This window comes from Buttiauxella noackiae ATCC 51607 (genome assembly GCF_001654865.1).
Classification (GTDB): Bacteria; Pseudomonadota; Gammaproteobacteria; order Enterobacterales; family Enterobacteriaceae; genus Buttiauxella; species Buttiauxella noackiae.
Genome location: NZ_LXEO01000044.1, coordinates 1 through 45,306, shown reverse-complemented (window position 1 = coordinate 45,306; position 45,306 = coordinate 1). Strand labels below are relative to the sequence as shown.

At 50.9% G+C, this 45,306-nt stretch carries 39 protein-coding genes and 1 riboswitch; of the genes, 15 read left to right on the top strand and 24 right to left on the bottom strand.

All coding sequences use genetic code 11. The annotated features are described in order from the left end of the window. Positions 1–44: 44 nt before the first annotated feature. From rluA to araB, 6 genes are all read right to left on the bottom strand, one after another. Entirely contained in the window at positions 45–704 is a 660-nt protein-coding gene (gene rluA / locus M979_RS14160; RefSeq protein WP_034457830.1) for a bifunctional tRNA pseudouridine(32) synthase/23S rRNA pseudouridine(746) synthase RluA, read from the bottom strand. Positions 705–841: 137 nt separating this feature from the next. Next, the gene (rapA, locus tag M979_RS14155; protein WP_064555319.1) at positions 842–3,748 is read right to left on the bottom strand and encodes an RNA polymerase-associated protein RapA; all 2,907 of its coding nucleotides are present in this window, start codon (positions 3,746–3,748) and stop codon (positions 842–844) included. Between the two features lie 267 nt (positions 3,749–4,015). Then, entirely contained in the window at positions 4,016–6,376 is a 2,361-nt protein-coding gene (gene polB, locus M979_RS14150) for a DNA polymerase II (protein WP_064555318.1), read from the bottom strand. A gap of 75 nt (positions 6,377–6,451) precedes the next feature. Continuing rightward, complete coding sequence (gene araD / locus M979_RS14145) at positions 6,452–7,147, bottom strand: L-ribulose-5-phosphate 4-epimerase (protein WP_034457825.1); 696 nt, start codon at positions 7,145–7,147, stop codon at positions 6,452–6,454. A gap of 102 nt (positions 7,148–7,249) precedes the next feature. Continuing rightward, positions 7,250–8,752, bottom strand: a complete 1,503-nt coding sequence (gene araA / locus M979_RS14140) for an L-arabinose isomerase (RefSeq protein WP_034457823.1) — start codon at positions 8,750–8,752, stop codon at positions 7,250–7,252. Between the two features lie 10 nt (positions 8,753–8,762). Further along, positions 8,763–10,469: a ribulokinase gene (gene araB, locus M979_RS14135; RefSeq protein ID WP_064555317.1), complete on the bottom strand. Its 1,707-nt coding sequence runs from the start codon at positions 10,467–10,469 to the stop codon at positions 8,763–8,765. Between the two features lie 339 nt (positions 10,470–10,808). Here araB and araC point away from each other — a divergent pair, with 339 nt between their 5' ends. Next, positions 10,809–11,654 carry an arabinose operon transcriptional regulator AraC gene (gene araC / locus M979_RS14125; RefSeq protein WP_034457817.1) on the top strand — a complete coding sequence of 282 codons (846 nt, stop codon included), beginning with the start codon at positions 10,809–10,811 and terminating at the stop codon, positions 11,652–11,654. Between the two features lie 165 nt (positions 11,655–11,819). After that, entirely contained in the window at positions 11,820–12,593 is a 774-nt protein-coding gene (locus tag M979_RS14120) for a DedA family protein (protein ID WP_064555316.1), read from the top strand. Here M979_RS14120 and thiQ read toward each other — a convergent pair. The 4 genes from thiQ to sgrR form a co-directional block, all read right to left on the bottom strand. Beyond that, on the bottom strand, positions 12,577–13,281 hold the full coding sequence (gene thiQ, locus M979_RS14115; RefSeq protein ID WP_064555315.1) for a thiamine ABC transporter ATP-binding protein ThiQ: 705 nt from the start codon (positions 13,279–13,281) through the stop codon (positions 12,577–12,579). The genes M979_RS14120 and thiQ overlap by 17 nt on opposite strands. Before the next feature lie 78 nt (positions 13,282–13,359). Next, positions 13,360–14,997 carry a thiamine/thiamine pyrophosphate ABC transporter permease ThiP gene (gene thiP / locus M979_RS14110; RefSeq protein ID WP_064555314.1) on the bottom strand — a complete coding sequence of 546 codons (1,638 nt, stop codon included), beginning with the start codon at positions 14,995–14,997 and terminating at the stop codon, positions 13,360–13,362. Beyond that, on the bottom strand, positions 14,973–15,956 hold the full coding sequence (gene thiB, locus M979_RS14105; RefSeq protein ID WP_064555313.1) for a thiamine ABC transporter substrate binding subunit: 984 nt from the start codon (positions 15,954–15,956) through the stop codon (positions 14,973–14,975). The genes thiP and thiB overlap by 25 nt, the downstream gene beginning before the upstream one ends. 36 nt (positions 15,957–15,992) lie before the next feature. After that, positions 15,993–16,092, bottom strand: a riboswitch (TPP riboswitch). A gap of 25 nt (positions 16,093–16,117) precedes the next feature. Continuing rightward, positions 16,118–17,806: an HTH-type transcriptional regulator SgrR gene (gene sgrR, locus M979_RS14100; protein ID WP_034457807.1), complete on the bottom strand. Its 1,689-nt coding sequence runs from the start codon at positions 17,804–17,806 to the stop codon at positions 16,118–16,120. Positions 17,807–17,899: 93 nt separating this feature from the next. Here sgrR and sgrT point away from each other — a divergent pair, with 93 nt between their 5' ends. Together sgrT and M979_RS14095 are read left to right on the top strand one after the other, a co-directional pair. Continuing rightward, complete coding sequence (sgrT, locus tag M979_RS22595) at positions 17,900–18,061, top strand: glucose uptake inhibitor SgrT (RefSeq protein WP_072009465.1); 162 nt, start codon at positions 17,900–17,902, stop codon at positions 18,059–18,061. Between the two features lie 141 nt (positions 18,062–18,202). Then, on the top strand, positions 18,203–19,381 hold the full coding sequence (locus M979_RS14095; RefSeq protein ID WP_034457805.1) for a sugar efflux transporter: 1,179 nt from the start codon (positions 18,203–18,205) through the stop codon (positions 19,379–19,381). A gap of 95 nt (positions 19,382–19,476) precedes the next feature. On the opposite strand, the gene hemW is transcribed toward M979_RS14095, so the two are convergent. Genes hemW through M979_RS14070 form a run of 5 tightly spaced genes read right to left on the bottom strand, consistent with a single transcriptional unit; the run spans position 19,477 to position 22,799 of the window. Next, positions 19,477–20,613 (bottom strand): radical SAM family heme chaperone HemW, encoded by a 1,137-nt coding sequence (gene hemW / locus M979_RS14090; protein ID WP_064555312.1) that lies wholly within the window; start codon positions 20,611–20,613, stop codon positions 19,477–19,479. Beyond that, positions 20,606–21,199 carry an XTP/dITP diphosphatase gene (locus M979_RS14085; RefSeq protein WP_034457800.1) on the bottom strand — a complete coding sequence of 198 codons (594 nt, stop codon included), beginning with the start codon at positions 21,197–21,199 and terminating at the stop codon, positions 20,606–20,608. Before M979_RS14085 ends, hemW begins: the two co-directional genes overlap by 8 nt. 28 nt (positions 21,200–21,227) lie before the next feature. Next, positions 21,228–21,518 carry a DUF167 family protein YggU gene (gene yggU / locus M979_RS14080; RefSeq protein ID WP_034457798.1) on the bottom strand — a complete coding sequence of 97 codons (291 nt, stop codon included), beginning with the start codon at positions 21,516–21,518 and terminating at the stop codon, positions 21,228–21,230. Next, positions 21,515–22,069 carry a YggT family protein gene (locus M979_RS14075; RefSeq protein ID WP_034457796.1) on the bottom strand — a complete coding sequence of 185 codons (555 nt, stop codon included), beginning with the start codon at positions 22,067–22,069 and terminating at the stop codon, positions 21,515–21,517. Before M979_RS14075 ends, yggU begins: the two co-directional genes overlap by 4 nt. A 25-nt stretch (positions 22,070–22,094) precedes the next feature. Further along, the gene (locus M979_RS14070; RefSeq protein WP_064555311.1) at positions 22,095–22,799 is read right to left on the bottom strand and encodes a YggS family pyridoxal phosphate-dependent enzyme; all 705 of its coding nucleotides are present in this window, start codon (positions 22,797–22,799) and stop codon (positions 22,095–22,097) included. A 15-nt stretch (positions 22,800–22,814) separates the two neighbouring features. Here M979_RS14070 and M979_RS14065 point away from each other — a divergent pair, with 15 nt between their 5' ends. Then, positions 22,815–23,840: a type IV pilus twitching motility protein PilT gene (locus tag M979_RS14065; protein ID WP_064555310.1), complete on the top strand. Its 1,026-nt coding sequence runs from the start codon at positions 22,815–22,817 to the stop codon at positions 23,838–23,840. Between the two features lie 13 nt (positions 23,841–23,853). Here the strand turns inward: M979_RS14065 and ruvX are convergent, their stop codons facing one another. From ruvX to metK, 8 genes are all read right to left on the bottom strand, one after another. Continuing rightward, positions 23,854–24,273, bottom strand: a complete 420-nt coding sequence (gene ruvX, locus M979_RS14060; RefSeq protein ID WP_034457792.1) for a Holliday junction resolvase RuvX — start codon at positions 24,271–24,273, stop codon at positions 23,854–23,856. Then, positions 24,273–24,836 carry a YqgE/AlgH family protein gene (locus M979_RS14055; RefSeq protein WP_064555309.1) on the bottom strand — a complete coding sequence of 188 codons (564 nt, stop codon included), beginning with the start codon at positions 24,834–24,836 and terminating at the stop codon, positions 24,273–24,275. The genes ruvX and M979_RS14055 overlap by 1 nt, the downstream gene beginning before the upstream one ends. A gap of 131 nt (positions 24,837–24,967) precedes the next feature. Further along, complete coding sequence (gshB, locus tag M979_RS14050; protein WP_034457791.1) at positions 24,968–25,915, bottom strand: glutathione synthase; 948 nt, start codon at positions 25,913–25,915, stop codon at positions 24,968–24,970. Between the two features lie 14 nt (positions 25,916–25,929). Next, positions 25,930–26,661 (bottom strand): 16S rRNA (uracil(1498)-N(3))-methyltransferase, encoded by a 732-nt coding sequence (gene rsmE, locus M979_RS14045; RefSeq protein WP_064555308.1) that lies wholly within the window; start codon positions 26,659–26,661, stop codon positions 25,930–25,932. An 84-nt stretch (positions 26,662–26,745) separates the two neighbouring features. Further along, positions 26,746–27,453, bottom strand: coding sequence for a deoxyribonuclease I (gene endA / locus M979_RS14040; protein WP_064555307.1), 708 nt, complete (start codon positions 27,451–27,453; stop codon positions 26,746–26,748). 92 nt (positions 27,454–27,545) lie between these two features. Further along, the gene (locus tag M979_RS14035; RefSeq protein WP_074388664.1) at positions 27,546–28,061 is read right to left on the bottom strand and encodes a SprT family zinc-dependent metalloprotease; all 516 of its coding nucleotides are present in this window, start codon (positions 28,059–28,061) and stop codon (positions 27,546–27,548) included. A 71-nt stretch (positions 28,062–28,132) separates the two neighbouring features. Continuing rightward, on the bottom strand, positions 28,133–29,527 hold the full coding sequence (locus M979_RS14030) for a sugar porter family MFS transporter (protein ID WP_034457783.1): 1,395 nt from the start codon (positions 29,525–29,527) through the stop codon (positions 28,133–28,135). A gap of 404 nt (positions 29,528–29,931) precedes the next feature. Next, complete coding sequence (gene metK, locus M979_RS14025) at positions 29,932–31,086, bottom strand: methionine adenosyltransferase (RefSeq protein ID WP_034457781.1); 1,155 nt, start codon at positions 31,084–31,086, stop codon at positions 29,932–29,934. Positions 31,087–31,557: 471 nt separating this feature from the next. On the opposite strand from metK, the gene M979_RS24065 reads away from it, so the two are divergent. The 4 genes from M979_RS24065 to speB all read left to right on the top strand — a co-directional run bounded on the left by M979_RS24065 (position 31,558) and on the right by speB (position 34,992). Next, positions 31,558–31,653: a hypothetical protein gene (locus tag M979_RS24065; RefSeq protein WP_425338133.1), complete on the top strand. Its 96-nt coding sequence runs from the start codon at positions 31,558–31,560 to the stop codon at positions 31,651–31,653. Positions 31,654–31,756: 103 nt separating this feature from the next. Continuing rightward, entirely contained in the window at positions 31,757–31,903 is a 147-nt protein-coding gene (yqgB, locus tag M979_RS23365; protein WP_157093250.1) for an acid stress response protein YqgB, read from the top strand. Next, complete coding sequence (gene speA / locus M979_RS14020; protein ID WP_074388663.1) at positions 31,896–33,872, top strand: biosynthetic arginine decarboxylase; 1,977 nt, start codon at positions 31,896–31,898, stop codon at positions 33,870–33,872. Before yqgB ends, speA begins: the two co-directional genes overlap by 8 nt. 199 nt (positions 33,873–34,071) lie before the next feature. Then, positions 34,072–34,992 (top strand): agmatinase, encoded by a 921-nt coding sequence (gene speB, locus M979_RS14015; protein ID WP_034457777.1) that lies wholly within the window; start codon positions 34,072–34,074, stop codon positions 34,990–34,992. A gap of 49 nt (positions 34,993–35,041) precedes the next feature. Here speB and loiP read toward each other — a convergent pair whose 3' ends face one another. Then, the gene (gene loiP, locus M979_RS14010; protein ID WP_034457774.1) at positions 35,042–35,800 is read right to left on the bottom strand and encodes a metalloprotease LoiP; all 759 of its coding nucleotides are present in this window, start codon (positions 35,798–35,800) and stop codon (positions 35,042–35,044) included. A 265-nt stretch (positions 35,801–36,065) separates the two neighbouring features. On the opposite strand from loiP, the gene tkt reads away from it, so the two are divergent. The 6 genes from tkt (at position 36,066) to fbaA (ending at position 45,255) form a co-directional block, all read left to right on the top strand. After that, complete coding sequence (gene tkt, locus M979_RS14005) at positions 36,066–38,057, top strand: transketolase (RefSeq protein ID WP_064555304.1); 1,992 nt, start codon at positions 36,066–36,068, stop codon at positions 38,055–38,057. A gap of 232 nt (positions 38,058–38,289) precedes the next feature. Next, positions 38,290–39,360 (top strand): 7-bladed beta-propeller protein YncE, encoded by a 1,071-nt coding sequence (yncE, locus tag M979_RS14000; RefSeq protein WP_064555303.1) that lies wholly within the window; start codon positions 38,290–38,292, stop codon positions 39,358–39,360. Between the two features lie 157 nt (positions 39,361–39,517). Continuing rightward, complete coding sequence (locus M979_RS13995) at positions 39,518–41,464, top strand: TonB-dependent receptor domain-containing protein (protein ID WP_373978499.1); 1,947 nt, start codon at positions 39,518–39,520, stop codon at positions 41,462–41,464. Between the two features lie 379 nt (positions 41,465–41,843). Further along, entirely contained in the window at positions 41,844–42,863 is a 1,020-nt protein-coding gene (gene epd, locus M979_RS13990; protein WP_034457770.1) for an erythrose-4-phosphate dehydrogenase, read from the top strand. 48 nt (positions 42,864–42,911) lie between these two features. Next, complete coding sequence (gene pgk, locus M979_RS13985; RefSeq protein ID WP_034457768.1) at positions 42,912–44,075, top strand: phosphoglycerate kinase; 1,164 nt, start codon at positions 42,912–42,914, stop codon at positions 44,073–44,075. 100 nt (positions 44,076–44,175) lie between these two features. After that, the gene (gene fbaA, locus M979_RS13980; protein WP_064513655.1) at positions 44,176–45,255 is read left to right on the top strand and encodes a class II fructose-bisphosphate aldolase; all 1,080 of its coding nucleotides are present in this window, start codon (positions 44,176–44,178) and stop codon (positions 45,253–45,255) included. Positions 45,256–45,306: the final 51 nt, after the last annotated feature.

Here is a 45,306-nt window from a genome sequence, read left to right as displayed (position 1 = left end):
AAAATAATAGAAAAAGCCTCTCGATTCAATTGAGAGGCTTTTTTTTAGAAGTCTGCCGGAGCGCGGAACGTCATGGGTGTTCCATACTCGGGGTGGGTAATGGTCAGCATTTCAGCATGAAGCTGTAAACGCGGAGCCATCGCCAGCGCTTCTGGTGTAGCGTAAAAGCGGTCGCCAAGAATGGGGTGGCCCATCGCAAGCATATGAACGCGTAACTGATGTGAGCGTCCAGTAATTGGTTTTAACAGCACACGAGCCGAGTTATCCGCTGCATACTCAAGAACCTGATATTCCGTCTGTGCCGCTTTGCCGGTTTCATAACACACTTTCTGTTTTGGCCGGTTCGGCCAGTCACAAATCAGCGGTAAATCCACCAGACCTTCTTCTGGCTGAGGGTGCCCCCAAACCCGCGCCACATACTGCTTTTTCGGCTCACGCTCACGAAACTGACGCTTCAGCTCGCGCTCTGCCGCTTTTGTCAGTGCCACGGCAATTACGCCGCTGGTGGCCATGTCCAGGCGATGAACTGATTCTGCCAACGGGAAGTCGCGCTGAATGCGCGTCATCACACTGTCTTTGTGCTCATCAAGACGCCCGGGTACAGACAACAAGCCCGAAGGCTTATTGACGACCATGATGTGCTCGTCCTGGTACAAAATAACTAACCAGGGTTCGGTAGGCGGGTTATAGGGTTCCATCAACATTTACTCTACATCCTTAAAGCTGCAGCGGCGTTGGCTGCTTTCGCCCACCCCAGTTACTTACTGTTGTAAGCTCCTGGGGATGTTCTCTCTTGCCGCCTTGCTGCAACTCGAATGATTTGAGTAAAGCGGTGTGCAAACTATTGGTGTGTCACTACAATCAGGCGCAACGCATCGAGACGCCAGTTGGCTTGTGCGAGGCTTTCCAACACTTGCTGACGGTTGTTCTCGATAGCTTCGAGTTCATCATCACGAATGTTTGGATTCACCGCTTTTAGCGCTTCCAGACGGGAAAGTTCAGAGCTCAGCTTATCATCAGCTTCTTCACGAGCAGCTTTGATCAACACTTGCGCTGCAGCTTCCACTTTCTCTTCTGCCAATTGCAAAATCGCGTGAACATCTTGCTGAACTGCGTTCACCAATTTGCTGCCAGTATGGCGATTCACGGTGCTGAGCTGGCGGTTAAAGCTTTCAAACTCGACCTGAGCAGCAAGGTTGGTGCCATTTTTGTCCACCAACATACGCACTGGCGTTGGCGGCAGGAAGCGGTTGAGCTGCAATTGCTTCGGCGCTTTTGCCTCAACAACATAAATCAGCTCCAGCAATAATGTCCCAACAGGCAGTGCTTTGTTTTTCAACAAAGAGAGTGCACAGCTACCAGTATCGCCTGAGAGAATCAGATCCAGGCCATTACGAATGATTGGGTGTTCCCAGGTCACAAACTGTGCATCTTCACGCGACAGGGCCACTTCACGCTCAAAGGTAATCGTACAACCGTCTTCTGGAAGCCCTGGGAAATCAGGCACCAGCATGTGATCGCCAGGAGTCAGTACCACCATGTTGTCGCCACGGTCGTCCTGATTAATGCCGACGATGTCGAACAAGTTGAGAGCGAAACTTACCAGATTGGTATCGTTATCCTGTTCGGAAATGGACTCAGCTAACGCCTGTGATTTCTCACCGCCGTTAGAGTGAATTTCCAGCAAACGGTCACGGCCCTGCTCAAGTTGAATCTTCAATGCATCATGCTGCTCACGGCATTGCTTAATCAGCGCATCGAAACCGTCGGTATTTTCAGGTGCTGCTAAATACTCAATCAGTTGCGGATAAACGCTGTCGTAAATTGTGCGGCCGGTTGGGCAAGTGTGCTCGAACGCATCCAGACCTTCATGGAACCACTTCACCAGCACCGATTGCGCCGTTTTCTCAAGGTAAGGAACGTGAACCTGGATATCGTGCGCCTGGCCGATACGGTCCAGACGGCCAATACGCTGCTCCAGCAAGTCCGGGTTAAATGGCAGATCGAACATCACCAGTTGGCTTGCGAACTGGAAGTTACGGCCTTCGGAACCAATTTCGGAGCACAGCAGTACCTGGGCGCCAGTGTCTTCTTCGGCAAACCATGCGGCTGCGCGGTCACGCTCAATGATGGACATGCCTTCGTGGAACACGGCGGCACGAATGCCTTCGCGCTCACGCAGAACTTGCTCGAGTTGTAATGCTGTCGCGGCTTTGGCACAAATAACCAGAACCTTCTGAGAGCGGTGGCTAGTCAGGTAACCCATCAGCCATTCAACACGTGGATCGAAGTTCCACCACGTGCCGCTATCGCCTTCAAATTCCTGATAAATCTGCTCCGGGTAGAGCATGTCGCGTGCACGTTCTTCCACGGATTTACGTGCGGCCATAATGCCGGACACTTTAATCGCGGTTTGATACTGCATTGGTAGTGGCAAACGGATGGTGTGCAGTTCGCGTTTCGGGAAGCCTTTCACGCCATTACGGGTGTTACGGAACAGCACGCGGCTGGTGCCGTGGCGGTCCATCAGCATGGAAATCAGCTCCTGACGTGCCGCATCGCTACCTTCACGGTTGCTGTTCGCGGTTTGCAGCAGCGGCTCAATATCCTGCTCGCCAATCAGTTCGCTCAGCATATTGAGCTGATCGTTGGTCAGATGATTGCCAGCCAGCAGCAATGCCACGGCGTCGGCCACCGGGCGGTAGTGCTGTTGTTCTTCAACAAACTGCTCGAAATCGTGGAAGCGGCTTGGGTCAAGCAAACGCAGACGCGCGAAGTGGCTTTCCATACCCAATTGCTCAGGCGTTGCGGTTAACAGCAGGATACCTGGAATGTGTTCGGCTAGTTGCTCAATGGCCTGGTATTCACGGCTTGGGGCATTTTCGCTCCACACCAAATGGTGGGCTTCATCGACCACCATCAAATCCCACTCTGCATCGCACAGATGCTCAAGGCGTTGCTTACTGCGGCGCACGAAATCAAGCGAGCAGATAACCAGTTGTTCTGTTTCGAATGGGTTATCGCTGTCGTGCTGGGCTTCGGCATAACGCTCGTCATCAAAGAGAGCAAAACGCAGGTTAAAGCGGCGGAGCATTTCAACCAGCCACTGGTGTTGCAGGGTTTCTGGCACCACGATCAATACGCGTTCAGCGCTGCCTGCCAGCAGTTGCTGATGCAAAATCATCCCGGCTTCAATCGTTTTACCTAAACCGACTTCGTCAGCGAGCAATACGCGTGGCGCATGACGACGACCCACATCGTGGGCAATGTTCAGCTGGTGTGGAATCAGGCTGGTGCGCATGCCGCGCAGGCCGCTCCAGGGCTGGCGATACTGCTCGCTTTGGTAAACGCGGGAACGGTAACGCAGGGCGAAGCGGTCCATTCTGTCAATTTGCCCGGCAAAAAGGCGGTCTTGCGGCTTGCTGAACACCAGTTTGCTGTCGAGGAACACTTCGCGCAGCATGGTACCTGCTTCTTCTGTATCCAGACGCGTACCGATGTAGGCAAGTAAGCCATTTTCTTCTTTAACTTCATCAACTTTGAGTTGCCAGCCTTCATGGCTGGTGACGGTATCACCCGGGTTAAACATCACGCGCGTGATAGGTGAGTCATTTCTGGCGTACAGTCGATTTTCACCGGTGGCAGGGTAGAGCAGGGTTACCATGCGAGTGTCTAAAGCGACCACGGTTCCCAGTCCCAGTTCGCTTTCGGTATCGCTGATCCAACGTTGACCAAGTGTAAAAGGCATATGATTTCGGCTCTATTATCAGTTACTAAGATTTGCAGGCAATAGCATAACGACCGCGCATAAAGAGGGCGGTAGTTCAAAAGTAGATTTATGGATGGTTCAGGAGGGCGCTATGGTACTGGAAGCCGACGCATTCGTCACCTACTCGTCATACTTCAAGTTACAGGGGCGTTGGCGGCACTCACTCAGCCCAGTCACTTACTTTAGCAAGCTGCTGGGGATTTGCTCACTTGCCGCCTTCCTGTCACTCGAACTATTTAGAGTTAATCAAAATAGCCCTAATTGCCCTGTCATCAGTGTAGCAAAGTCATCTTCAAGGAAAGGTAAAATTCCTTCAGCCACCGGTTGGAGCTGGCGGGTCAGGTAATGTTCATAGTCCAGGGGGGATTCCTGGTAATCCACGGGCTCCGGGCCGTTGGTGGTGATCACATACTTAATTGTTCCCCGATTCTGGTATTGCGGGGCACGACCAAGCCGTTGATTATGCTCATCGGCGAGGCGAGCAGCACGGACATGCGGCGGCACATTTTTTTGATATTCGCTTAACGGCCTGCGCAGACGTTTACGGTAAATTAACTGCTCGTCAAGCTCACCCGCCATCAAACTGGCGATGGTTTCACGAATATAATCCTGATAGGGCTCGTTGCGGAATACGCGCAAATAAAGCGATTTCTGGAACTCTTGTGCCAGTGGTGTCCAGTCCGTTCGCACCGTTTCCAGTCCTTTGAACACCATCCGCTGTTTGTCATTTTCCTGAATCATTCCGGCGTAGCGCTTTTTGGAACCTTCAACGGTTCCGCGAATGGTTGGCATCAGGAAACGGCAAAAGTGGGACTCGTATTCCAGTTCAAGCTTACTGTCTAACTGTTGGGTTTCTTGCAGATGCGCCTTCCACCACGCATTCACATGATTCACTAACTCCTTGCCGATACGTGCCGCATCTTCTTCGGAATGGGCTTTTTTCAGCCAGACAAACGTAGAGTCTGTATCGCCGTAAATCACGTCATAGCCCTGCGATTCAATCAACTCCCTGGTTTGTAGCATGATCTGGTGCCCGCGCATGGTGATCGACGAGGCAAGGCGAGGATCAAAGAAGCGGCAGGCACTGGTGCCCAACACTCCATAAAACGCATTCATAATGATCTTCAACGCCTGGGACAATGGCTTGTTGCCATGACGTTTGGCTTCATCGCGCCCGGACCAGATTTGCCCAACGATATCGGGCAGGCAATGCGTGGTTCGGGAAAAATGCGCGCCAAGAAAACCATCAACGGAATGCTCAGGTTCCGGGTGCGCCATCCCTTCAACCAGGCCTACAGGGTCAATAAGAAATGTGCGGATAATCGACGGATAAAGACTTTTGTAATCGAGTACTAACACTGAGTCGTAAAGGCCAGGGCGCGAGTCCATGACATAACCGCCAGGGCTTGCCTGCGGAGGCACATCCCCCAGATTTGGTGCAACATAACCGGCACGGTGCATGCGTGGAATATACAGGTGACCAAATGCGGCAACAGAACCGCCGTGGCGGTCAAGCGGTAAACCGTTAACCGTCGCGCGTTCTAGTAGAAACGGCATCAGCTCCGTTTTGTGGAAAATGCGCGTTACCAGTTCGCAGTCTTTAAGATTGTACTTTGCCAGCGCTGGCTTATCTTCGGCAAAACGACGGTCAATTTCGTCCATCCGCTGCCACGGGTTATCAATCGCTTTACCTTCGCCGAGCAGTTCGCGGGACACTGTCTCAAGGGAGAACGACGAGAAATTCCAGAAGGCGGAACGTAATGCTTCGATACCATCGATAATCACGCGCCCGGCGGCCTGTGCGAAAAACACACCTTGCTTGAAACCATGTTCGCGCCATTCCAGCAGGCTATTTTCACGCCCAAGACGTAATGGCACCTGATAACGTTCCGCCATTTTTTGCAATACACGTAAATCGAACTGCACCACGTTCCAGCCAATCAACACATCGGGATCGTGCTTTGCAAACCAGCTATTGAGTTTTTCGATAAGCAACGGCCGGCTGGCGACGTATTCCAGCGTGAAATCCAGCTCGCTGGCGTCACCGTTTTCCGGTCCAAGCATGTAGACGACACGCTGCCCGCAGCCTTCCAGGCCGATGCAATACAGTTCGCCGTGGCGATTTGTTTCGATATCCAGCGATACCCAGTTTAGTGGTGGGCGGTACTGCGGTGCAGGTTTTAGCTTTGTTTCAACCAACACGTTATTTTGCGACTCGCCGCTAAACCAGACGGGAGCGGTAATAAAACGCTCCATCAAGAAACGTTCTGGCGGGCGAATATCGGCTTCATACACTCTGACACCGCCATCGCGCAGCAGTTTTTCGATGCGCATAAGCTGGCGATGCTGGCGGCAATAAAGGCCGCAAACGGGCTGACGATGGAAATCTTTGAGGGGCAGCGGTGTAAGCCGATACTGGCTTTCACGCTCAAGCAGACGTGCGGCTTCGGCTTGTTGTGACTGTGGGATAAATGCGACCGATTCCTGGCGCGGCAGGCGCACTTTTACCGGGCCATCATCTGTTGCCAGCCAAAATTCAACTTCAGTACCGAGTGGGGTATCTCGCCAGTGACGCGTGAGTAGAAACCCCTGACGAGCTTGCGACACGCTGCATTCTCATAAAGGAAAAGTGGTCTGATTATAGACCACTTCGCCTGGCTTTACTGCTTTTATATACAGTGTTTACTGGCCGTAATAGGCTTTTGCGCCATGTTTACGCAGGTAGTGTTTATCGAGCAGAGTTTGCTGCATATCTGGTAATTCTGGCTCAAGTTGGCGGCAGAAGATGCCCATATATGCCACTTCTTCCAGCACAATAGCGTTGTGTACCGCGTCGACAGCATCTTTGCCCCAGGCAAACGGGCCGTGAGAATGCACCAACACGCCAGGCATTTGCGCGGCGTCGATTCCACGTTCAGCAAAGGTTTTTACAATCACTTCGCCAGTTTGCCATTCGTAATCGCCATTGATCTCTTCATCGGTCATTTTGCGGGTGCAAGGAATGGTGCCGTAGAAGTAATCCGCATGAGTAGTGCCAGTTGCAGGAATAGATTTCCCGGCCTGTGCCCAAATTGTCGCATGGCGCGAGTGGGTGTGGACAATTCCGCCGATGTGCGGAAATTGCAGATAGAGCAGGCGGTGCGTTGGGGTATCGGAGGAGGGTTTTTTATTGCCTTCAACAACTTCGCCCGTTTCCAGGCTGACCACCACCATATCATCGGCAGTCATAATGCTGTAATCGACACCGGAAGGTTTGATAATTAACACGCCACGTTCACGATCTACCGCACTGACGTTCCCCCAGGTCAGGGTGACCAGATTATGTTTCGGCAGCGCGAGATTTGCTTCGAGTACCTGACGTTTGAGATCTTCTAACATATTAAGTCCTGCTCAAATGAGTGTCGGATGGCGCGTGCGGTCATCCGACCTACTTGAAGTGGTAGGGTGGATGAGCGCACGCGCCATCCACCGTTCTCCTGACTAACGTTTGTAGCTGTAATAAACCTCGTTCCAGCGCAGAGAGTCTTTAAACGCAGGCAGGCGGGTATCGTTATCAATAACGGCCAGTTCGATACCGTGCAGTTCGCTGAACAGGCGCATATCGTCAAGCGTCAGAGACTGGCTGAAAACGGTGTGGTGCGCACCCCCTGCCAGGATCCATGCTTCGGATGCGGTAGGCAGATCCGGCTGCGCTTTCCACAGGGCATTCGCCACAGGCAGTTTCGGCAACTGGTGCGGTGCTTCAACGGTATCAACGCAGTTCACCAGTAGACGGAAACGATCGCCAAGATCGATAAGGCTTGCGTTAAGTGCCGGGCCGGTCTGGGTGGAGAAGATCAACCGTGCAGGATCGTCCTTGCCACCGATCCCCAGGTGTTGCACATCGAGAATGGGTTTTTCAGCAAGAGCAATAGATGGGCAAACTTCCAGCATGTGGGAACCGAGCACCATATCGTTGCCGTTTTCAAAGTGATAGGTGTAGTCCTCCATGAAAGAGGTGCCGCCCGCAAGGCCCGTTGACATCACCTTCATGATGCGAAGCAGAGCGGCGGTTTTCCAGTCGCCTTCGCCAGCAAAACCATAGCCTTGCTGCATCAGACGTTGTACTGCCAGGCCAGGAAGTTGTTTCAGGCCGTGCAGGTCTTCAAATGTGGTGGTAAAGGCGCTAAATCCACCTTGTTCCAGGAACTGTTTCATCCCCAGTTCGATGCGTGCAGCATCAATTACGTTTTGGCGTTTGTCGCCATTAATTTGCGCAGCAGCAGTCAGGCGGTAGCTGCTTTCGTATTCATCAACCAGCGCATTGACGTCACCGTCGCTAACCGCATTTACAACCTGAACAAGGTCGCCCACAGCGTAAGTGTTTACGGAGAAGCCGAACTTCATCTGCGCGGCAACTTTATCGCCGTCAGTCACTGCCACTTCGCGCATGTTATCGCCGAAACGAACAACTTTGAGCTGGCGAGTATCTTGTTTCGACACGGCCTGGCGCATCCAGGAACCAATGCGTTGATGGGCTTGTGGGTCTTGCCAGTGACCGGTCACCACGGTGTGCTGCTGGCGCATACGTGCGCCGATGAAACCGAACTCACGGCCGCCGTGTGCAGTCTGGTTCAGGTTCATAAAGTCCATATCAATGCTGCCCCATGGGATCTGTGCATTGAACTGGGTATGGAACTGCAACAGTGGCTTGGTCAGAATACTCAGGCCGTTGATCCACATTTTGGCAGGCGAGAAGGTATGTAACCACACCACCATACCTGCACATTTATCGTCGTAACTGGCATCGCGGCAAATAGCGGTAATTTCATCCGGTGTGGTTCCCAAAGGTTTCAACACCAGCTTGCACGGTAGTTTGGCTTCTTTATTCAGCGCATTTACAACCTGCTCGGCGTGTTGATTCACCTGACGCAACGTTTCCGCACCGTAGAGATGCTGGCTGCCAATTACAAACCACACTTCATATTGTTCAAAAATGTTCATCGTCATTTCCTTAATGGGTCACAGTGGCCTGGGTTGCGCGAGGGGCTGCAACTGGGGCTGAAGGGAGATAATGTTGTTCCGCGCTAACAGCCCACTGCTGGTAACGGCGATAAAGCTGCTCAAAGCGCTCGGCGCGTTGGGTATCGGGTTGCAAGGTACTTTCAATTTGGCTGGCCATAGCGAGTTGGGCACGAGAAATATCCGTGTGAATACCCGCGGCAACAGCGGCAAAAATGGCAGCACCTAATGCGCAGCACTGGTCAGAAGCGACAATCTGCAATGGGCGATTGAGTACGTCAGAACAGACCTGCATGATGACGGGCGATTTACGTGCAATACCGCCAAGAGCCATCACGTTAGTGACGGGAATGCCTTGCTCGGTGAAGCATTCCATAATGGCCCGAGCACCAAAGGCGGTAGCGGCAATCAGCCCACCGAACAGCGCAGGTGCGTCTGTTGCCAGGTTCAAATCGGTGATCACACCTTTCAGACGCTGGTTGGCATTCGGGGTGCGACGTCCGTTAAACCAGTCGAGCACCACCGGAAGATGTTCAAGAGATGGGTTTTTCGCCCAGGCTTCCGTCAGCGCTGGCAACAATTGCTTCTTGCTAGCATTGATTTGTTCGCGTAGTTCCGGATGCTGCTGCGCCAATTGTTCCAGCGGCCAGCCAAGCACACGGCCAAACCAGGCGTAGATGTCGCCGAAAGCAGATTGCCCGGCTTCAAGGCCGATAAAATCAGGGACAACACTGCCGTCGACTTGCCCGCAAATGCCTTTCACCGCACGGTCGCCAACAGTAGGTTTATCGGCAATCAAAATGTCGCAAGTGGAGGTGCCGATAACTTTCACCAGCGTGTTCGGCTGCGCACCAGCCCCAACGGCACCCATATGGCAGTCAAACGCGCCACCAGAAATCACCACACTTTGTGGCAAACCAAGACGCTCAGCCCATTCGGCGGAAAGGTTGCCCACCGGAATGTCGGCAGTCCAGGTTTCAGTAAACATCGGGTAAGCGAGATTCTGGTTAATGACCGGATCTAACTCATCAAAGAAACTGACCGGAGGCAGACCCCCCCAGCTTTCATGCCACAAGGATTTATGCCCGGCGCTGCAGCGACCACGGCGAATATCCTGTGGTTTAGTGGTGCCGGAAAGCAGTGCCGGGACCCAGTCGCACAATTCAATCCACGATACCGCCGCTTGTGCCACTTTTTGATCGGCGCGGGTAACGTGCAGGATTTTTGCCCAGAACCATTCGCTGGAGTAAATGCCGCCGATATAACGGGAGTAGTCATTTTTCCCAGGCTGATGGCACAAGCGAGTAATTGCTTCGGCTTCTTCAACCGCCGTATGGTCTTTCCACAACACGAACATTGCGTTCGGGTTGTCGGCAAATTCTGGCTTCAGCGCCAGCACATTCCCTTGGGCGTCAATTGGCGCGGGGGTTGAACCGGTGCTGTCAACGCCGATGCCACAAACCCGGGTGCGTTGTTCGGCAGTCAGTTCGGCGAGAACGGTTTTGACCGCTCGTTCCATGGACTCAATATAGTCTCGTGGGTGATGGCGAAACTGGTTATTTGGGGCGTCGCAGTATTGGCCTTCTTGCCAGCGCGGATACCATTCCACACTGGTCGCAAGCTCTGCACCGTTTTCACAATCAACGGCTAAAGCGCGAACGGAATCACTACCAAAATCGAGGCCCAGCGCAATCGACATTTTTAAACTCCCTGACCTGTTATCTATGGAAATGACATTAGTTTTTATGCAGAAAAACAGTCAGGTCGTATTCGCTGTAGTTATGGAGAAATGTGCTGTGCCTTTGAGAAGTGTGACGCCCCGCAAATAATCGATGTGGATATTTCTGCTACTTTTATAAACAGTTTGGTTATCTTCTTAAAACCCCATAATTGTCAGGTAAAAAGCATAGGTGCAGGTAAATTGCGGCTTTATGATGAGAATCGGACGGTTTACGGTTCAGATAGTGTTGCCCTGGCAAGGAATAGCACGGATATGGACAAATTGTTTCTACACCCTTCTTGAATTGCGAGCTTGTAGATGGCTGAAATGCAAAATGACCCTCTGTTGCCGGGGTACTCTTTTAATGCCCATTTAGTTGCGGGATTAACGCCGATTGAAGCCGATGGGCCGCTGGATTTCTTCATCGACCGCCCATTAGGAATGAAAGGTTACATTCTGAATTTAACGGTGAAGGGTGAAGGTGTTATCAATAATCAGGGCAAAAACTACGTTTGCCGACCAGGCGATATTCTTCTGTTCCCGCCGGGTGAGGTGCATCATTATGGCCGTGCTCCAGACAGCAAAGAGTGGTATCACCAGTGGGTGTACTTCCGTCCACGTGCATACTGGCAGGAGTGGTTAAACTGGGATCCTATCTTTGCGCATACCGGGTTTTTCCGGCCGGATGATGCGCATCAGCAGAATTTTTCGCAGTTGTTTGGCCAGATTATCGAAGCCGGTCAGGCGGAAGGGCGCTACGCCGAACTACTGGCGATTAACCTATTAGAGCAACTGTTGTTGAGGCGCATGGAAGTGCTGAGCGCATCGCTTAATCCACCGCTTGATAACCGCGTTCGTGATGCCTGCCAGTACATCAGTGACCATCTGGCCGATAACCATTTTGATATTGCAGGTGTGGCGCAGCATGTCTGCTTATCGCCTTCACGTCTGTCGCATCTGTTCCGCCAGCAGCTTGGTGTCAGCGTTTTAAGCTGGCGCGAAGACCAGCGTATCTTGCAGGCCAAACTATTGCTGAGTACTACGCGTATGCCGATTGCCAGCGTCGGGCGCAATGTCGGGTTTGAAGACCAGCTCTATTTTTCGCGAGTTTTCAAGAAGTGCACCGGAGCAAGTCCGAGTGAGTTTCGTGCAGGTTGCGAATAACCGCTATCCTTACTGGATGCCCTTATGTATGTCGGAGGACGCTGCGCTTATCCGACATACGGCTGAATGGGTTTTGTAGTTAGCCTACATAATCATACAAATCATGGCTTGACGCTTGAATCCACACTCTGGAGAATCGCCCACTCGTTTCTCGACGGACGCTTTATGGAAGCTTTGCTGGAACACTTTATTACTCAGTCAGTGGCGTACTCGCTTTTTGCAGTGATGCTGGTGGCTTTTCTGGAATCTCTGGCGCTGGTGGGGCTTATCCTGCCTGGCACAGTAATGATGGCGGGGCTTGGTGCGCTGATTGGTGGCGGTCAGGTTGGGTTCTATCATGCCTGGGCTGCGGGGATTATCGGTTGTCTGCTGGGCGACTGGATTTCGTTCTGGCTAGGAGGCCGCTTTAAAGGGCCGCTGCATCGCTGGTCGTTTATGAAAAAGAACAAAGCGCTGCTGGATAAAACCGAGCATGCGCTGCATCAGCACAGCATGTTTACCATCCTGGTTGGCCGTTTTGTTGGCCCGACACGACCGCTGGTGCCGATGGTTGCAGGCATGCTTGATCTCCCGGTTTCTAAATTTATCGTCCCGAACATTATTGGCTGTATTTTCTGGCCACCAATCTATTTTTTACCGGGGATTCTGGCGGGTGCCGCGATTGATATTCCTGCGGATATGCAAAGCAGCAGCTTTAAATGGCTCTTGCTACTGGTGGCTCTGGGGCTGTGGCTGGCGGGCTGGTTGTGTTGGCGCTGGTGGCGCAGCGGTAAAGCAAGTACCGATCGTTTAACTCAGTACCTGCCACGATCTCGTTTGCATTGGTTAGCCCCAACAATAGCCGTGCTGGCGGTGGGGAGCTTTGTTGCCATTCAGATGCACCCGATGATGCCGATTTACCGCAGTATTCTTTGGAAAGTGCTCACTGGGCACCACTAATACCTAACAACGCTGATGCGCTAACTTCTCCGCTCAATAAGGTTGCCGTGTCGCCATCCCAGGCGATACGGCCATCGACCACCACAAGACTTCTTTCAGCGATTCGCGCTGCATCTTCAATACTGTGTGACACCATCAATAGCGTCAGCTGTTGTTGGCGACATAAATTATCAAGCAGTTGCAGCATCTCCTGGCGCAGTGCCGGGTCGAGTGCTGAAAATGGCTCATCGAGCAGCAAAATCGGTTGTTCGCGCACCAGGCAGCGGGCAAGGGCGACACGCTGGCGCTGGCCACCGGAAAGCTGTGATGGCAGCCTGTCGAGTAAATCGCTTATCGCCATTTGGTTGGCAATCGTGGCCAGGCGTTCGAGCTGTGCGGCATTAAGCTTCAGGCCAGGATTTAACCCGAGGCCAATGTTCTGACGCACAGTCAGGTGGTTGAATAGATTATTCTCCTGGAACAGCATCGACACCGGGCGCTGTGCTGGCGCAGTCGCCGTGTGGTCATTGCCATTTAGCATGATTTGCCCGCTGGCAGGCGTCAGAAAACCGGCAATCAAACTGAGCAGCGTACTTTTCCCCGCTCCGCTAGGTCCCAACACCGCAACGCGTTCTCCGGCGTTGATCTGCATCGAAAAACGCATCGGTAAATGGTGATAGAGCCAGGTTACATCAGTCAGCGTTAGCATTCCCTTCATCCTTCAAGTTACAGGTGCGTTGGCTGCCTTCTTTCATCCTGGTCACATAGTTTTCTATGCTCCCTGGCTTCATTCAATTACCGCCTTCCTGCAACTCGAATGATTTTGGGAAGAGCGCCCCGGAAGTTTTTCAATCAATGTGAATAAAGCAAAGCACAATATCAGCAGGATAAGCGCGGTAACGGCACCATCCTGGCTGCGATATGAACCAATTTGTTGATAGAGATAGAACGGCAGCGTACGGAAATCTTCATTACCAAACAGCGCCACTACGCCAAAATCACCAATCGACAGCACGCAGGCAAATGCCAGGGCTTGCGCCAGTGGGCGTTTCAGGGCGCGCAACTCGATATAACGCAGGCGGTTTAAGCCGTTGATATTCAGCGACTGGCACAGTTTGTTGTAGCGTTCCGCGACGTCCAGCATCGGGTTTTCCAGCACTTTTAGCGCGTAAGGGATCGCCATCAGCGCATTGGTGAAAATCACAATGCCATCGGCTGATTGTGGCAAACCCACGCTGTTATTGAGCAGCAGGAAAAAGCCGGTCGCCAGCACTATGCCCGGCATTGCGAGGATTAGCATGCCGCTGAGTTCCAGCGCCTGTCCTGCGAATGCACGATTGCGCAGGCGCAATTCCCGCGAACTCCACAGCAGCATTACCGTGATGACTACACTTATCAATCCCGCGCCAACAGCAATTCTTAATGAGGTGAACAGTGCCTGCCAGAGAATCGGCTGCGACAATACCGTGTTAAAACCACTATTAATGCCATCAATGATTACCGCCAAAAGTGGCGGCAATAACAGCAGCAATGCGAGTGAAATTAACAGCCCGTCGCACAGTTTGCGGCGCAGGTTATCTTGCGGATCGCGCCAGCCCTCCATCTGGCTGATACCAACGGGAATCGCTTTGCTCAGCCGTTGGCTCATTAGCACCAGGCCTAAACAGCAAACCATTTGCACTAATGCGAGCAATGCCGCACGAGCGGGATCGTAGTCATAACTGAGCGCCTGGAAAATGGCCAGTTCAATGGTGGTTGCCTGGGGCCCACCGCCCAGTGAAAGCACCGTGGCAAAACTTGCGAAGCAGAGCATGAAAATCAGTGCGGCGGCAGGAAGGATCTGGCGGCGTAACCACGGCCACTCTACAAAGCGGAAGAAGTTCCAACCCTGCATTCCCAACTGCGCGGCGACCTGTCGTTGTTCGCTGGGGATATTTTCCAGTGCCTGAAGAAGCAGGCGTGTCGCCATCGGCATATTGAAAAAAACGTGGGCCAGCAAAATGCCTTTCAGGCCGTAGGGTGAAAATGCCCACTCAATTCCCAGCCAGGCGCAAAATGAGGCCAGCCAGCCTTCGCGACCATACACCGTCAGAATCCCGAACACTGCCACCAACACTGGCAAAACCAGCGTCATGGCGCACAAACGCAACAGCGCGAGCCGCCCTGGGAAATGGCGTCGATAAAGTGCCCGGGCAAGAAAAATGGCTGGTAACACGGAAAGGGCGGCTGAGAGAAACGCTTGCCAGAAGGAAAAGCGCAGTACGTGCCACAAATAACTATCCTGCACCAAAGCGCGGATATCGGTTTGCGGCGCGTTCAACCACAATGCCAGAAAAGCAGCCAGGGCTACGGTGACCACGAGAGTGGCGGCGCATAGCCCTGGAATCAGCCAGCCTGGGATCAGCGGCTGACGGAGCGTTGCCATTCACTAATCCAGCTGGCGCGATGGGAAGAGACGTCTTGCGGGCTAAATTCCAGCGTAGTCTGCGGTTTGACCAGGCTATTAAAGCCTTCTGGTAATTTCACGTCTGTGACCGGGTACATCCAGTTGCCGGTTGGGATCGTGTTCTGGAACTCAGGCGTGGTGATGAATTTCATGAATTTCGCTGCCAGCTCTGGCTGCTTGCTTGAAGCCAGGCGACCCGCCACTTCCACCTGCAAATAGTGCCCTTCGCTGAAATTGGCTGCCGCGTAGTAATCTTTTTTCTCTTCAATGATGTGATACGCCGGAGATGTGGTGTAGCTCATCACCAGGTCGCCTTCGCCTTTCAGGAACAGGCCGTAGGCCTCAGACCAGCCTTTAGTGACGGTGACGGTTTTCTTCGCCAGTTTCGCCCAGGCTTCAGGCGTTTTGTCGCCGTAAACTTTCTGCATCCATAACAGCAGACCTAAACCCGGCGTGCTGGTGCGTGGATCCTGGTAAATTACCTTCCATTTTTGGTCGCTTTCGACTAATTCTTTCAGGCTTTTTGGCGGATTTTTGAGTTTGTTTTTGTCATACACAAAGGCGAAATAACCGTAGTCGAACGGCACGAACGTACTGTTATTCCAGCCGCCTGGGATTTTTAGTGAACCGGTGTCGACGTTGCTCGGGGCGAACAGTTTAGTTTGTGCAGCCGCTTCCAGCAGGTTGTTATCAAGCCCCAGAACTACGTCGGCTTTGCTGTTTTTACCTTCCATGCGCAGACGGTTAAGTAGTGAAACGCCATCTTCGAGGGCAACAAATTTCAGCTCGCAATTGCAGTCAGCTTCAAAGGCCTTTTTCACCGCAGGGCCAGGACCCCAATCGGCAGCAAAAGAGTCGTAGGTGTAAACAGTCAGCAGGGGTTTTGCAAAAACAGGGGCTGCGATGAGTGCCAGTAACGGCAGGAATTTTTTGAACACTTTGCACCTCTTGGAATTAGGGGTGGCAAAGGACTTTGAGAATTGAGCCTCAAATCCCTTCGCCGGCGTTATCCGGATCAGGTTCGACGGGTATTATCTCAGCCAGACTTTCGTCTTAGCACCCCGTTGAGAACGCGTGCATTGTAATGATTTTGTGAATCTTACGAAAGCTCTTTACCCGTATTCACGGATTGTGGTTCCGGCGGCGCAAACCATGCCGATTTAAAGTCAAACCAGCCCAGTGTGTTCATGCGTACACCACGCATACTGCGCTGCCCTTCAATACGCAGCCAGTGGTGGATTAACGGCAAAATATCATTGTTTTCAACTCGTTTTTGGCACCATTCAGGTAGCGAAAGTTCGCCGTTATGCCATTTGCGGGTATCGGTTTCCCAGTCATTTGCGATGCATTTTTGAATCAACGGCACTTCATAAAGATGAGAATAGAGGGAAAACTCCAGCGGTAGGGTGAAGTTCGCGCTGTTAAGCCAGATATCGCTTTCAGCATTGCCCTGGTGCCACTCCTCATAGCTAACCTCCTGCACCACAAGCTTAACCCCTACGCGAGCCAGCAATTCCTCCATGACTTTACTGATAACTCTGTGTTCGACGTGATCGCGATAAAACGTCAGCGTTACAGATTCCAGACCAGCAGGTTTTTCAAGCACCGGTTGTGGACGTGCGTGGTGCCAGCGCGGCAATAACCCATACGCCGGGAACCAGTACTGTTGGTTTTGAGCTCCTGCGCTATAAAGCAGATGGATGGGGGCCAATACATGGCTTAGCCAGCGGCGAACTTCATCATTACTGCCAGATTCGGATCGTCTATCAAACAAAATGTAATAGCAGCCTTCTTCCAGGCGGCTTTCTACGGCTTTTTCACTGTCAGGCATGCCCGACAGTTGCACTGCGCAACTGACATCTTCACCGATCTCCGGCAATACCCAGAAATTTACCTCGTCAATGAGTGCGCGATAGCCAAAGTAATCATCGTAAGCCTGAATCTTCAGTTGGTTAGTATTATTGCGTACGACAGAGTACGGCCCAGTACCGACTGGCTGGCGGGAAAAATTGCTCAGGGTTTGCCATTCACGCGGCAGAATCATGGCATTGACGCTACCCAGCAGCCACGGCAACCAGTTGTCCGGTTGCGAAAGCATAATATCCAGCGTCCATGCAGTTGGAGAGGTAATTTGCGTGATGTGTGAATACAGCGGCAAGCTATTAATGCGTTGCAGGGACGTCATTACATCCAGCATATCCAGCTCACGTCCATGGTGGAAATGAACGCCGGGGCGCAGATAAAAACGCCAATGTAATGGGGAAATTTGCTGCCAGTGATGGGCAATATCTGCTTCCAGTTCCCCATTTTCCTCATTTATACGGATTAATCCGCTGAAAATTTGCCGGGCAATATGGGTTTCTGAACGACGTAAAGCCGAGCCTGGTAATAGATTTAACAGCGGGCGGTAATAGAGAACGCGCAGGATATGCCGCCCCTGACGGAAGCTACGGCCAAGATGCGAAATCAACATTTGGCGTACAGCGGCTTTATCACCAACGATCTGCACCAATTGATCAATTCTGTCTTGCTCAAGAAGATCTTCAGCCCGCTGTTGTTGCAGTGCAAGGCCGGTATACAGGAATTCCAGCTGTGAACGCTTGCCGCGCCCGACCTCTGCTTTCCAACTGAGCCAGCCTTTTTCCTGCATTGCACTCAGTAGCGTACGCATATGGCGACGGGAGCAATTCAGCAGATCTGCCAGCTCATTAAGCGTGGTTTCCTGCGGCTTACCTTCAAAGTATTGCCATAAACGTATGAACTGTTGTTGTAGACGACCGCTGGACATAAAAGAGGAACTCCCGTCAGAAACTCATCAATTTAACTCTCCTCATATTACGCCAATAATTAACAACGTTGAAACGAGGAAGTGGAGATGTATATGAAACGGTCGCCAGTTATTAAGTTCTATCAACAGTATTTTACCGCAACCCAAAGTGTTTCCGCTGGATGGCTGGCTCGCCTGACAGCATCGCAACGTCTAAGGATGCTTGAGGACTTAATGCAGTGGGAGGTGACAACTTCCGTGACCGTGAAGCACTGACTCGTTGATACATGTGTGACTGAGAATTGGTGAATTTCACCTGGCCAGCAGATTGTTCCTGCTGGCTTTTTTATGCCCGTCATTAAGGTATAGTTTACGTTTTGCACACCCAGTGAGCGCTCGAACAAAAGGAATTTCTGCATGATTTGGTTTCTGACCAAAGGACGCCGCCTCAATCCGGTATATGCCGCATTTATGATTGTGGCTTTCATGATGGGGATTGCGGGGGCACTCCAGGCGCCCACTCTTAGCCTGTTTTTAAGTCGCGAAGTAGAGGTGCGCCCATTCTGGGTCGGTCTGTTTTATACCGTCAATGCGATAGCCGGGATTCTCGTCAGCCTGGCACTGGCGAAGCGTTCAGATAATCAGGGCGATCGCCGCAAACTGATTATGGTTTGTTGCATGATGGCAGTAGCAAACTGTGTGCTTTTTGCTTTTAACCGTCATTACCTGACGTTAATCACCGTTGGCGTCATGTTCGCGTCTATTGCTAATACCGCCATGCCGCAAATTTTCGCCCTTGCCCGTGAGTATGCCGATAACTCTGCGCGTGAAGTGGTGATGTTCAGCTCGATCATGCGTGCGCAGCTCTCGCTTGCCTGGGTTATTGGCCCGCCATTGTCGTTTATGCTCGCGTTAAATTACGGCTTTACCACCATGTTTCTTATCGCGGCCGGGATTTTCGTTATCTCGCTTGCGCTAATTTTCTTCGCACTTCCTTCAGTCGCAAGAATTGAACAGCCCGCTGATGTGGCGCTTACCCAGGTCAGCGGCTGGAAAGACAAAAACGTCCGTATGCTGTTTATCGCCTCGATGCTGATGTGGACCTGCAACACCATGTATATCATCGACATGCCGTTGTGGGTCAGCAGTGATTTAGGGCTGCCCGAATCGTTGGCGGGGCTTCTGATGGGAACGGCTGCGGGTCTTGAGATCCCGGCAATGATTCTTGCGGGCTATTACGTGAAGCGTTTTGGCAAGCGGCGCATGATGGTGATTGCTGTGGCGGCTGGCGTGTTGTTCTACGTCGGCTTAATTCTATTCCATAGCCGCACGGCGTTGCTATTGCTCCAGCTCTTTAACGCGGTGTTTATTGGTATTGTCGCCGGTATTGGAATGTTGTGGTTCCAGGATTTAATGCCGGGTAGGCCGGGGTCTGCAACCACATTATTCACCAATAGTATCTCGACGGGTGTGATTCTGGCAGGGGTTTTACAGGGAGCGTTGGCGGAGAGTTTTGGGCACCATTCGGTGTACTGGCTGATTGCCGGGCTGTCGGTACTGGCGTTGATTTTGACGAGCCGGGTGAAGAATATTTAAGCCGAAATTATGTCGGATGACGCTACGCTTATCCAACCTACAACTGCACTTAGTAGGGCGGATAAGCGTAGCGTCATCCGCCAAATAATTCCTGATTATTCAGCTAAAAACAGTTCCAACAGCGAATTCAAAAACAGCTTCCCATGCTCGGTAATCTGCCAATAATCCTCTGTTTCAACCAAATAATCTTTAGCAATTGCCTCGTCTAACTGCGCACGAATCACCGACTCATCAAGCCCGGTATACAGGCTAAATTCTTTACGCGGCGCGGCTTCCAGCAGACGGAAACGGTTCATAAAGAACTCGAACGGTTTGTCGCCTTGCTCCACATCGTGCTGCTTGTCGAGGTATTTACCTTCCATATAACCACGCGGATGGCGGGTTTTAGCGGTACGCAAAATACGGCCATCTGGGAATGTCACTTTGCCGTGCGCGCCGCAGCCAATCCCCAGGTAATCACCAAAGCGCCAGTAGTTCAGGTTGTGCTGGCACTGGTAACCCGGTTTTGCATAGGCAGAGGTTTCATATTGCTGGTAACCCGCAGCGGTCAGCAGCTTGTCGCCTTGCTCGAAAATATCCCACAACGCGTCGTCATCCGGCAATTTTGGCGGGCGTGAGCTAAACAGCGTGTTTGGCTCAATCGTCAGCTGATACCAGGAAAGATGCGGAGGGCTGAGCTCAATAGCCTGGCGCAAATCGTCGAGCGCTTCTTCCAAAGTTTGATCCGGCAGGCCGTGCATCAAATCCAGGTTAAAGCTGCGCAAGCCAAGCCCGCTCGCGAGGTGTGCTGCACGTTTCGCTTCACCTGAATCGTGGATACGCCCCAGACGCTTCAATTTTGGTTCGCTAAAACTCTGCACGCCGATAGAAATTCGGTTCACTCCCGCACGTTGATAGCTCACGAAGCGGTCTGCTTCCACCGTTCCGGGGTTGGCTTCCATTGTGATTTCCGCATCAGCTGCCAACGGCAGGCGAGCACGCACACCGTCGAGCAGATTTTGCATCGCCTCACCTGAAAGCAGGCTCGGCGTACCGCCACCAATAAAGATGGTCTTTATTTCACGTCCTTGTGCCATTGGCGCGTCGTTATCCAGATCGCGCAACAGATGGGCGACATACTCGTCGTGCGGTACGTCGCCTTTGAGTGCATGAGAGTTGAAGTCACAGTAGGGGCACTTCTGTACGCACCACGGGATGTGAATATAGAGACTCAGAGGTGGCAAATTAGCCATTTTTCATTGCTTCCAGTAACAGTTTTAGCGCTTGCCCACGGTGGGAAATCGCACGTTTTTCATCGCGAGTCAGTTCAGCGGCAGTTTTGCCTTCACTCGGGACAAAGAAAATGGGGTCGTAGCCAAAGCCACCCTGGCCTGCGGCTTCGCGGGTAATTTGACCTTCCCAGCTACCGTGACACACGAGTGGCGTGGGATCTTCTGCATGGCGCATATACACCAGCACGCAGTGGAAACGTGCTTTGCGTTGCTCGTCCGGCACATCTTTCAGTGTAGCGAGTAACTTTTCCAGGTTCTGTTGATCTGAAGCATCAACTCCGGCATAGCGTGCGGAGTAAATCCCCGGCGCGCCGCCGAGTACATCAACAGCCAGACCAGAGTCATCGGCAATTGCAGGCAGGCCAGTAACTTGTGATGCATGGCGTGCTTTCAGAATGGCATTCTCGATAAATGTCAGGCCAGTTTCTTCAGCAGACTCAACACCCAGTTCAGTTTGTGCCACAACATCCAGACCAAAATCGGCCAGTAAATCAGCGAGTTCACGCACTTTTCCGGCATTGCCGGTCGCGAGGACAACTTTTTGCATAGTGAGAAAATCCTGTGAAATTAGATGATTAATCGAGCAATGCCGCGACTTCCGTCGGGATTTGTTGCGGGTTGATAATCTTAATTTGCTTGTGGCGGCCCAACTCACCTTTCTCAACCAGAACCTGGCTTTTGGCAACGCGGAACAACTTAGCCAAATACTTTACCAGATGGGCGTTGGCTTTGCCGTCTATCGGTGGGGCGGTGATGGCGACTTTTAACTCGTCGCCATGCAATCCAACAATGCTATCGCGGCTGGCTTTAGGCTGAATATATAGCCGTAAAACCAGCCCATCCTCGGTTTGACTCACTGCACTCACAGCAAATACCAAAGCCCCGGGAACAAGTCCATGCCGAGGTAGTTCAGTGCGTAGAGAATCAAAATGACGACCATCGCGGAGAAATCAATTCCGCCCATCGCCGGAATCACACGGCGAATCGGTGCCATCATCGGTTCAGTCAGTTGCATCAGTACGTATTCAACTGGGCTGCGGCCCTGGCTAATCCAACTCATCAGTGAGCGAATTATAATCACCCAGAACACCAGCGTACCGGCGGATTTCAGCAGTGATAACAGGCCAACCAGTAAGTTCATCGGGTCAAGTGACAATGCGCCCACTTGAATAAGTAGCAAAATTGGATACTTCATCGTGGTGAGAATAAACGCCAGCAACAATGAAGATGTATCAATCGGGCCAATCGATGGAATTACCCGGCGCAGTGGCCCGACAATCGGTTGAGTAATCTTGACGATAAACTGTGCAAAAGGATTATAAAAATCACAACGTGACCACTGCATCCAGATGCGAATCAGCAGCACCATTACATACAGTTCAATCAGCGTTTTGACCAGGAAAGTCAACGTCAGCATGGCGTTCCTCAATAATTATAATGAATTAGCGAGCAGGGTAATCCCGCGCGCCGAAAATAGCGGTTCCAATGCGCACCATGGTGCTGCCTGCAGCAATCGCGGCGTCCATGTCATCGGTCATGCCCAGGGACAACGTATCAACCGTTGGATAACGGTTTTTGAGCGATGTGAAAGCGTCTGCCATTTTCTGGCAAACCGCTAACTGATGCTCGTAATCAGGTTCAGGGGCAGGAATTGCCATCAAACCTCGTAACACCAAACCCGGCAGAGCAGCGACATCAGCTGCCAGTGCATCAAGCTCATTGAGCGCAATGCCGGATTTGCTTTGCTCATCACTAATATTAATTTGAATCAGTACGTTAAGCGGCGGCAGCTCAGTTGGACGCTGCTCGTTCAGCCGCGTTGCAATTCGCAAACGATCGACGGTATGGCACCAGTCAAAATGTTCAGCAACCAGACGGCTTTTGTTCGACTGTAATGGGCCGATAAAGTGCCATTCCAGTGGGGTCTCACCGTTTTCGGCAAAGTAACGAATTTTGTCCACGCCTTCTTGAACGTAGTTTTCACCAAAGACTCGTTGGCCGGCAGCAATAGCTTCTGCGATGGCACTCGCAGGCTTAGTTTTACTGACTGCAAGCAGAGTAACTTCTTCTGGAGCACGGCCGCAGCGTTCAGTTGCCACCAGGATTTTGTTCTGAACCTGTGCCAGATTGTGCGCTATCTCGTTCATAGATTGAAAAGTGATATGGATATCGAAGAAATTGTGGCCCTTAGTGTAAAGCATAACGTCTCTGATCTACACCTGTGTGCACAGCTTCCTGCTCGCTGGCGTAGACGAGGGCGACTTGAACCTTTACCCGAAAACGTTCCATTACCCGCAACGTTGCTGGACACCTGGCTGACAAACGGGCAAAGAGAAGAGCTGGAAGAGCACGGACAATTGGATTTTGCTGTGACCCTCGTCAGCGGTACGCGGCTGCGTGCCAACGCCTTTCGCCAGATGCAGGGTGTCTCACTAGTATTACGGATACTTGCTTCCCACAGTCCAAAACTTGAGTCGTTAAACGTTCCTGCCATCATCCCGGAATTACTGAAATCTGCTGATGGATTGATTCTGGTGACGGGGGCCACAGGCAGTGGGAAATCCACCACGCTCGCCGCGATGGTAGACAACCTGAATCATCAGCTCGACGGGCACATTCTCACACTGGAAGACCCGATTGAATTTGTACACCACTCGAAGCGTTGTTTGATTCAACAGCGAGAGCCAGGCCAGCATTGCCGTTCATTTTCTGCCGGTTTACGCGCGGCACTTCGTGAAGATCCCGACGTTATTTTGCTCGGGGAATTACGTGACAGTGAAACTATCCGCCTTGCACTTACCGCCGCAGAAACTGGGCATCTGGTACTGGCAACCCTCCACACTCGCGGGGCGGCACAAGCCGTGGAACGGTTGGTAGATGTCTTTCCTGCAGAAGAAAAAAACATGGTGCGTAGCCAGCTTGCGGGCAGTTTAAAAGCAGTGCTGGCGCAGAAATTATTGCCTGATAGCTGCGGGGGAAGGGTGGCTGCATTCGAATTACTGGTTAATACACCCGCCGTGGCAAGCCTTATCCGCGAAGGCAAGACGCATCAGTTACCAGGGCTGATTCAAACCGGGCAGCAATACGGTATGCAGAGTTTTGCGCAGTGCGAAGCTTTGTTACATGCACAAGGAGAGCTTGCGAATGAAGTGCTTTCACCCTCTCCGAATGAAGAGGGATGGAGCTAATCAGAGGCAGGGCTTAAGGGTTATAGTCAAACCAGCTTTCAAGAATGATAACCGCCGATGCAGAGTCAATGCTGCCTTTATTGAGCGCGCGGAAACCACCGTGCTCGAATAACCCTGCGCGTGCTTCAACGGTACTCAGGCGTTCATCCTGCAAAGAGACTTTTACGCCAAACCGGCCATGCAGGCGATTAGCAAATTTACGCGCACGGGCGGTGAGTGGTTGCTCGGTGCCATCCATATTCAGTGGTAAACCCACGACAACTTCATCAGGTTGCCACTCTTTGAGGATTTTCTCGATAACGTTCCAGTCGGGGGTGCCGTCTTGTGCTTTCAGTGCAGTTAAGGGGCGTGCCGTTCTGGTAATGCGTTGGCCGATGGCGACACCAATACTTTTGGTACCGAAATCAAAGGCTAATAAAGTTCCACTGCTCATCAGGCGTGTCCCGCTTCACTTGGCATATTATGGATATCAATGCCGATTAATTTTGCGGCTTCACGCCAGCGTTCAGAAATCGGGGTGTGGAACAGAATAGAGGCATCTGCCGGAGCGGTTAGCCACGCATTGTCCAGAATCTCTTGTTCCAGTTGCCCCTTTTCCCACGATGAGTAACCGAGTGCAACAATCACATCTGCAGGTTGTTTTGATGTGCCGATAGTTTCCAGGACATCACGAGATGTGGTGATCACAGTGTCATCCGAAATACGGATGCTGGAGGCGAAACAATCTGGTGGGGTGTGCAAAATAAAACCACGGTCTTCCGCCAGCGGGCCGCCAATAAAAACAGGTTTATCAAGGCGAATAGCTGGGTCACGTGGTTCTGGTTCGATCTTGAGTTTTTGCAGAACACCGTCAACCTGGAGGTTTTCGAGGGGCTTGTTAATGATTATCCCCATAGCGCCTTCATCGTTGTATTCACAAACATAAACGACTGCTCGCTTAAACAGAGGATCCTGGAGCGCCGGCATGGCAATTAGAAAGTGATGCTGTAAATTCATTGTCAGAGGTTCTGGTTCCGGTTGAAAAAGCGACATTTGATGCGCAGACAATAGCCAGTTTATCACTGTTGAACTGCTCTGGACACTTGGCCCATCCTTGGGCCGTACCTCTTTAAAAGAGGTGCGCCGGACTATTTAGCCAGGCGTTTTTCGATTGCGTCAAACAACATGCCGGTAATAGAAACCGGGAATTCGGCTTCGATTTCGCGAATGCATGTTGGGCTGGTGACGTTAATCTCAGTCAGGCGATCGCCAATGATATCCAGGCCAACAAAAATCAGCCCTTTCGCTTTAAGAGTAGGGCCAACACGACGGGCAATTTCCCAGTCGCTTTCTGTCAAAGGACGCGGTTCGCCACGGCCACCCGCTGCCAGGTTGCCACGAGTTTCGCCGCCTTGTGGAATACGCGCCAGGCAATATGGAACAGGTTCACCATCCACCACCAGAACACGTTTGTCACCGTCAACAATCGCAGGCAGGTAATTTTGCGCCATGCAGTAACGGTTGCCGAGTTCAGTCAGTGTTTCAGCGATAACACCAATGTTAGGGTCGCCTTCTTTAACACGGAAAATTGAAGCACCACCCATGCCATCTAACGGCTTGAGGATGATGTCGCCATGTTTTTGCCAGAATGCTTTAAGCTGCGCTTTGTTGCGCGTCACCAGCGTTTCTGGAGTTAAATCTGCAAACCAGGCGGTGAACAGCTTTTCGTTACAATCGCGCAGGCTTTGCGGTTTGTTAACGATCAATGTGCCTTGTTCTTCGGCGCGCTCAAGAATGTAAGTTGCGTAGATAAATTCGGTATCAAACGGCGGGTCTTTACGCATCAATACAACGTCGAGATCGGCAAGCTGGATGTCTTGCTCACTACCAAATTCGTACCATTTATCGTAATTCTGCTCGACAGTGACCAGGCGAGTGCGTGCGTGTGCTTCGCCGTTGATCAAATACAGATCGGCCATTTCCATGTAATGCAGTTCATAACCACGGCGCTGGGCTTCCAGCAGCATGGCAAAGCTTGAGTCTTTCTTAATGTTAATGTTTGCGATGGGATCCATCACGATGCCGAGCTTGATCATTGTTTTTCTCCGTTTTAGCCCAGATCGCCAAAGCGCACTTGCAGCGCGGTAATGGCGGTGAGCGCGGTAGTCTCAGTACGCAGAACGCGAGGTCCCAACAGAATATCAGTAAACTGATGACGTGCGGTCATGGCAATTTCATCAGCCGTTAAACCGCCTTCCGGGCCGATAAGTAAGCGCACACGTTCAACAGGTTGCGGCAATGTATTAATACTGGCGCTGGCACGAGGATGCAGATTCAGTTTCAGGCTGTCATCTTGTTCCGCACACCACGCTTCCAAATCCATCGCTGGGCGAACTTCCGGCACGATATTCCGGCCGCATTGCTCGCAGGCTGCAATAGCAATTTTCTGCCATTGCCCAAGCTTCTTATTCAGGCGTTCGGCATCCAGTTTTACGCCACAGCGCTCGGAAAACAAAGGCGTAATCACATTCACACCCAGCTCGACTGCTTTCTGAATCGTGAATTCCATCTTTTCACCGCGCGACATCACCTGGCCGAGATGTAGATGAAGTGGGGACTCACGGTCATCAACGCTCGCGCTGAGGACTTTTACCCGCACGCTTTTTTTATCGGCCTGAACAATTTCAGCCTCAAAAACCTGATTGCTGCCGTCAAACAATTGCAGCGCATGGCCTGCACTCATGCGTAGTACGCGGCCAACATGATTTGCTGCGTCTTCACAAAGTGCAATGTCCTGGCCGACACAAAGGAGTTCAGGGTGATGAATGCGGGGTATGCGCATGGTTTTTTATGATCCAAAATCAGATGTATATATTCTCCCTCTCCTGCAGAGAGAGGGGACAGAAACAATTCCCGCTAGTGTAGGTTAGCTGTTTTGTGCCTGGCAAGCCCGCAGCACATAAGGGTTATGATTGCCCTGAACTTTAGCGATTCGTTCGTCGCGTTCGCACTCCCAGGTGGTGACGGGATATTGCTTATTCCACGCCTCAAACAGTTGTGTTTGCTGGCGAGAAAGGTTGAGCTGATATTGGTCACGCATATAGAAGTAAGTGCGGGCGATAGCACCCCGGGCACGCGCTGGTGGCTCGGCAATCTTTTCTTTGAAGTCCACTTTCATTGCGCATTGCCCGTACTGGCCTTCACCACCATTCCACTGGCTATACATAAAGTTGTTACGGTCAGCATTTACTTCACCTACAGCCGGTTGCAGATTATGCATATCGCTTTCCATCTTGCGATATTCCGGGTCCTTAGCGCAGTTTTTACGACCACCATCTTGCCAACACTGGCGCTGGTGGCCGAACTGCCAGGCTGGAACAACATGTTCCCATTCGATACGTGAGGCGCGGTTTTCATTTTTACGCACTTTGTAGCCGCATGACTCTAGATCGGGAACACCCTTTTTCCCTTCCCAGTTAATTTTACATCCGCAATAGAAGTCGCCTGGCGCATCGGCATTCACTTTTGCACCAGCCGCTTTAGCCTGAGAGAAATTATTGATACCGGTGCTGAACGTGGAGAAAGAGCAGAGGGCTGCAACAAGTGCAACAGCCAAAGAAATTTTGCGAGACATTTCCAGAATCCTTTTTAAAACGTGCTCGCACCGTACTTGAAGCTTTATTGGGATTCAATAAGGTAAATCAGGAAACTTTATGAATAATATTTTTAATTACAGGAGGTTGTAACGTCGGGTTTTAACAGGTCGCCACATTGCGCGCAGCGGTATTCTGATTCGCCGCGCAAGACTTTGTTATGGCGGCGCACCGTCAACTGATGCTGTTGGCAACGGCAGTGATAGGGGAAGGTGTTTTTGCGAACAGATTGCACTTCAAACTTATGTGTCCGGCGGGCAGGAACGCCAAGTACTGTTTCCATCATCCATTTCCACTCTTTGCCATGCGGCGCTACGCGACCAAAGTGTTTCCACACCAACAAATGAGCCAGTTCGTGCGGCACTACCTCATCAATAAAGGTCTGCTGGTTTTCCATTAACAACACCGGATTGAGGCGGATTTCGTAGCTATCCATCCATGCGGTGCCCGCAGCCGTGCCTCGCTGCTGATATACCAGCTTCGGTTCAGGGTAGTTACGGCCTAAGTGCAGATTTGCCTGTTGAAGCTTTTCCCGTAGGCAGCGCATAACCGCCTGCTGGATAGCGATGGGGAGTCTTGGGGATTTCATAGCGGCAAAGAATAGTGCGAGGTGGAACAGGGTGCAAGCCCCTCTCGGTTGAGGAGAGGGGCTTGTGATTGTTAGTCGTGAGCACCAATCTCACGTAACCGACGACCTTTCATCAGGTTACGTTCGATGTGTTCCAGGGAAACGTGTTTGGTTTCCGGAATCAGCCACACAGTGAGAACAATAAAGAACAGGTTCAACGCCGCGTACACCCAGAAAGTATTCGCATTACCCAGCGTATTGAGCATGGTCAGGAACGTTGCACCGACAATCATATTCGCAATCCAGTTGGTGGCGGTGGAACAGGTGATACCAAAATCGCGCCCTTTAAGCGGCTGGATTTCAGAACACAGCACCCAAATCAGCGGGCCGGCACTCATCGCAAAACCAACGATGAACATCAACAGCATGGCGATAGCAAAGTATTGCGCACCCTGGGAATGAATACCGACGTGCAGCATGGTGCCGAGAATACCCATACCTACCGCCATAACCAGGAAGCCCAGAACGAGCGTTGGTTTACGACCCCAACGGTCCACCAGACCAATAGCAATGAAGGTTGCCAGGACGTTGATAAGACCTACGATGACGGTGCCCCACATTTGCTGAGTGGTATTTGTGAAGCCTGCAATTTCGAAGATTTTCGGTGCGTAATACATGATGACGTTCATACCGGTGAACTGTTGCATCACCTGAAGCAGAACACCAAGGAACACGGCACGACGGAAGTTGCTGTTGTCCTTAAACAGTGACCAACCACTTTGTTTTACCTTCAGGCTTTCACGGATTTCTTCCAGTTCACGTTTAGCTTCTGCACTGGTATCGCGCAGGCGCATTAGCACACGTTCAGCATCATGGAAGCGACGTTTCGCGGCGAACCAGCGTGGGCTGTCTGGCAGGAAGAAGACGCCAACAAGTAAGATCAACGCAGGAATGGTGATAACACCCAACATCCAGCGCCATGAGCCGTTATAGCTAAAAGCTGTATCGGAAAGGTAAGCGCCAAGAATACCGATGGTAATCATCAACTGGTACATTGAGATCATGCTGCCACGGATTTTTTCAGGGGCAATTTCAGACAGATAAAGTGGGGCGGTATAAGACGCAACACCGACTGCCAGGCCGAGCAATACACGGGAGAGAATCAGAATTTCAGTGTTCGGTGCAAAAGCAGAGCACAGTGAACCTGCAACGAAAAGCACAGCACCAATCATCAGGCTGTATTTACGCCCGATGCGGAAGGAGAGCCAACCGCTGCCAACGGCACCGACAGCTGCACCAAACATCATCGAACTTACAACCCACTCTTGCTGATGCGCAGTTATCTGGAAATCTTTTGCGATAAACGGTAACGCACCGGCAATCACGCCAATATCCAGGCCAAATAACAAACCGGCCAGGGCTGCAAGAAAACAGACAAAAAAGGTCATGCTTTTGTTCGAGCGCCCTTGTTTTTTTATTTCAGGCATATTGCTCTCCAGTTGAATAATTTGGGGGATATCTCGCTATTAAGATTAGGTTAACGCGACGTAAAATTGTGTGATTCAACTCACGTTAGTGTAATCGGTTACACTAGTGTCAAGAATTGTATGTGCAATTTTTTTAATTAAAACAGTGAATTGAGTGTAGAAAATAAAACAAAAATTTTCCATGCGAGACTAATCTGAAATATTTTGTAACTAGCGCAGCAACAAAAAGTTGTCATGCAGAACTGTCTTAATTAATGCCTTGTTAACGCGAATGTAACCGTTTCCACTGGTGCTGTTTGTTACGAGAGATTTTTCGGAGGAGGATTTAAGTGTTGAAGGGGAGTAAAAAACAAAAAGGCCAGCGAAGCGCTGGCCTTTAAAGTTTGATGGTGAACTGGCGAGGTTTACTTCAGTCCAGCAGCATCACGCAGCAATTCTGCTTTGTCGGTTTTTTCCCATGGGAAATGCTCACGACCAAAGTGACCGTATGCTGCGGTTTCTTTGTAGATTGGGTGCAGCAGATCCAGCATCTGAATCAGGCCGTACGGACGCAGGTCGAAGAACTCACGTACCAGCAGGGTCAGTTGCTCGGTAGAGATTTTCTCAGTACCGAAGGTTTCAACCATGATAGATGTTGGCTCAGCCACGCCGATTGCGTAAGAAACCTGGATTTCACAGCGGTCAGCAAGGCCAGCTGCAACGATGTTTTTCGCTACATAACGAGCCGCATATGCTGCAGAACGGTCCACTTTAGACGGATCTTTACCAGAGAATGCACCACCGCCGTGACGAGCCATACCGCCGTAGGTATCAACGATAATTTTACGACCGGTCAGGCCGCAGTCACCCATTGGGCCACCGATAACAAAACGGCCAGTTGGGTTGATGTGGTATTTAGTGGAAGCATTTAACCATTCTGCCGGCAGAACTGGCTTGATGATCTCTTCCATAACGGCTTCTTGTAGCGTTTTAAGCGCAACATCTTCTGAATGCTGGGTAGACAATACTACCGCGTCGATGCCGACAATTTTACCGTCGTCATACTGGAAGGTGATTTGGCTTTTTGCATCCGGACGCAACCATGGCAGAGAGCCATTCTTACGAACTTCAGCCTGGCGTTGAACCAGACGGTGTGCGTAAGTGATTGGCGCTGGCATCAGCACGTCGGTTTCATTGGTCGCATAACCAAACATCAGGCCCTGGTCGCCAGCACCTTGCTCCAGCGGGTCAGTACGGTCAACGCCCTGGTTGATATCAGGGGATTGCTTACCGATAGCGCTCAGCACTGCGCAAGAGTTGGCATCAAAGCCCATATCAGAATGCACGTAGCCGATTTCACGAATCGTTTGACGAGTGATCTCTTCGATATCAACCCAGGCGCTGGTGGTGATTTCACCGCCAACCAGAACCATGCCGGTTTTTACGTAAGTTTCGCAAGCTACGCGCGCTTTTGGATCCTGTTCCAGGATCGCATCAAGCACCGCATCGGAGATTTGGTCAGCGATTTTATCGGGATGCCCTTCTGATACAGACTCGGACGTAAAGAGGTGTTTGGCCATGTTTTATTCACCCTAAGAGAATTAGGTTAGTGCAGACTGCTGTTTATCGGCGCTCGAACCAGTGCGATGTACTGGTAACTTGAGTTTTCACCACAGGTTTCATTTCAGGCAGTCTAACAGTTAATCGGTATAGATGGATTAACATCTGGACGGCTATTCTAGGTTATCCATTAATCAGATTACCAGTGATTTTTACGCCTGCAAGTCTGTGCCAATAATCTCAGGTGGCAAATTTTACTGACAGTGCCGCAATCCAGGGATTTTTACTTTGCAATTTCCTTCTGTTATCGGTATAAAGCGGCGCGCGCGGCTCATTCAACAAGCACACAGTTTTTGTGTTGCCCACTTCCAGCCGGGTTGAGCAAATTTCTTAGCTTTGGCTTGTCGCATACCCAAACCGTATGCGTGGAGGTGATACGATTGAAAAACCGCTTTAATTCGCAAACTCTGGCGACCGTCCAGGTCGTGCATATGCTCCTCGCATCCAGCCACTCTTTGCTACAGCTACATTCCTGCCGATGTTATACCCATCTTGGCGCATCGATGGATTCTCGGGCCGGTTTTTAAACCCGCAAAATTCAGAACTTGGGCTCTCTTGTCATCGATAAGAGTATTCTCGTGGTTTCGCCGCTCCGCACAACGGAGTTCGGTTACGTGTTTTACTTATGATATGAAAAAGAAACCGGTCGCACAGCTAGCCTGTCAGCGTCTTATGCTGCTTCTACGCGCTGTTAATGGGTTGTTATTGCAGGATACCCCTGCGATAGTAGTCAACTGTTTTGCACATTCGTTTAAATTTGAGGTTCGCCATGTCTGACAAAATCTCTTCTGTTTCGGGTTCGTCAGTGGGCGAGCAGGATGTACACCGCTCCATGCAGGAGGTTGCCATGAGCTCCCAGGAAGCAAGCAAGATGCTGCGTACTTACAATATTGCCTGGTGGGGCAATAACTATTACGACGTCAACGAACTCGGTCACATTACCGTGTGCCCCGATCCCGATGTCCCAGAGGCTCGTGTTGATCTCGCTGAACTCGTAAAAGCCCGTGAAGCACAGGGGCAGCGTTTACCTGCATTGTTCTGTTTCCCGCAGATTTTGCAGCACCGCCTGCGTTCTATTAATGCAGCGTTCAAACGTGCTCGCGAATCTTATGGTTATAACGGCGACTATTTCCTCGTTTACCCAATCAAAGTGAACCAGCACCGTCGCGTAATTGAATCACTGATTCATTCCGGTGAACCTCTGGGTCTGGAAGCGGGTTCTAAAGCGGAACTGATGGCGGTTCTGGCGCATGCCGGTATGACGCGTTCAGTTATTGTGTGTAACGGCTATAAAGACCGTGAATACATCCGCCTGGCGTTGATCGGCGAGAAGATGGGCCACAAGGTTTATCTGGTCATCGAGAAGATGTCAGAAATTCGTATCGTGCTGGAAGAAGCAGAGCGCTTGAATGTCGTGCCACGTCTTGGCGTGCGCGCACGTCTGGCGTCACAAGGCTCCGGCAAATGGCAGTCTTCTGGTGGCGAGAAATCCAAATTTGGCCTGGCGGCGACGCAGGTTCTGCAACTGGTTGATATGTTGCGTGAAGCGGGTCGTATCGACAGCCTGCAATTACTGCACTTCCACCTTGGTTCGCAAATGGCGAACATCCGCGATATCGCCACAGGCGTGCGTGAATCTGCGCGTTTCTATGTTGAGCTGCACAAGATGGGCGTTAACATCGAATGCTTCGACGTGGGCGGCGGTCTGGGCGTGGACTACGAAGGGACGCGTTCCCAGTCGGATTGTTCGGTCAACTATGGCCTGAACGAATATGCTAATAACATTATCTGGGCGATTGGTGATGCGTGTGAAGAACACGGTTTGCCACACCCAACGGTTATTACCGAGTCCGGTCGTGCGGTAACTGCGCACCATACCGTGTTGGTGTCTAACATCATCGGTGTTGAACGTAACGAATACACAACCCCAACCGCGCCTGCTGAAGCCGCACCGCGCGCACTGCAAAGCATGTGGGAAACCTGGGGCGAAATGCACGAGCCGAACAACCGCCGCTCGCTGCGTGAATGGCTGCACGACAGCCAGATTGATTTGCACGATATCCACACCGGCTATGCATCTGGCAGCTTCTCGCTGCAAGAACGCGCCTGGGCGGAACAACTTTACCTGAGCATGTGCCATGAAATTCAACGCTTGCTCGACCCAAGTAACCGTGCGCACCGCCCAATAATCGACGAACTGCAAGAACGTATGGCGGATAAGATTTACGTCAACTTCTCACTGTTCCAGTCGATGCCGGATGCATGGGGCATAGACCAGTTGTTCCCTGTGCTGCCGCTTGAAGGTCTGAATCAGATCCCTGAGCGCCGCGCGGTACTGCTGGATATTACTTGTGATTCCGACGGTGCAATCGATCATTACATCGATGGCGACGGTATTGCGACTACGATGCCAATGCCAGAATACGATGCGGAAAACCCGCCGCTGCTGGGCTTCTTTATGGTTGGCGCGTACCAGGAAATTCTGGGCAACATGCACAACCTGTTTGGTGATACCGAAGCGGTTGACGTGTTTGTCTTCCCTGACGGCAGCGTAGAGGTGGAGCTTTCTGATGAAGGCGATACCGTTGCGGACATGCTGGAATATGTTCAGCTTGATCCAAACACCTTGCTGAAGCATTTCCGCGATCAGGTTAAACAGACCGATCTGGATGCGGCATTACAGCAGCAGTTCCTTGAAGAGTTTGAGGCTGGGTTGTACGGCTATACTTACTTAGAAGACGAGTAAATTACTCGTCATACTTCGAGCTGCAGCCAACACTTTGCAACGCGAATTATTTAGAGTAAATAGTGTACAAATAATGCTGCATTCGGCGATAATCCGCGCCAACAAGCAGTCTGAATGAAACAGTCCCTTCCTCGTCGGGTTTAACGACGCGGAGGGGACTTTTTTTTGCTAATAATTACCATCATCGTGAGGTCAAACCATGAGCACCTTAGGCCATCAGTACGACAATTCCCTGGTATCCAATGCCTTCGGTTTTTTACGTTTTCCGCTGAACTTTATGCCATACGACAGCGATGCCGATTGGGTTATCACTGGCGTTCCTTTTGATGCGGCAACGTCTGGCCGTGCAGGTGGTCGTCATGGCCCTGCGGCAATTCGTCAGGTTTCAACTAATCTGGCATGGGAAGGCAACCGCTTCCCGTGGAACTTCGACGTGCGTGAGCGTTTGAACGTTGTTGACTGCGGCGACCTGGTTTACGCCTTCGGTGATGCGCGTGATATGAGCGAACGTCTGCAGGCTCACGCAGAAAAATTACTGGCTGCCGGCAAGCGTATGCTCTCTTTCGGTGGTGACCACTTTGTGACTCTGCCGCTGTTGCGTGCCCATGCGAAGCACTTTGGTAAAATGGCACTGGTACATTTTGATGCGCACACCGATACCTATGCAAATGGTTGCGAGTTCGACCACGGCACCATGTTCTACACTGCACCTAAAGAAGGTTTGATCGACCCGAACCACTCTGTGCAAATTGGTATCCGTACTGAGTTCGATAAAGACAATGGTTTCACCGTGCTGGATGCAGGCCAGGTGAATGACCGCACTGTTGACGATGTGCTGGCGCAGGTTAAGCAAATTGTTGGTGATATGCCGGTGTACCTGACCTTTGATATTGACTGTATCGACCCGGCTTTCGCACCAGGAACAGGAACTCCGGTTATCGGTGGTCTGACGACTGACCGTGCGCTTAAACTGGTTCGTGGTTTGAAAGACTTGAACATCGTTGGTATGGATGTTGTGGAAGTTTCTCCGGCTTACGATCAGTCCGAAATTACCGCGCTGGCGGGTGCGACTTTGGCGCTGGAGATGTTGTATATCCAGGCTGCTAAGAAAGGCGAATAAAGAATTGTTTGTGTCGGATGGCGCTATCGCGCCATCCACCGCTTTTATATTACTTCAGCCCATCCGCAGCCATACGGTCACGAATATGTTGCGCACGTTCTGCAGAAGCTGGGTGGTCATCAAGCATTGAGCTTTGGCGGCCTTCTTCTGCTTTCGCTAACTTCTCAAAACTGGTCGCCAGGCCAATTGGGTTGATTCCACGTTTTCTCAACAAATCATACGAGTAGTCATCGGCTTCAGACTCCTGACGCTGGGAGAACTGCGCGTTCACCAGTTTTTCGCCCAAATCACCAAGCTGCGACTGCGACAGACTGCCAATCACACCGCCTGCTGAGGCTGCCGCTACGCGTGCTGCGTTGGTGCCCAACGCCACTTGCATCCCTTTCTTCACATGACCCAGCGCGACGTGGCCCATTTCGTGGCCGATAACCGCTTCGACTTCATTATCGTTCATCATGTCCATCAGGCCGCTATATACGCGAATGCAGCCGTTAGCCATCGCAAAGGCATTTACATCTTTGGTGACGTACACCTTGTAGTTCACCGGCATGCCGTTGATGTTGTCGCCCAGGGCTGAGGAAATCTTGCTGAGACGTTTAGCATATTCACTGCTGGCTGGAGCGATGCTCGCCTTGCTGTCGAGCTCAGCACAAGATTTGTCACTTAACTCTTTCACCTGCGCATCACTTAATGTGTAGGCCTGGAATGCTTCCGCACCGGAAGCGAGCAGACCGTTAGAGTCCATGTTCTGGCAGCCGCTCAGTAGGGCAGCAACGCTCAGGCTTAATAAAATTGGGCGCAATTTCATGCCAATATCCTTAATTAGTGATAACTGCTCAGAGGTGATTCAGCCACAAACCATTGGCTAGTCGCTTCAGTATAAAGAAGTTAACCAAACTCGCGCAGCAACTTGCGCAACATGCGAGCAGGTTCCAGAGATTTCTTAACCGGACAAAAGGATGCTCCATGTACATGGCACACGGCTTGCGGTACATTGATGGCAATTTTTTGGGCGTAGCCCATAACGCATAGTAGTCAAGGCCTGACCTTCAACCATCCGATCTGGAGTCAAAATGTCCTCTCGTAAAGAGCTTGCCAATGCTATTCGTGCACTCAGCATGGACGCAGTACAAAAAGCCAAATCCGGTCACCCGGGCGCCCCTATGGGTATGGCAGACATTGCCGAAGTCCTGTGGCGCGATTTCCTGAACCATAACCCGCAGAACCCTGCATGGGCTGACCGTGACCGCTTTGTGCTGTCTAACGGCCACGGTTCAATGCTGATCTATAGCTTGCTGCACCTCACAGGTTATGACCTGCCGATTGAAGAACTGAAAAACTTCCGTCAGCTGCATTCCAAAACTCCGGGTCACCCGGAAGTGGGCTACACCGCTGGTGTTGAAACCACGACTGGCCCGCTGGGTCAGGGTGTTGCGAACGCAGTGGGTATGGCAATTGCTGAACGCACCATGGCAGCACAGTTCAACCGTCCTGGTCACGACATCGTGGACCACTTCACCTACACATTCCTGGGTGATGGCTGCATGATGGAAGGCATTTCCCACGAAGTTTGCTCACTGGCCGGTACGCTGGGTCTGGGTAAACTGGTTGCCTTCTATGATGACAACGGTATTTCTATCGACGGCCACGTTGAAGGCTGGTTCACTGACGATACTGCGAAACGCTTTGAAGCTTACGGCTGGCACGTTGTGCGCGGCGTTGACGGTCACGATGCAGACGCCATCAAACGCGCTGTTGAAGAAGCTAAGGCCGTTACCGACAAACCTTCACTGTTGATGTGCAAAACCATCATCGGTTTCGGTTCACCAAACAAAGCCGGTACGCACGATTCCCACGGCGCACCTTTGGGTGATGCGGAAATCGCACTGACTCGTGAGCAACTTGGCTGGAAACACGCGCCATTCGAAATCCCGTCTGAGATCTACGCTCAGTGGGATGCAAAAGAAGCAGGCCAGGCGAAAGAAGCGGCATGGAACGAGAAGTTCGCAGCCTACGCGAAAGCCTTCCCGCAGGAAGCTGCTGAATTTACCCGTCGTATGAAAGGCGACATGCCTGCTGATTTCGCAGCTAAAGCGCAAGAGTTCATCAAGAACCTGCAAGCTAACCCTGCGAAAATCGCTAGCCGTAAAGCGTCTCAGAACACCATCGAAGCATTCGGACACTTGCTGCCAGAATTCCTCGGCGGTTCCGCTGACCTGGCACCGTCTAACCTGACTATCTGGTCTGGTTCTAAAGCGATCAACGAAGATCTGGCCGGTAACTACATCCATTACGGTGTACGTGAATTCGGTATGACGGCGATTGCGAATGGTATTGCACTGCACGGTGGTTTCCTGCCGTACACCTCTACCTTCCTGATGTTCGTTGAATACGCTCGTAACGCGGTGCGTATGGCCGCGCTGATGAAGCAACGCCAGGTGATGGTCTATACCCACGACTCAATCGGTCTGGGCGAAGATGGCCCAACTCACCAGCCAGTAGAGCAGCTTGCTGCCCTGCGCGTAACGCCAAACATGAGCACATGGCGTCCATGTGACCAGGTTGAATCTGCGGTGGCGTGGAAATACGCAGTAGAACGTCACGACGGCCCGACCGCGCTGATCTTCTCTCGTCAGAACCTGGCACAGCAGGATCGTACAGAACAGCAGCTGGCGGATATCGCCCGCGGCGCATACGTTCTGAAAGATTGTGCAGGCCAGCCGGAACTGATCCTGATCGCGACCGGTTCTGAAGTTGAACTGGCTGTTGCAGCCTGGGATCAGCTGTCTGCTGAAGGTATCAAAGCACGTGTGGTTTCCATGCCGTCTACCGATGCGTTCGACAAACAAGATCCAGCGTACCGTGAAGCCGTGCTGCCGAAAGCCGTTGCTGCGCGTGTTGCTATCGAAGCCAGCATCGCTGACTACTGGTACAAATACGTTGGCCTGAACGGCGCGGTTGTGGGTATGACCACCTTCGGTGAGTCTGCTCCAGCAGAGCAGCTGTTCGAAGAGTTTGGCTTCACCGTTGAGAATGTGGTGAAACAGGCTAAAGCAGTTCTGTAATGTGAAAAAGGCCAGCAATGCTGGCCTTTTCTTTAATGCTTCAGATACGAAAATCCTCTCGTCTTAAAATCAAAATTCCCTGCCTCGACATTACATTCATCCACGGTGTGCATCTAAATATTTCTCTAAAACAAAGCATTACCGCAATCTCTAATGGCTCTTTATTTGTATTGATCATGAGAGTGAAAATCATTATCATTTGCATTACGTAAATTAATGTGAATATAAGTAAATGAATCGACATACTTTATCTGGCTACAAGAATTCGGGTTTCATTGCTTTAACCGCTGCGCTGCTGATGAGTTCCCTGTCTGTTTGTGCGAAACCGCTTCCCGAAAAAGAGTTCCTTGCCGTTCCAGCGGGTAATGGGGTTTACGAGTTGGCATATGATGCTTCTCAGAACGTTCTGTTCGCCGCCTCAGCCCCTTCATTTGATAAAGATAAAACTGATGGCCTGGTCTATAAATTGAATCCAGATACGCTGGTAGCCACCGGAAAAATTACTACTAAGCGACGCGCATTTGCCACTGTGCTGGATGAAGAAAACCATATTTTGTATATCGGTAACACCCTTGAAGGGGCCGTTACGCTTATCGATACACGCACTGATAAAGAAATTAAAACGGTTCAACTGAGTGATATCAGTAATCCTAAAGAAATCGTTCACACCCGTGAAATGGCGCTTGATAAAAAACGCCAACGCTTATATGTATCAGGTGTTACTCAGAAAGGTATTATTTGGGTTATCGACACGCAAAAACAGCAGCATATTGCGACCATTGAAAATATGGGTGAATATCCAACCGGGCTGGCTGTCGATGAAAGCAAAGGGCGAGTTTATGCTGTAAACGGCAGTGGGGAATTTATTACGCTTGATGCCAGCGATAATAAAATTATCTCAAGAGTTAAAGTTGAGCCGCAGAAAAAACACTTCTTCTTAAATATCGCGCTGGATAATAAAAAAGAGCGTGCATTTATTACCGATCCTGATTTATCCGATGTTTTGGTGGTTTCACTAGAAGACGGCAAAATCATTGATCGCATCAAGGTAATTAATTCTCTGGCAGTAATGTACAACAGTGGTCGCAACGAAGTTTATATCACTCACCGTAATGCACAGCTGATAAGCGTTGTCGACGGCGACACTTACAAAGTAAAAGCCAGCATCGCGACATCGGCCTTGCCTAATAGTCTTGCGCTTTCAGCTGATAGCCGCACTCTTTATGCCAGCGTGAAGCAGGGGGAAAAGGATATGGGCAAAAAACCGGATTACATTATTAAAGTCGATCTCGACAAAATCTAACTCAATTTTAATTAAAAGAATAATAAAGCCCTGTGGTGAAAATTCACAGGGTCGGTAGGCTTTTTTCAATATCTCAGGTAATTAAAAAATGGGAAATAATAAGCGGTTGGTGTTGGCACGAACAGTGGCAGGAATAGCGGTGCTGGCTGGAGGCTCAATGCTTACAGTGTTAGCCGAGGAAAATAGCTCTTCTCTTAACGAAAATGAAGATCAAATGGTGGTGACGGCATCGGGTTTTTCTCAACAGAAAAAAGATGCCCCAGCTACAATTTCCGTAATTGATCGAAAACAGCTCGATGAAAAACCAAACAGGAATGTTGCCGAAGCCATTCAGGATTTACCAGGCGTTAATATAGGTAGTGGTTCGAGTGATATGGCGACCGGCAGTATAATGATGCGAGGTATGGACTCAAGCTATACCGCGTTTATGGTCAACAGTGTCAAACAAAATACCGGTGAATCACGCCCCTATGGGCAAGATATTGGTGCTGAAGTTAATTTCCTGCCACCGATGGAAGCTATCGAGCGAATTGAAGTGATTCGTGGGCCGATGTCATCGTTGTATGGCTCAGATGCGATTGGTGGTGTGGTTAACGTCATCACCAAAAAGCCTTACGGTGTGGCTGACTGGACCGGGGCGTTGGCGGCTAATACGTTCATTCAGGAAGACAGTTCATTCGGTAACACCAACCAGATGAATTTGTTCGCGATGGGGCCTATTGTGCCGGATGTGCTGGGTGTGAGCATTGCCGCTGACTGGCTCAATCGCCGTGATGACAATCGTGACAACTATTTCAGCAAAAACGATCGCAAGTCTGTCGATATGACCGTAGGCCTTGCAGCTAACGAAACAAACTTATTTGACCTCAATGTTGTCTCTGGGGAACAAAAGAAGAACCGTGATAATGCGCCCTGGATGTGGAGGTTTGATCGTGATGCGCTGACACTGAGCCACAACGGTTGGTACGCTGAAGACACTATTGAAACAAAAAACTACATCAACTACGAGAAAGGGCGCTCAAAGTACAGTCTGGATGGTGATGCTCCGCAGTACATTAAGACTGAAAACTACGTTGCCAACAGCCAGACGACCTTCACGTTAGATAGCCATAAGTTAACCATCGGCGCTAATTTCACTCGCGAAGAGTTGAACGATCAATTTGCTGTTTCCAGTAAAGAAGCGCCAGGAGTGGAGCCGGTGACCAAAATCAGCCGCAATGGTTGGGCACTGTTCGCTGAAGATGGTTGGCAAATTGGCGACTTTACGCTGACTACATCCGCACGTATGGATCGCGATAACTATTTCGGCACACACGTCACGCCAAAACTTTATGGCAACTGGGCGATTACCGACGCCTGGGCTCTGAAAGGCGGTGTATCCGCAGGCTATAAAAAACCTGAATTGCGCGAAACCTCCGCTGATTTCGTGACGCCACGTGGCTCATTACCGCCATACCCGTATTTAACCGTGGGTAACGATGACCTGAAACCAGAGAAAAGCGTCAACTCTGAACTGGGTCTGTACTGGGCAGGAGAGAAGCTGGCGTTAGACGGCACCGTTTTCTATACCCAATTCAAAGATAAAATATCCGAAGAGACTATTTGTGAAACGACGGCGACTAACCAGTGCCAGATGAACGGCTATCAAGCTGACTCTATCAGTAAATACTTCAACGTCGGTAAAGCTGATGTCTATGGAGTGGAGCTTAATGCCGACTGGCAAGTGACTGAAACCGTAAAAGCCAACGCGAACTACACCTATAACCATAGCGAACAGAAAACCGGCGTTAATAAAGGTTATGCGCTTAATGACTTCCCACGTCATATGGCGAACTTGTCGCTGACCTGGTCGGCTACACAAGCGTTGGATCTGTGGAGCAAAGCGAATTATCGCAGCAGCAACCGCGATACTGGCGATCATATTGATTACGAGGCCTGGACGATGGTTGATCTCGGTGCGCGTTATCAATTGAACAAAAATACCCAGCTTATGGCAGGTGTTTACAACCTATTTGATGCTGACCCACAACGTATCAGTCCGTGGGGCGATTACGGGCTGGTCGAAGGGCGCCGCTACAATCTGGGTGCACGAATCGAATTTTAATTGAGTGCATAATTGAGTGCCTAAAGGACAAATGCTGCCCGGTGGTGGCGTTTGTCCTCTGTCGTATACATCCGGTCTCGATCCAATGCCTGTGAGTATGAGGGCCGCTTGCCAATACTGGTTACTATTCGTCCTTAGCCTTTAATTCGTTGCAGTTATTCCATCGAAAATGTGACCTGCGTCAGAAGATTAGTTGCCTGTCCTGGGGTAACGTTCCATTTATTCCCCGTTTCGCTTACCATAGCTGAAGCGTTTCAGTCGACTAAATGTTCGACAATTAAGCAAACAAATGCAGTTTCAATAGTGCGAGGATTCCCCTCAGACGATTGCTGGATTACTCTGTCAGCCACTTAGTCTCAGGGATTCTGGCAGGAGAGATATGACCGTACGCATAGCAATTAATGGCTTCGGTCGCATTGGGCGCAACGTGGTACGTGCTTTGTACGAATCCGGTCGCCGTGCGGAAATTACCGTCGTAGCAATCAATGAACTGGCTGATGCTGCGGGTATGGCGCATCTGTTGAAGTATGACACCAGCCATGGTCGCTTCGCCTGGGACGTCCGTCAGGAGCGTGACCAGTTATGGGTAGGCGACGACGCCATCCGTATTTTGCACGAACCGCAAATTGCTAATTTGCCGTGGCGTGAACTGGGCGTTGATGTGGTGCTCGATTGCACTGGTGTGTTTGGCTCCCGTGCAGACGGTGAGGCTCATCTTGCCGCTGGTGCTAAAAAAGTCCTCTTCTCTCATCCTGGCGGTAACGACCTCGACGCCACCGTTGTTTACGGTGTGAATCATGAAAGTGTGGTTGCTGAACATCGCATTGTTTCAAATGCTTCTTGCACCACAAACTGCATCATTCCAATTATCAAACTGCTTGATGATGCTTACGGTATTGAGTGGGGCACAGTGACCACCATTCATTCGGCCATGCATGATCAACAAGTTATTGACGCCTATCATCCAGACTTGCGCCGCACCCGTGCCGCCAGCCAGTCTATTATTCCCGTTGATACGCGTCTTGCTGCTGGTATCACACGTATTTTCCCGAAATTTAACGATCGTTTTGAAGCAATTGCGGTACGTGTTCCTACCATCAACGTCACAGCGATAGATTTAAGCGTGACGGTGAAAAATGCAGTTAAAGCCAATGAAGTCAACAAGTTGCTGCAAAAAGCAGCACGAGATTCATTTCATGGTATAGTTGACTATACGGAATTACCGTTGGTCTCGACTGATTTTAACCACGATCCGCATAGTGCCATTATTGATGGCACACAAACCCGGGTCAGTGGGCAACATCTGATTAAAACTTTAGTCTGGTGTGATAATGAATGGGGCTTTGCTAACCGAATGCTCGACACGACGTTAGTCATGGCCGCAAGTGGTTTCAGGTAGAGCGCATATGCGTTCGCAAAACTTTAAGAATCAACGAGAGGATTCACCATGTCTGTAATTAAGATGACCGATCTGGATCTGGCTGGTAAGCGCGTTCTGATCCGTGCAGATTTGAACGTACCAGTTAAAGAAGGGAAAGTGACATCTGACGCACGTATTCGTGCATCACTGCCAACTATCGAACTGGCCCTGAAGCAAGGCGCTAAAGTGATGGTAACTTCTCACCTGGGTCGTCCGACTGAAGGCGAGTACAACGAAGAATTCTCTCTGCTGCCGGTTGTTAACTACCTGAAAGACAAATTGTCTTCCCCGGTTCGTTTGGCTAAAGATTACCTCGACGGCGTTGAAGTTGCTGAAGGTGAACTGGTTGTTCTGGAAAACGTTCGCTTCAACAAAGGCGAAAAGAAAGACGACGAAACTCTGTCTAAAAAATACGCTGCACTGTGTGACGTATTCGTAATGGACGCTTTCGGTACTGCTCACCGCGCACAGGCTTCTACTCACGGCGTTGGCAAATTTGCAGACATCGCTTGTGCAGGCCCGCTGCTGGCTGAAGAGCTGAGCGCACTGGGTAAAGCACTGAAAGAACCAGCTCGTCCAATGGTTGCTATCGTTGGCGGTTCTAAAGTTTCTACCAAACTGACTGTTCTTGATTCCCTGTCCAAAATCGCTGACCAGCTGATTGTTGGTGGTGGCATCGCGAACACCTTCGTTGCTGCTCAAGGCCACAACGTAGGCAAATCTCTGTACGAAGCAGACCTGGTTGACGAAGCTAAACGCCTGCTGACTATCTGTGATATCCCAGTACCTGCTGACGTTCGCGTTGCAACTGAGTTCTCTGAGACTGCTACTGCAACTCTGAAATCTGTAAACGATGTGAAAGCTGACGAGCAGATTCTGGATATCGGTGATGCATCTGCAGCACAACTGGCTGAAATCCTGAAGAATGCAAAAACCATTCTGTGGAACGGCCCGGTTGGCGTGTTCGAATTCCCGAACTTCCGTAAAGGTACTGAAATCGTTGCTAATGCAATTGCAGACAGCGAAGCATTCTCTATCGCAGGCGGCGGTGACACTCTGGCAGCAATCGACCTGTTCGGTATTGCTGACAAAATCTCCTACATCTCCACTGGCGGCGGCGCATTCCTCGAATTCGTGGAAGGTAAAGTTCTGCCAGCAGTAGCGATGCTTGAAGAGCGCGCTAAGAAGTAATGATTACGGGCAGGGTTTCCTGCCCGTTGTTTTTTAGTCGTTTGCAAATGCGGGCGACTCATCGTTTTTTCTAACGGCCAACGATACAGGACAACGTAACATGTCTAAAATTTTTGATTTCGTAAAACCTGGTGTTATCACTGGTGATGACGTACAGAAAGTTTTCCAGGTAGCAAAAGAGAACAACTTTGCTCTGCCAGCAGTTAACTGCGTAGGCACCGACTCTATCAACGCTGTACTGGAAACTGCTGCGAAAGTTAAAGCTCCAGTTATCGTTCAGTTCTCTAACGGTGGCGCTGCATTCATCGCTGGTAAAGGCGTGAAAACTGACGTTCCTCAGGGCGCTGCAATCCTGGGTGCTATCTCTGGCGCACATCACGTACACCAGATGGCTGAACATTACGGCGTGCCAGTAATCCTGCACACTGACCACTGCGCGAAGAAATTGCTGCCGTGGATCGATGGCCTGTTAGACGCGGGTGAAAAACACTTCGCAGCTACCGGCAAACCACTGTTCTCTTCTCACATGATCGACCTGTCTGAAGAGTCTCTGGAAGAAAACATCGCGATCAGCTCTAAATACCTGGAGCGTATGTCCAAAATGGGCATGACTCTGGAAATTGAACTGGGTTGCACCGGCGGCGAAGAAGATGGCGTAGACAACAGCCATATGGATGCTTCTGCGCTGTACACTCAGCCAGAAGACGTTGATTACGCTTATACTGAACTGAGCAAAATCAGCCCACGTTTCACCATCGCTGCTTCTTTTGGTAACGTGCACGGTGTTTACAAACCAGGTAACGTGGTTCTGACCCCGACTATCCTGCGTGATTCTCAGGATTATGTTTCTAAGAAACACAACCTGCCGCACAACTCCCTGAACTTCGTATTCCACGGCGGTTCTGGTTCTACTGCTCAAGAAATCAAAGATTCCGTGAGCTACGGTGTTATCAAAATGAACATCGATACCGATACCCAGTGGGCAACTTGGGAAGGTATCCTGAGCTACTACAAAGCTAACGAAGCGTATCTGCAAGGTCAGTTGGGCAACCCGAAAGGCGAAGACCAGCCGAACAAGAAATACTACGATCCGCGCGTATGGCTGCGTTCTGCACAGACTTCCATGATCACCCGTCTGGAGCAAGCTTTCAAAGAACTGAACGCAGTAGACGTTCTGTAATCTTTGTAGCTTAATTGCTGTACCGAAAAACCCGCCTTGTGCGCAATGCCG

Bases quoted from the DNA above. Each gene is read 5' to 3' on its own strand.
- araC (WP_034457817.1), top strand. From the start codon at position 10,809: ATGGCTGAAATGCAAAATGACCCTCTGTTGCCGGGGTACTCTTTTAAT.
- speB (WP_034457777.1), top strand. From the start codon at position 34,072: ATGAGCACCTTAGGCCATCAGTACGACAATTCCCTGGTATCCAATGCC.
- speA (WP_074388663.1), top strand. From the start codon at position 31,896: ATGTCTGACAAAATCTCTTCTGTTTCGGGTTCGTCAGTGGGCGAGCAG.
- M979_RS14075 (WP_034457796.1), bottom strand. From the start codon at position 22,069: ATGCTGACGTTGACTTTCCTGGTCAAAACGCTGATTGAACTGTATGTA.
- pgk (WP_034457768.1), top strand. From the start codon at position 42,912: ATGTCTGTAATTAAGATGACCGATCTGGATCTGGCTGGTAAGCGCGTT.
- rapA (WP_064555319.1), bottom strand. From the start codon at position 3,748: ATGCCTTTTACACTTGGTCAACGTTGGATCAGCGATACCGAAAGCGAA.
- tkt (WP_064555304.1), top strand. From the start codon at position 36,066: ATGTCCTCTCGTAAAGAGCTTGCCAATGCTATTCGTGCACTCAGCATG.
- thiP (WP_064555314.1), bottom strand. From the start codon at position 14,997: ATGGCAACGCTCCGTCAGCCGCTGATCCCAGGCTGGCTGATTCCAGGG.
- M979_RS13995 (WP_373978499.1), top strand. From the start codon at position 39,518: ATGCTTACAGTGTTAGCCGAGGAAAATAGCTCTTCTCTTAACGAAAAT.
- hemW (WP_064555312.1), bottom strand. From the start codon at position 20,613: ATGGCTAATTTGCCACCTCTGAGTCTCTATATTCACATCCCGTGGTGC.
- yncE (WP_064555303.1), top strand. From the start codon at position 38,290: ATGAATCGACATACTTTATCTGGCTACAAGAATTCGGGTTTCATTGCT.
- sgrT (WP_072009465.1), top strand. From the start codon at position 17,900: ATGAAACGGTCGCCAGTTATTAAGTTCTATCAACAGTATTTTACCGCA.
- M979_RS14035 (WP_074388664.1), bottom strand. From the start codon at position 28,061: ATGAAATCCCCAAGACTCCCCATCGCTATCCAGCAGGCGGTTATGCGC.
- araD (WP_034457825.1), bottom strand. From the start codon at position 7,147: ATGTTAGAAGATCTCAAACGTCAGGTACTCGAAGCAAATCTCGCGCTG.
- epd (WP_034457770.1), top strand. From the start codon at position 41,844: ATGACCGTACGCATAGCAATTAATGGCTTCGGTCGCATTGGGCGCAAC.
- M979_RS14030 (WP_034457783.1), bottom strand. From the start codon at position 29,527: ATGCCTGAAATAAAAAAACAAGGGCGCTCGAACAAAAGCATGACCTTT.
- endA (WP_064555307.1), bottom strand. From the start codon at position 27,453: ATGTCTCGCAAAATTTCTTTGGCTGTTGCACTTGTTGCAGCCCTCTGC.
- yqgB (WP_157093250.1), top strand. From the start codon at position 31,757: ATGAAAAAGAAACCGGTCGCACAGCTAGCCTGTCAGCGTCTTATGCTG.
- M979_RS14070 (WP_064555311.1), bottom strand. From the start codon at position 22,799: ATGAACGAGATAGCGCACAATCTGGCACAGGTTCAGAACAAAATCCTG.
- M979_RS14120 (WP_064555316.1), top strand. From the start codon at position 11,820: ATGGAAGCTTTGCTGGAACACTTTATTACTCAGTCAGTGGCGTACTCG.
- M979_RS14095 (WP_034457805.1), top strand. From the start codon at position 18,203: ATGATTTGGTTTCTGACCAAAGGACGCCGCCTCAATCCGGTATATGCC.
- loiP (WP_034457774.1), bottom strand. From the start codon at position 35,800: ATGAAATTGCGCCCAATTTTATTAAGCCTGAGCGTTGCTGCCCTACTG.
- sgrR (WP_034457807.1), bottom strand. From the start codon at position 17,806: ATGTCCAGCGGTCGTCTACAACAACAGTTCATACGTTTATGGCAATAC.
- thiQ (WP_064555315.1), bottom strand. From the start codon at position 13,281: ATGCTAACGCTGACTGATGTAACCTGGCTCTATCACCATTTACCGATG.
- rsmE (WP_064555308.1), bottom strand. From the start codon at position 26,661: ATGCGCATACCCCGCATTCATCACCCTGAACTCCTTTGTGTCGGCCAG.
- M979_RS14055 (WP_064555309.1), bottom strand. From the start codon at position 24,836: ATGAATTTACAGCATCACTTTCTAATTGCCATGCCGGCGCTCCAGGAT.
- metK (WP_034457781.1), bottom strand. From the start codon at position 31,086: ATGGCCAAACACCTCTTTACGTCCGAGTCTGTATCAGAAGGGCATCCC.
- gshB (WP_034457791.1), bottom strand. From the start codon at position 25,915: ATGATCAAGCTCGGCATCGTGATGGATCCCATCGCAAACATTAACATT.
- rluA (WP_034457830.1), bottom strand. From the start codon at position 704: ATGTTGATGGAACCCTATAACCCGCCTACCGAACCCTGGTTAGTTATT.
- M979_RS14085 (WP_034457800.1), bottom strand. From the start codon at position 21,199: ATGCAAAAAGTTGTCCTCGCGACCGGCAATGCCGGAAAAGTGCGTGAA.
- M979_RS14065 (WP_064555310.1), top strand. From the start codon at position 22,815: ATGGATATCGAAGAAATTGTGGCCCTTAGTGTAAAGCATAACGTCTCT.
- M979_RS24065 (WP_425338133.1), top strand. From the start codon at position 31,558: ATGCTCCTCGCATCCAGCCACTCTTTGCTACAGCTACATTCCTGCCGA.
- araB (WP_064555317.1), bottom strand. From the start codon at position 10,469: ATGTCGATTGCGCTGGGCCTCGATTTTGGTAGTGATTCCGTTCGCGCT.
- ruvX (WP_034457792.1), bottom strand. From the start codon at position 24,273: ATGAGCAGTGGAACTTTATTAGCCTTTGATTTCGGTACCAAAAGTATT.
- fbaA (WP_064513655.1), top strand. From the start codon at position 44,176: ATGTCTAAAATTTTTGATTTCGTAAAACCTGGTGTTATCACTGGTGAT.
- araA (WP_034457823.1), bottom strand. From the start codon at position 8,752: ATGAACATTTTTGAACAATATGAAGTGTGGTTTGTAATTGGCAGCCAG.